The sequence below is a fragment of the Nocardia colli genome (assembly GCF_008704205.1).
In the GTDB taxonomy this organism is placed as follows: domain Bacteria; phylum Actinomycetota; class Actinomycetes; order Mycobacteriales; family Mycobacteriaceae; genus Nocardia; species Nocardia colli.
The window spans coordinates 1-56,709 of record NZ_VXLC01000047.1 but is presented as its reverse complement, the minus strand read 5'-3'; the positions used below and the strand labels follow the sequence as shown (position 1 = coordinate 56,709).

General features: G+C 66.8%; 57 protein-coding genes, 1 tRNA gene and 1 pseudogene (1 of these 59 only partly in view). 27 read left to right on the top strand and 32 right to left on the bottom strand.

Annotation, left to right across the window (positions count from 1 at the left end):
• Positions 1-48, top strand: the 3' end of a protein-coding gene (locus tag F3087_RS44210) for an alpha/beta hydrolase (RefSeq protein WP_223885819.1). Its footprint begins 1,470 nt before the window's first position; 48 of the gene's 1,518 nt are visible here — the last part of the coding sequence; the start codon falls outside the window, past its left edge; the stop codon is at positions 46-48.
• A gap of 90 nt (positions 49-138) precedes the next feature.
• A complete protein-coding gene (locus tag F3087_RS44205; RefSeq protein ID WP_150408182.1) occupies positions 139-936 on the top strand; it encodes an alpha/beta hydrolase family protein in 798 nt (265 codons plus the stop codon).
• 246 nt (positions 937-1,182) lie between these two features.
• Here the strand turns inward: F3087_RS44205 and F3087_RS44200 are convergent, their stop codons facing one another.
• Genes F3087_RS44200 through F3087_RS44185 form a run of 4 tightly spaced genes read right to left on the bottom strand, consistent with a single transcriptional unit; the run spans position 1,183 to position 3,713 of the window.
• Entirely contained in the window at positions 1,183-1,647 is a 465-nt protein-coding gene (locus F3087_RS44200; protein ID WP_150408181.1) for a hypothetical protein, read from the bottom strand.
• Complete coding sequence (locus F3087_RS44195; RefSeq protein WP_150408180.1) at positions 1,647-2,690, bottom strand: YihY/virulence factor BrkB family protein; 1,044 nt, start codon at positions 2,688-2,690, stop codon at positions 1,647-1,649. The genes F3087_RS44200 and F3087_RS44195 overlap by 1 nt, the downstream gene beginning before the upstream one ends.
• 60 nt (positions 2,691-2,750) lie before the next feature.
• Positions 2,751-3,239 carry a GNAT family N-acetyltransferase gene (locus tag F3087_RS44190; RefSeq protein WP_223885818.1) on the bottom strand — a complete coding sequence of 163 codons (489 nt, stop codon included), beginning with the start codon at positions 3,237-3,239 and terminating at the stop codon, positions 2,751-2,753.
• Positions 3,240-3,296: 57 nt separating this feature from the next.
• Positions 3,297-3,713, bottom strand: a complete 417-nt coding sequence (locus F3087_RS44185; protein ID WP_150408179.1) for a hypothetical protein — start codon at positions 3,711-3,713, stop codon at positions 3,297-3,299.
• A gap of 130 nt (positions 3,714-3,843) precedes the next feature.
• On the opposite strand from F3087_RS44185, the gene F3087_RS44180 reads away from it, so the two are divergent.
• The gene (locus F3087_RS44180; protein WP_223885817.1) at positions 3,844-4,677 is read left to right on the top strand and encodes a helix-turn-helix domain-containing protein; all 834 of its coding nucleotides are present in this window, start codon (positions 3,844-3,846) and stop codon (positions 4,675-4,677) included.
• On the opposite strand, the gene F3087_RS44175 is transcribed toward F3087_RS44180, so the two are convergent.
• From F3087_RS44175 to F3087_RS44160, 4 genes are all read right to left on the bottom strand, one after another.
• Positions 4,674-5,378, bottom strand: coding sequence for a S1 family peptidase (locus tag F3087_RS44175; RefSeq protein ID WP_223885816.1), 705 nt, complete (start codon positions 5,376-5,378; stop codon positions 4,674-4,676). The two genes, F3087_RS44180 and F3087_RS44175, sit on opposite strands and share 4 nt — an antisense overlap.
• Positions 5,379-5,925: 547 nt before the next feature.
• Positions 5,926-7,059, bottom strand: a complete 1,134-nt coding sequence (locus F3087_RS44170) for a bifunctional RNase H/acid phosphatase (RefSeq protein ID WP_150408178.1) — start codon at positions 7,057-7,059, stop codon at positions 5,926-5,928.
• A gap of 25 nt (positions 7,060-7,084) precedes the next feature.
• A complete protein-coding gene (locus tag F3087_RS44165) occupies positions 7,085-7,822 on the bottom strand; it encodes a zinc ribbon domain-containing protein (RefSeq protein ID WP_150408177.1) in 738 nt (245 codons plus the stop codon).
• Positions 7,823-7,979: 157 nt separating this feature from the next.
• Positions 7,980-8,621, bottom strand: coding sequence for a hypothetical protein (locus F3087_RS44160; RefSeq protein WP_150408176.1), 642 nt, complete (start codon positions 8,619-8,621; stop codon positions 7,980-7,982).
• A gap of 137 nt (positions 8,622-8,758) precedes the next feature.
• Here F3087_RS44160 and F3087_RS44155 point away from each other — a divergent pair, with 137 nt between their 5' ends.
• The gene (locus F3087_RS44155; protein ID WP_150408175.1) at positions 8,759-9,064 is read left to right on the top strand and encodes a zinc ribbon domain-containing protein; all 306 of its coding nucleotides are present in this window, start codon (positions 8,759-8,761) and stop codon (positions 9,062-9,064) included.
• A 350-nt stretch (positions 9,065-9,414) separates the two neighbouring features.
• On the opposite strand, the gene F3087_RS44150 is transcribed toward F3087_RS44155, so the two are convergent.
• Together F3087_RS44150 and cobC are read right to left on the bottom strand one after the other, a co-directional pair.
• The gene (locus F3087_RS44150; RefSeq protein WP_150408174.1) at positions 9,415-10,536 is read right to left on the bottom strand and encodes a Nif3-like dinuclear metal center hexameric protein; all 1,122 of its coding nucleotides are present in this window, start codon (positions 10,534-10,536) and stop codon (positions 9,415-9,417) included.
• Positions 10,537-10,850: 314 nt separating this feature from the next.
• Positions 10,851-11,891: an Rv2231c family pyridoxal phosphate-dependent protein CobC gene (gene cobC, locus F3087_RS44145; RefSeq protein ID WP_150408173.1), complete on the bottom strand. Its 1,041-nt coding sequence runs from the start codon at positions 11,889-11,891 to the stop codon at positions 10,851-10,853.
• A gap of 44 nt (positions 11,892-11,935) precedes the next feature.
• Between cobC and F3087_RS44140 the strand changes: the two genes are divergently transcribed.
• Positions 11,936-12,436 carry a low molecular weight protein-tyrosine-phosphatase gene (locus F3087_RS44140; RefSeq protein WP_150408172.1) on the top strand — a complete coding sequence of 167 codons (501 nt, stop codon included), beginning with the start codon at positions 11,936-11,938 and terminating at the stop codon, positions 12,434-12,436.
• Entirely contained in the window at positions 12,436-13,341 is a 906-nt protein-coding gene (locus F3087_RS44135) for an SURF1 family cytochrome oxidase biogenesis protein (RefSeq protein WP_150408171.1), read from the top strand. The genes F3087_RS44140 and F3087_RS44135 overlap by 1 nt, the downstream gene beginning before the upstream one ends.
• Before the next feature lie 345 nt (positions 13,342-13,686).
• On the opposite strand, the gene F3087_RS44130 is transcribed toward F3087_RS44135, so the two are convergent.
• Positions 13,687-14,592, bottom strand: coding sequence for a cobalamin biosynthesis protein (locus tag F3087_RS44130; protein ID WP_150408170.1), 906 nt, complete (start codon positions 14,590-14,592; stop codon positions 13,687-13,689).
• An 823-nt stretch (positions 14,593-15,415) separates the two neighbouring features.
• Between F3087_RS44130 and sigJ the strand changes: the two genes are divergently transcribed.
• The gene (sigJ, locus tag F3087_RS44125; RefSeq protein WP_150408169.1) at positions 15,416-16,378 is read left to right on the top strand and encodes an RNA polymerase sigma factor SigJ; all 963 of its coding nucleotides are present in this window, start codon (positions 15,416-15,418) and stop codon (positions 16,376-16,378) included.
• 347 nt (positions 16,379-16,725) lie between these two features.
• Here sigJ and ald read toward each other — a convergent pair whose 3' ends face one another.
• Positions 16,726-17,838 carry an alanine dehydrogenase gene (ald, locus tag F3087_RS44120; RefSeq protein ID WP_150408168.1) on the bottom strand — a complete coding sequence of 371 codons (1,113 nt, stop codon included), beginning with the start codon at positions 17,836-17,838 and terminating at the stop codon, positions 16,726-16,728.
• 821 nt (positions 17,839-18,659) lie between these two features.
• On the opposite strand from ald, the gene F3087_RS44115 reads away from it, so the two are divergent.
• Positions 18,660-19,694, top strand: coding sequence for an LppU/SCO3897 family protein (locus tag F3087_RS44115; RefSeq protein WP_150408167.1), 1,035 nt, complete (start codon positions 18,660-18,662; stop codon positions 19,692-19,694).
• A 176-nt stretch (positions 19,695-19,870) separates the two neighbouring features.
• On the opposite strand, the gene F3087_RS44110 is transcribed toward F3087_RS44115, so the two are convergent.
• The 5 genes from F3087_RS44110 to F3087_RS44090 all read right to left on the bottom strand — a co-directional run bounded on the left by F3087_RS44110 (position 19,871) and on the right by F3087_RS44090 (position 22,964).
• A complete protein-coding gene (locus F3087_RS44110) occupies positions 19,871-20,263 on the bottom strand; it encodes a hypothetical protein (RefSeq protein ID WP_150408166.1) in 393 nt (130 codons plus the stop codon).
• 167 nt (positions 20,264-20,430) lie between these two features.
• Positions 20,431-21,309, bottom strand: a complete 879-nt coding sequence (locus F3087_RS44105) for an NmrA family NAD(P)-binding protein (protein ID WP_150408201.1) — start codon at positions 21,307-21,309, stop codon at positions 20,431-20,433.
• Positions 21,306-21,719, bottom strand: a complete 414-nt coding sequence (locus F3087_RS44100; RefSeq protein ID WP_150408165.1) for a hypothetical protein — start codon at positions 21,717-21,719, stop codon at positions 21,306-21,308. The genes F3087_RS44105 and F3087_RS44100 overlap by 4 nt, the downstream gene beginning before the upstream one ends.
• 57 nt (positions 21,720-21,776) lie before the next feature.
• Entirely contained in the window at positions 21,777-22,301 is a 525-nt protein-coding gene (locus F3087_RS44095; protein WP_150408164.1) for a MarR family winged helix-turn-helix transcriptional regulator, read from the bottom strand.
• A gap of 45 nt (positions 22,302-22,346) precedes the next feature.
• Positions 22,347-22,964, bottom strand: a complete 618-nt coding sequence (locus tag F3087_RS44090) for a TetR/AcrR family transcriptional regulator (protein WP_150408163.1) — start codon at positions 22,962-22,964, stop codon at positions 22,347-22,349.
• A gap of 134 nt (positions 22,965-23,098) precedes the next feature.
• Here F3087_RS44090 and F3087_RS44085 point away from each other — a divergent pair, with 134 nt between their 5' ends.
• On the top strand, positions 23,099-23,980 hold the full coding sequence (locus F3087_RS44085; RefSeq protein WP_150408162.1) for an alpha/beta fold hydrolase: 882 nt from the start codon (positions 23,099-23,101) through the stop codon (positions 23,978-23,980).
• A gap of 9 nt (positions 23,981-23,989) precedes the next feature.
• Here F3087_RS44085 and F3087_RS44080 read toward each other — a convergent pair whose 3' ends face one another.
• Entirely contained in the window at positions 23,990-24,694 is a 705-nt protein-coding gene (locus F3087_RS44080) for a nitroreductase (protein ID WP_223885815.1), read from the bottom strand.
• Positions 24,695-24,772: 78 nt separating this feature from the next.
• On the opposite strand from F3087_RS44080, the gene F3087_RS44075 reads away from it, so the two are divergent.
• Positions 24,773-25,405: a TetR/AcrR family transcriptional regulator gene (locus tag F3087_RS44075; RefSeq protein ID WP_223885814.1), complete on the top strand. Its 633-nt coding sequence runs from the start codon at positions 24,773-24,775 to the stop codon at positions 25,403-25,405.
• Between the two features lie 18 nt (positions 25,406-25,423).
• Complete coding sequence (locus F3087_RS44070; protein WP_223885813.1) at positions 25,424-26,200, top strand: MerR family transcriptional regulator; 777 nt, start codon at positions 25,424-25,426, stop codon at positions 26,198-26,200.
• Between the two features lie 135 nt (positions 26,201-26,335).
• Here F3087_RS44070 and F3087_RS44065 read toward each other — a convergent pair whose 3' ends face one another.
• Positions 26,336-27,109 (bottom strand): MBL fold metallo-hydrolase, encoded by a 774-nt coding sequence (locus F3087_RS44065; RefSeq protein ID WP_150408161.1) that lies wholly within the window; start codon positions 27,107-27,109, stop codon positions 26,336-26,338.
• 71 nt (positions 27,110-27,180) lie between these two features.
• On the opposite strand from F3087_RS44065, the gene F3087_RS44060 reads away from it, so the two are divergent.
• From F3087_RS44060 to F3087_RS44050, 3 genes are all read left to right on the top strand, one after another.
• Complete coding sequence (locus F3087_RS44060) at positions 27,181-28,143, top strand: GlxA family transcriptional regulator (protein WP_150408160.1); 963 nt, start codon at positions 27,181-27,183, stop codon at positions 28,141-28,143.
• The gene (locus F3087_RS44055; protein WP_150408159.1) at positions 28,140-28,655 is read left to right on the top strand and encodes a gamma carbonic anhydrase family protein; all 516 of its coding nucleotides are present in this window, start codon (positions 28,140-28,142) and stop codon (positions 28,653-28,655) included. Before F3087_RS44060 ends, F3087_RS44055 begins: the two co-directional genes overlap by 4 nt.
• Positions 28,656-28,825: 170 nt before the next feature.
• Positions 28,826-29,011: a hypothetical protein gene (locus F3087_RS44050; protein ID WP_150408197.1), complete on the top strand. Its 186-nt coding sequence runs from the start codon at positions 28,826-28,828 to the stop codon at positions 29,009-29,011.
• A 24-nt stretch (positions 29,012-29,035) separates the two neighbouring features.
• On the opposite strand, the gene F3087_RS44045 is transcribed toward F3087_RS44050, so the two are convergent.
• Both F3087_RS44045 and F3087_RS44040 read right to left on the bottom strand, forming a co-directional pair.
• Positions 29,036-30,031 (bottom strand): GAF domain-containing protein, encoded by a 996-nt coding sequence (locus F3087_RS44045; protein WP_150408158.1) that lies wholly within the window; start codon positions 30,029-30,031, stop codon positions 29,036-29,038.
• 104 nt (positions 30,032-30,135) lie between these two features.
• Entirely contained in the window at positions 30,136-30,948 is an 813-nt protein-coding gene (locus F3087_RS44040) for an SDR family NAD(P)-dependent oxidoreductase (RefSeq protein ID WP_150408157.1), read from the bottom strand.
• A 203-nt stretch (positions 30,949-31,151) separates the two neighbouring features.
• Here F3087_RS44040 and F3087_RS44035 point away from each other — a divergent pair, with 203 nt between their 5' ends.
• Positions 31,152-31,775, top strand: coding sequence for a TetR/AcrR family transcriptional regulator (locus F3087_RS44035; protein ID WP_150408156.1), 624 nt, complete (start codon positions 31,152-31,154; stop codon positions 31,773-31,775).
• On the opposite strand, the gene F3087_RS47030 is transcribed toward F3087_RS44035, so the two are convergent.
• Positions 31,776-33,953, bottom strand: coding sequence for an Eco57I restriction-modification methylase domain-containing protein (locus F3087_RS47030; RefSeq protein WP_223885811.1), 2,178 nt, complete (start codon positions 33,951-33,953; stop codon positions 31,776-31,778).
• 129 nt (positions 33,954-34,082) lie between these two features.
• On the opposite strand from F3087_RS47030, the gene F3087_RS44020 reads away from it, so the two are divergent.
• The gene (locus tag F3087_RS44020; protein WP_150408155.1) at positions 34,083-34,778 is read left to right on the top strand and encodes a nitroreductase; all 696 of its coding nucleotides are present in this window, start codon (positions 34,083-34,085) and stop codon (positions 34,776-34,778) included.
• Here the strand turns inward: F3087_RS44020 and F3087_RS44015 are convergent.
• From F3087_RS44015 to aceE, 8 genes are all read right to left on the bottom strand, one after another.
• Positions 34,751-35,242 (bottom strand): winged helix-turn-helix transcriptional regulator, encoded by a 492-nt coding sequence (locus F3087_RS44015; protein WP_150408154.1) that lies wholly within the window; start codon positions 35,240-35,242, stop codon positions 34,751-34,753. The genes F3087_RS44020 and F3087_RS44015 overlap by 28 nt on opposite strands.
• A 38-nt stretch (positions 35,243-35,280) precedes the next feature.
• A complete protein-coding gene (gene dctA, locus F3087_RS44010) occupies positions 35,281-36,666 on the bottom strand; it encodes a C4-dicarboxylate transporter DctA (RefSeq protein WP_150408153.1) in 1,386 nt (461 codons plus the stop codon).
• 133 nt (positions 36,667-36,799) lie between these two features.
• Complete coding sequence (locus F3087_RS44005) at positions 36,800-38,233, bottom strand: acyl-CoA carboxylase subunit beta (protein ID WP_150408152.1); 1,434 nt, start codon at positions 38,231-38,233, stop codon at positions 36,800-36,802.
• 120 nt (positions 38,234-38,353) lie between these two features.
• Positions 38,354-39,604 carry a KasA/KasB family beta-ketoacyl-ACP synthase gene (locus tag F3087_RS44000; protein WP_150408151.1) on the bottom strand — a complete coding sequence of 417 codons (1,251 nt, stop codon included), beginning with the start codon at positions 39,602-39,604 and terminating at the stop codon, positions 38,354-38,356.
• A 10-nt stretch (positions 39,605-39,614) separates the two neighbouring features.
• On the bottom strand, positions 39,615-39,914 hold the full coding sequence (gene acpM, locus F3087_RS43995) for a meromycolate extension acyl carrier protein AcpM (protein WP_150408150.1): 300 nt from the start codon (positions 39,912-39,914) through the stop codon (positions 39,615-39,617).
• Positions 39,915-40,032: 118 nt separating this feature from the next.
• Positions 40,033-40,947 (bottom strand): ACP S-malonyltransferase, encoded by a 915-nt coding sequence (locus F3087_RS43990; protein ID WP_150408149.1) that lies wholly within the window; start codon positions 40,945-40,947, stop codon positions 40,033-40,035.
• 127 nt (positions 40,948-41,074) lie between these two features.
• A complete protein-coding gene (locus F3087_RS43985; RefSeq protein ID WP_223885810.1) occupies positions 41,075-42,409 on the bottom strand; it encodes a PucR family transcriptional regulator in 1,335 nt (444 codons plus the stop codon).
• An 11-nt stretch (positions 42,410-42,420) separates the two neighbouring features.
• Complete coding sequence (aceE, locus tag F3087_RS43980) at positions 42,421-45,327, bottom strand: pyruvate dehydrogenase (acetyl-transferring), homodimeric type (RefSeq protein WP_375909681.1); 2,907 nt, start codon at positions 45,325-45,327, stop codon at positions 42,421-42,423.
• Positions 45,328-45,562: 235 nt separating this feature from the next.
• Here aceE and F3087_RS43975 point away from each other — a divergent pair, with 235 nt between their 5' ends.
• The 4 genes from F3087_RS43975 (at position 45,563) to F3087_RS43960 (ending at position 47,300) form a co-directional block, all read left to right on the top strand.
• The gene (locus F3087_RS43975; protein WP_150408148.1) at positions 45,563-46,120 is read left to right on the top strand and encodes a hypothetical protein; all 558 of its coding nucleotides are present in this window, start codon (positions 45,563-45,565) and stop codon (positions 46,118-46,120) included.
• 126 nt (positions 46,121-46,246) lie between these two features.
• Positions 46,247-46,669 (top strand): DUF3052 domain-containing protein, encoded by a 423-nt coding sequence (locus F3087_RS43970; RefSeq protein WP_150408147.1) that lies wholly within the window; start codon positions 46,247-46,249, stop codon positions 46,667-46,669.
• 75 nt (positions 46,670-46,744) lie between these two features.
• Entirely contained in the window at positions 46,745-47,209 is a 465-nt protein-coding gene (locus tag F3087_RS43965) for a peroxiredoxin (RefSeq protein WP_150408146.1), read from the top strand.
• 19 nt (positions 47,210-47,228) lie between these two features.
• A tRNA-Val gene (locus tag F3087_RS43960) sits at positions 47,229-47,300 on the top strand.
• Positions 47,301-47,906: 606 nt separating this feature from the next.
• Here the strand turns inward: F3087_RS43960 and F3087_RS43950 are convergent.
• Together F3087_RS43950 and F3087_RS46360 are read right to left on the bottom strand one after the other, a co-directional pair.
• Positions 47,907-48,242, bottom strand: coding sequence for a transposase (locus F3087_RS43950; RefSeq protein WP_150408144.1), 336 nt, complete (start codon positions 48,240-48,242; stop codon positions 47,907-47,909).
• Positions 48,242-48,403, bottom strand: a complete 162-nt coding sequence (locus tag F3087_RS46360; RefSeq protein ID WP_191094447.1) for a hypothetical protein — start codon at positions 48,401-48,403, stop codon at positions 48,242-48,244. The genes F3087_RS43950 and F3087_RS46360 overlap by 1 nt, the downstream gene beginning before the upstream one ends.
• Before the next feature lie 287 nt (positions 48,404-48,690).
• On the opposite strand from F3087_RS46360, the gene F3087_RS43945 reads away from it, so the two are divergent.
• The 7 genes and pseudogenes from F3087_RS43945 to F3087_RS43915 all read left to right on the top strand — a co-directional run bounded on the left by F3087_RS43945 (position 48,691) and on the right by F3087_RS43915 (position 56,692).
• Positions 48,691-50,193 (top strand): hypothetical protein, encoded by a 1,503-nt coding sequence (locus F3087_RS43945; RefSeq protein ID WP_150408143.1) that lies wholly within the window; start codon positions 48,691-48,693, stop codon positions 50,191-50,193.
• A gap of 146 nt (positions 50,194-50,339) precedes the next feature.
• Positions 50,340-52,028 carry a hypothetical protein gene (locus tag F3087_RS43940; RefSeq protein ID WP_150408142.1) on the top strand — a complete coding sequence of 563 codons (1,689 nt, stop codon included), beginning with the start codon at positions 50,340-50,342 and terminating at the stop codon, positions 52,026-52,028.
• Positions 52,025-54,172 (top strand): hypothetical protein, encoded by a 2,148-nt coding sequence (locus tag F3087_RS47025; RefSeq protein WP_223885809.1) that lies wholly within the window; start codon positions 52,025-52,027, stop codon positions 54,170-54,172. The genes F3087_RS43940 and F3087_RS47025 overlap by 4 nt, the downstream gene beginning before the upstream one ends.
• Entirely contained in the window at positions 54,165-54,560 is a 396-nt protein-coding gene (locus F3087_RS43930) for a hypothetical protein (RefSeq protein WP_150408141.1), read from the top strand. Before F3087_RS47025 ends, F3087_RS43930 begins: the two co-directional genes overlap by 8 nt.
• 521 nt (positions 54,561-55,081) lie before the next feature.
• Entirely contained in the window at positions 55,082-55,498 is a 417-nt protein-coding gene (locus F3087_RS43925) for a hypothetical protein (RefSeq protein WP_150408140.1), read from the top strand.
• A 460-nt stretch (positions 55,499-55,958) separates the two neighbouring features.
• A pseudogene (locus F3087_RS43920) lies at positions 55,959-56,210 on the top strand (IS30 family transposase); the annotation flags it as partial.
• A 134-nt stretch (positions 56,211-56,344) separates the two neighbouring features.
• A complete protein-coding gene (locus F3087_RS43915) occupies positions 56,345-56,692 on the top strand; it encodes a hypothetical protein (protein WP_150408139.1) in 348 nt (115 codons plus the stop codon).
• The last annotated feature ends 17 nt before the right edge of the window (positions 56,693-56,709 follow it).

The following is a 56,709-nucleotide window of genomic DNA, read 5'->3' as shown; positions in this document are numbered from 1 at the left end:
GATCTGACCCCGCCCGCACCAGATCTGCGCTGCGTCGCGGCGGGCTGACGCGCACCGGAATCCGCCAGCCGAACAGCGATGATTTCGCTGATAGCGCAACAGATTCCCGGAACGTCGTCGCACACCTACGGTTAGCGCATGCAGTCACCGATCACAGGCACCGCAGCCGGCGTTCCGTTCACCGCACTGCCACCGGCGGGCGACGGACCCGCGCCGTTGATCGTCACCTGGCACATGCTGGACGCGCCGCGCACGGACGCCGCGTTCGCCGCCGCGCTGCCGATGCACGATGTGCCCGCGTGGCGGGTGCATCTCGGCATGCCGATGTGCGGGGCGCGCATGGTCAACGGTTCCACGGACGCCATTGTGGAGCTGTTCACCAAGGACCCGCTGATGCTGTACTTGGCCCCGTTCGTCCGGCAGGCGACCGAGGAATTCCCGGCCGCCCTGGCATCTGTTCGTGAACAGTTGCCGGTAGCCGACGGCCCGATCGGCATACTCGGCGCCTCACTCGGCGGCGCGGTGGCCCTGCGCGTCCTCGCCGAGACCGACACCCCGATCTTCGCCGCCGCCATCCTGAACGCCGCCGTCCGCATGCGCTCGGTCGTCGACATGTTCCCCGGCCCGTACCCGTACGACGCCGAGTCCGAGCAGGCAGTCGACAACCTGGACTTCGTCGCCAAGGCCGGCGCGATAACCGGCCGCGCACCCTTGCTGGTCATCAGCGGCGAACTGGATCACCCCGCACTGCGCACCGACGCGGCCGACCTCGTCACCGCCGTAGGCGACGGTGCCGAACTGCTGACCATCCCCGGACTGGCACACCCCCTCGCCGACGAGCCCGGCCTCGAACCCGCACCACAGTCACCTCAGGCCCGCGCAGCAGACGCCGAGCTCACCACATGGTTCAACCGTCAGCTCGCCGCAGGCAGGTAGCGCCCGGGTCCAAGCCGCATTTGATGCACGAACCGTCCTCTTGATTGATGTTGCAGCATTCGTCAGGAGGACGTTCGGTGCGTCAAGTCAGGTCAACGACCTTTGGCCCGTGCCTGATACGTCCGCAGAAACTGCGTGCGGCCGTCAGCTGACGGTTGTCAGCGGCGTTGCAGCAACCACCACAGGGCGAACCGCCCACCGCCGGAGCGTCCCCGGAATAACCCGAGACCATCAGCTGGCACGTCGTCAGCGGCGACGCAGCAGTCGCCAGAGTACGAGCACGCCCAGCGCGGCGAGCGCGGCAGTGGGTGCTGGTTGGCGGCGTGCTGCAGCGAGTAGTGAGCGCTGTTGTCCCGCAACGGGTTCGGGTGTGACCGCACCGAGGCGTTCGGTGGCGGCGCGGGCATTCGCTGTCGCCTCGTCGGTTCGTTCGACGGCTTGTCGGATAGATTCGGCGGCTTTTTCCCTTGCAGCTGTGGCCTTTTCGTCGTCCGCGTGCTGCGCCTCGGTGTTCCCCGCTGCCGGGTTGCGCGATTCTTCCGCGGCTTTCGCTTCGGCCCGGTGCACGACCTCGACCGCCTTCTCCTCAGCGATCCGGCGCATTTCCGCGGTCTTCTCCTCCGCGCGATGTTCGGCCTCGGCCGCCCTCTCCCGGGCGGCGTCGGCTACCTCGTTGAATCTGTCGCGCTCGGGACGGTCTGTGTGACTCATCATTTCCTCCTGTCTGCTGTGGAGTCGTCCACCGATGGCACGACGTCTTCAGCGCCGCTGTGCTTTTCGGCTTCCTCATCGGACATCGAGCGGGTGTCGCGGGGCGGCAGGAACGGTTCCTCGTCGGCCGGCCAACCTTGCTCGATGCGCCGGCCGCGGGCGAGTTCGGCGTCGAATTCGGCGCCGAGCAGGACGGCGACGTTGGAGAGCCACAGCCACACCAGGAAGACGGCGACGCCGCCGAGGGATCCGTAAACCTTGTTGTAGGAGCCGAAATTGGCGACGTAGACGGCGAATCCGGCGGACGCGGCGATCCACAGCAGCACGGCGAGCACGCTGCCGGGACTCATCCAGCGGAAGCCGGGTTGCTGCGCGTTGGGCGCGGCCCAATACAGCAGCGCGAACGCCAAACTGACCAGCACCGCGAGCACCGGCCATTTCGCGATGTCCCACACCATCACTCCGGCCGACCCGACACCGATCCACCGGCCGAGCCGTTCGGCGATCGAACCCGTGGCCACAACACCGATGGCGCACAACGCAAGTAGCACCACCATCGTCGCGGTCAGGCCGACGCGCACCGGGACCGTCTTCCAGATCGGCCGTCCCTCTTCGATGTCGTAGATAGCGTTGGCGGCCCGCATGAATGCGCCGATGTAACCCGAGGCGGTCCACAACGCGGTGCCGAGGCCGATGATCGCGAACGGACCGGACAGTTGCGGCGAATCGTGCAGTTGGTTGATCGCGTCGACGAGAAACGCTGTGCCACTGCCGGGTCCGATCTCCCGGATGGTGTCGACCAGCGACTGGGTGGCAGACGTTCCGAGCGCCCCCAGAATCGCAGTGAGCACGATGAGGCCGGGGAAGATCGACAGCACGCTGTAATAGGTAAGTGCCGCAGCCCAATCCATGAGGTTGTCGTCCAGGAACTCTGTCACGGTCCGCCGCAGCACGCCCCACCAGGAGCGCCAGCGCAGCACCGACGGCCCCTTCGACCAATCGACCAAGCGGTGCACGCGCCGCGCCGCGGCCTGCTTCGGCATGCCCGTTACCTCCCGATCGGGGAGCGGATACCCGGGTGCCGCGCAAGCAAACTCGACGCGCTACAGGTTGCGCACCATCTCGTATTCGATCTGCGGTTCGCCCGGCCGGACGAACCCGCTCACCCCGGTGCGCACGAATCCGTGCCGCAGATAAAGCCGTTCGGCCACGGTGTTCCCGTCGGCGAACTCCAGCCGCACCACCTTGTGCCCGCCCGCGCCGGCCCAGTCGAGAACCGCGCGGACGAGCATGTCCGCAACCCCGGTGCCACGCGCCTCCGGCGCAACCCACATCGAAATCAAGTGCACGCCATCATGTTTGAAATCCGGCATACCCGCAACCGTGCCGAGCTCGACCCCGTCGGCGCTGGCCACGAACTGCGCCCGATCGACCAGCGCCGCCCGCCAATCCGCCTCGGTGCGCGCCTGCGCCTCGGCCAGCGTCGACCCGAAGAACTGCGGGGAGTCGGCCAGCGCCCGCAACCGGACCCGCCGGAACACTTCCCACTCGTCGGCGGTCAACAGCCGGAGGTCGATCGTCGAGATGTTCACCCAATTTTTCTACTTGCCGGGCCGCTGCCAGCGCAAACGGTTTTGGCGAGGGCAGGATCAACCCGCCTGTCCGGCACGCAATCCGCTGAATTCGACCGCGGCGAAGATCGCGACCACCGCCGCTCCGATGAACATGAACGCGACGCCGAGACCGGTCAGGTCGATCAGTCCGGACAGCGTGAGCACGACCATCCCGACCGCCGACAGCGCGTTCACCGCGACAACCGCGCACGCCTGACGGAACGGGATCTCCGGCGCACCCGCGATGAGCAACAGGGCGAGGGCCCCGCCGAGCATGGCGACCCCGAACGGGATCGACCAGGCCGTGGGCAGGCCGAGGGGGTCACGCAGGACCACCGCGCCGGCCAGCAGGACGACTCCGAAGGCGCCGGTGCTCCAGCCGTCGACACGCAGCGTGGTGCGCAGGAAATCGGTGCTCAGCGCGGGTTGGGTGGCTTGGCGGGTCGTGCTCATATCCAGCTCCTGGTCTCGAGTCGGCAGGGCCGATCGGCTCCCGGAACCCAACCTTGCCGACGTGAGGTGAGCGTCTCAATAACCTCCGAGGTCATGACCGCGCGACCCAACCGGTGATTAGCCTGCTCAGGTGGCACAACCTCGACTGGAAACCCGTTCGCAGGCCGGCCTGCTGCTGCGCGAGTGGCGGCAACGCCGCAGGCTCAGCCAGCTCGACCTGGCGCTGCTGGCGGACACCTCGGCCCGGCATCTGTCGTATATGGAGACCGGCCGCGCCAAACCGAGCCGCACGATGGTGCTGCGCCTGTGCGAAACGCTGGAAGTGCCACTGCGCGAACGCAATACGCTGCTGCTGGCCGCCGGCTACGCACCGGCCTACCGGGAGAGCAGTCTCGACGACGCGAACCTGACCTCGGTGCGGAGCGCGCTGGAGACGATGCTGACCGCGCACGAGCCGTACCCGGCGGTGGTCGTCGACCGGCTGTGGAATGTGGTGACCGGCAATGCGGCGATGGCCGTGCTGATGCATGGCGTCCCGGAGCATCTGCTGCTACCGCAACCGAATGTGTATCGCCTGGTTCTCCATCCCGAAGGACTGGCATCGAGACTGGCGAACCTGAGCCAGGTCCGAGAGTTGTTCTTGGAGCGCCTGGTCCGGCAGGTCAGCGCGAGCGGCGACCCGCAGCTGACTGCGCTCTACGACGAGGTTCGCCGCTATCCGCTGCTCCCCGATCTCCCGGGCGAACCGAAAACCGAAGCCGCGCAACCGAGCCCGTTCGAGGTCCCGATCCGCATCCGCACCCCGATGGGCGAGATGTCGATGTTCAGCACGATGGCCACCTTCGGCGCACCCGCCGACGTCACCCTCTCCGAGCTGGCGATCGAATTGTTCTACCCCCTGGACGAATTCACCGCGACCGCCCTGCGTGCGCTGGCGGCCGCGGCGAATCCCCGATCCGATTAGATGAGCTGGAACCCGGCCCCGACGCCGCCCTGCGCGTTGATCGCGGCGAGAATCACCAGGATCGGCTGGAAGAACGCGGGCGAGTGCAGCGGGTTGGCGGCCGTGGTGCACGGCACGTCGAAGCCGACCGGGCCGAGACCGGTGAGCCGGCCCTGGTTCATCCCGACCAGCCGATCGCCGACGACCACCGGACCACCGGAATCGCCCGGCTTCGAGCAGTATTGGTTGATGCTGGTGCCCTCGAGCTGACCCCACACGACGCCACAGTCGGTGCCGGTGGTGCGGCCGCTGGAGCACACGGTGGCGCCGGGGCCCGGGGCCTCGCCGACGCCGGCGATGGTGGTCGGGCCGACGGTGCGCACCGGGGTGATCTTCGCCGGATCGAGTTGCAGGACCGCGTAATCCAGCGACTCGGCGTTGTCGGAGAAGGCGACCGTGCCGAGCACACCGGCCTCGGGCGTCTGCTCCGAGATCACCCTGGCACCGGTGGGCGCGCAGTGACCCGCGGTGATGCCGACGAGCCTGCCCGCGCTGTCGTGCCCGATCGCGGTCAACGAGCACACGGAGTTGTTGTCGAATGCGATGCCGGAGCTGCCGCCCAGCACCGCGGTCGGCGCCGCCGACGCGGTGCCCGAAGCCCCGACGACCACGGACGCGATGGCCGCCGTCGCGAGCGCCATCGACCTGAATCTTGTTGTCACTTCTCTCCTTTTCGAAAAAGCGAGCACGGCACTGACTGCCTTGCTCGCCCGGACCGGGGAGGGAACCGCCCCCGACACACTCTGCGGTCGCCGGATCAGCAAGCGAATTCGCCTGCGCAGAGGAATTTCATCGACGCTGGTTATCTACTGGCTAACTCAGCATTGACATGCGGCAGGCGGGTCCGCAACAGACCTGTGCGCTGTGCCACGATCGATCCCCGAGTGAGACCCGAGCCACACGATGGCAGATCGGCTCTGAAAAACGTTCGCCCGAACTGACTTTCACCCTCACCCAACCCCAGCTGCGGCCGAATTGCCCGGCCGACGAGACTCAACTGTTATACGCCGCGCAACCGCCGCACCGCGAATCCTGGCGGAAACCACCAGGCCGGCCAGGGCTCGCGAGACACGACCACCTCATCCTCGGCAGATGCTGACACAGCAGGATGACCGTCGCCGAGCTTCCGGCGACGGGTAGGTGAACATGGCGGGTCGAGCGCATGGCGAGGCCCGAAGATGTTGGAACAACGGACAATTCGCCCAGCGACTACAGGTACGAAGTGTCGTTCACCAGACGCACCGATGAGCCGCCGTCGGGATAGAACTCCGCGATCGACAGCGACGCCAGATCCAGATGCAACCGGTACAGCAGCGACGGCCCCACCCCGAGCGCCAGCTGCAACAGCGTCTTGATCGGCGTCACATGGCTGACCACCAGCAGGTTCGCGCCCGGATACAGCCCGACCAGGTCGCGCCGGACCGCGTCGACCCGCTCGCGGACCTGGTCGAAGCTCTCCCCGCCCGGGGCGGGCAGCGACGGGTCGCCGAGCCAGCGGCCGTGCAGTTCCGGATCGCGCTCGGCGGCCTCGAGGAAACTGAGGCCCTCCCAATCGCCGAAGTCGGTCTCGATGAGGCCGTCCATCACGGTGAGCGGCGCGCCCAGCGCGGTGGCCGCGGCCTCGGCGGTATCGCGGGCCCGGCTCAACGGCGAGGTCAGCACTGCGGAGATATCGCCTTTGGCGGCAAGCATTTTCGCGGCGCGCGCGGCCTGCTCGCGACCGAGTTCGGTCAGCGGTGGGTTGCCGCGGCCCGAATAACGGCGCTGCACCGAAAGTTCGGTCTGACCGTGGCGCAGGAGCAGCAGCCGGGTCGGACGACCCGTGGCTCCGGTCCAGCCGGGCGCGGGTTGCGCGGCGACGGCCGAGACGACCGGATCCGCTGCGGGCTCGGGCTTTTCGGCCTCCCGCGCGGTGCGCACCTCGTCGACCAGGTTGCCGTCGTCCATCGCCTCATTCGCGAGGCGGTCGGCATGGGAGTTCTCGGCGCGCGGAATCCAGGTGAAACTCACCCGTTCGAACCCGGCGACGAGCCGGCGGGCCCGGTCGGCGAGCGGAATCATGGCCGCGTGCTTGACCTTCCAGCGGCCGGACATCTGCTCGACGACCAGCTTGGAATCCATCCGCACCGTGACGATCTCGGCGCCGAGTTCGGCCGCCGCCTCCAAACCGGCGATGAGGCCGCGGTATTCGGCGACGTTGTTGGTCGCGATACCGATGAACTCGCGCCGTTCCGCGAGCACCCGCACATGGTCGGCGGCGAAGACGACCGAGCCGTAGCCCGCCGGTCCCGGATTGCCGCGCGAACCACCGTCGGCCTCGACGATCACTTCGCGTTCGGTCACCGCAGGGCCCGCCGCGCACGGGCGATCACAGCCCCGATTCCTTGGTGCGCACGAGGATCGCCCCGCACTCCGGGCACCGCACGACCAGCTCGGGGGCGGTCTTCGCGATCCTGGCAATCTCGCCGCGATCCAGCTCGATCCGGCACGCGCCGCACCGGCGGGCTTGCAACAGCGCCGCGCCGACGCCGTGCTGGGCGCTCTGGCGGTCGTAGATCGCCATCAGGTCGGCCGGGAACAGTGCGATCAGCTTGGACCGGTCGGCGTCGCACCGACCCTGCGCCACCTCGAGATCGGCGAGGGCCTCGTTGCGCTGGGTCTGCGCGTCGGCCAGTTCCTGCTCGGTCTTGTCCAGCCGGGCGCCGGCGTGCTGGTAGTCGTCGGCCGAGGCTTCCCGCTGCTCCATCACCTCGAGCAGCTCGTCCTCGAGCACCGAGCGCCGGCGCTCCAGGCTGCCGAGTTCGTGCTGGATCTCCGAAAGCTGTTTGGCGTTCACCGATCCGGCGGTCAGCATGCCCTTGTCGCGCTCCTCGCGCTTACGGACGGCGTCGACCTCGCCTTCCAGCTTGCGGATGTCGCGATCGAGGTCGTCCAGCATGATCTGGACGGCGACGGCGGCATCCTTGTGTGCGTTGCGCTCGGCCTCCAGCCGGGCCACCTCCTGCTGTTCGGGCAGCACGGTGCGGCGGTGCGCGATCCGCGTCAGCTCGGCGTCGACAGCGGCGAGCTGTAGCAGCTTGGCCTGGATCGGTGGGTCAACATTCAACGCGGACAAACTCCTGGACGCTGTGGATGGGTCGGTGTTCAACCGTACCCCGCCGACCCGGCCCCGCTGACCGACGCCGCACCAATCGGTGCGGCCGACTCGGTTGCCCGGGCGTGGCCGCGGTCACGGGCAATATCGCGGCTACGCGCGAGCCCGGTTACGCGGGCGCGCGGGTCTTGATCGCGTCCCTGGAGACGAAGACGTCGTATTCACCGGGGACGGCGATCACCGCGTTGCCGTAGGCGGAGCGCACGAACGGCTCGGTCCACCAGCGGCCCTCTCGCATGTCGGTGAAGAAGTCCTGGTCGCCGTCGTTGAGGAAGATCTGATGCTGGGTGGGTGACACACCGTCGAGACGCTGGCCGTACAGCCGGCTGATCTTGTAGCCGGAGTGGAAGCCGAGCGCGTTCACCCAGGGCTCCAGCTCGACGATGCCGGACTGCAGCACCCACATGTCGCCCTCGACCTGGTACTTCAGCTGCTGGTCGTCGTGCTGGTCGTCGCCGTAAAGGGTGAGGTCGACATCGAGCAGGTGTTCCTGGCCCGGCACCTGCTTGGCCACCACATGCGCCGCCTTGATTTCACCGGTCAATCCGAGATAGGTCTGCATCAGCGTCGCCAGCCACAGCAGCAGCACCGCGACCAGCAGCAGCACCAGACCGCTGCCGCCGCGCGCGACCAGCGCCCGCATCCCGACCCGGCGCGCCCGCAGCAGTCCGGACACGAGCAGCGCGACGCCGACCAGAAGGATCAGGATCAATCCGACCTGAACGATGCCGAAGTTCACCGGGAAATTCATGCGGTAGTTGTACCCCCGGAACGCCGGTCGACTCGCGGAAACCACGCTCCGCGTACACCAATCGGGCAGACACGCCACGACACGCCGTAGCGCGGTATGGTCAGCTGCGTCACAATTCGAATTCTCGGGGGTTTTGCATGTTGATCTGGGGTTGGCGTCGGTACGTCACGCGGTTGGCCGTACTCACTCTGGTGTGCGGGAATTGTGGCAATCCGGCCGCGCACACGCTGCACAAGTTGGTCACCAAGTTCACGCTGTTCTTCATCCCGCTGATCCCGTTGAGCACCAAGCATTCGTTGCAGTGCACCTGGTGCGGGGTCGAGTCGAATCTGGTGCAGCAGCAGGTCACCGAGCTGCTCGGGCAGGCGCAGGCACAGAACGTGCAGGGTGCACAGCAACCTGTGGATCCGTCTTGGCAGGGACAGCAGCCGCGCAATTATTGAGCTGATCGCTGGCGCGTGGCGGGTAAGCCGGTCGGGGATGTCCGGCAGCAGCCGCGCGATAACTGGGCTGATTGGCGCAGCTGCCGTGGGCGAGATGTCCGGCGGCAGCGGCCGCGCGACTGTTAGGCGTGATCGGGCTCAGCTGGGGCGGGATGTCCGACAGCAACCAGCGATTGGTCTGATCAGGCGTCTGTAACCGGCGGGCCCGATGCCCGGCAACAATCGACCATCGCCCTGATCAGACGTCAGCAGCCGGCGGACGCGCACCTGGACTCAAAGACCATCGGTCCGACGGGCGTCAGCAGCCGCCGGGCGGGATGCCCGGCAGCGGCAAGCGGCATCAGGCCTGATCAGCCCCTAGCGCTGATTGTCCACGGATCGGTGCGCTGCGTCGAGACGCGGGTCTCCAGAGTGGGTAGGGCGGCTTTAACAACTCCTTCTGCCTGTGCGCACCAAGGGAATTCGGTGGCCCAGTGGGCGGCGTCGATGAGGGCGGGGCCGCCTTTGCGGAGGTGTTCGTCGACCGGGTGGTGGCGGAGGTCGGAAGTCACGTAGGCGTCAACGCCGTGGCGGGTCACCGCGTTCAGGTAGGAATCGCCTGCGCCGCCGCAGACGGCGACCTTGTAGATGGAGCGGTCCGGGTCGCCTGCCGCGCGGACGCCCCACACGGTCGGCGGCAAGGCTGCGGCGACTCGATCGGTGAAGGCGCGCAACGACTCCGGGGCGGGCAGGGTGCCGATACGGCCGATGCCGACGGGCGAGGGCAGCGGGGCACGTTCGGTGATGTGGTAGGCCGGATCCTCGTAGGGGTGGGCGGCGCGCAGGGCGGCGAGGATGGCGGAGCGGGCGGCGGGTGGGGCGATCACTTCGAGGCGATCCTCGTCGATGTGCTGGAGTTCGCCGATCGTGCCGATGGATGGATTCGCTTGTGCGACAGGACGGAACTGACCTACTGCGGGGACGCGGAGCGCGCAGTCGCGGTAGTCGCCATTGCCACCTGCGCCGGCGGCGAACAGGGCAGCGAGCACCTCTTCGGTGTGTGACCGCGGCACTTGGACGATCCAGTTGTCCACGGAGGCTTCGGGTTTCGCGTCGATCGGACCGATGACGGTGAGACCGATGGCGGCTGCCAGTGCGTCCGAGACGCCCGGGTCGGCCGAGTCCGCGTTGGTGTGCGCGGAGAACAGTGCGCAACCGGAACGGATGAGCCGGTGCAGCAGTGCACCTTTCGGCGTATCCGCCGCAACAGTGTCCACGCCGCGCAGCAACAGCGGGTGGTGCACAACCAAAGCCTGTGCCCGCCAATCGATCGCCTCATCGACCACACCGGCCGTCACGTCGACCGCGAACAACACCCGGGTGACCTCGTCCCCCGGATCACCCGCGACAAGCCCGACCGAGTCCCACGACTCGGCCAGCTTCGGCGGATAAGCCGCGTCGAGCACCTCGATGAGATCCGCCAGCGTAGTCATTGTCCACCCTCCTCAGTTCCAGTCACACACTGCCGCAACAATTTTCCCGAGTACAACGCGGTGTCCAGAATTCGCACCGCATCCGCTGCCCAGCCCATCGAGCCGCGTGCAAGCGTCGAGCCCCGCCGCAGCGTGTGCATCGAGGTTACGAGCGCCTTCGGTTAACGCAGGCTCGTCTGTCGTCCGAATCGTGGATACCGGAGGACCTACCTCATCGACGCCACCGCGCATCGGTGGATGGTTCGATCGGACGCCGGGCACGGCATCGGTGCGGCGGGCCGCGCGCCATGCGACACCGTCTTCGGCTGAGATACTCACCGCAGATTCGCCGTTCGAATTGCGGCTATCAGTTGGTCTACTTCCGTGGCACCGCGCACCGCCACCCGCAGGTGGTTCGGGCCGAGACCGGGGAACGTGTCGGCGCGGCGGACGGCGATGCCCTTGTCTGCCAAGTGTTTTCGGAGTAGTTCTCCGTCGGGGACATGGAGGAGCAGGAATGGGGCCTCGGCCGGGGTGTGCACCTGGACGCCGAGTTCGGTGAGGCGAGCGATCATCGCGTCGCGTTCGGTCGCGATGGTCTGGGCGCGTCGTTGTTCTTCCGCGATGGCAGCGGGTTCGGCGGTGGCGGTGATCGCCTCGAGTTGCAGGGTGCCGAGGGGCCAGTGCGGGCGGCCGTGATTCAGGCGCGTCAGGAGTTCGGGGGTGCCGAGGAAGTAGCCGCAGCGGAGTCCGGCGAGGGCCCAGGTTTTGGTGAGGCTGCGCAGGACCAGTAGGTCGGGGGCTGTGGAGCCGGCCAGTGATTCGGGTTCGCCGGGGATCGCGTCGGCGAACGCCTCGTCCACGACGATGATCCGGCCTGGTGCGCGCAGGGCGTGGATGGTCTCGGCCGGGTGCAGGACCGAGGTGGGGTTGGTCGGATTGCCGAGTACGACGAGGTCGGCTTCGGCGGGGACCGCGGTCGGATCGAGGGTGTACGGCGGTTCGAGCAGCACCCTGCTCACCTCGACGCCGGCCTCACGCAGTGCGAGTTCCGGCTCGGTGAAGGACGGGTGGACCACAGCAGCCAGGCGGGGTGCGAGGCGTGGCAGCATGGCGAAGCCTTCGGCGGCGCCGGCCAGCAGGAGAACCTCGTCCGGGCGGCGGCCGTGTCGTGCCGCGACTGCGCATCGGGCGGTGTGATCTTCCTCGGTGCTCGGGTAGCGGCCGAGGGTGTCGAGCCGGGCCGCGAGTCGCTGCCGCAGCCAGTCCGGCGGCGCGCTGCCCTGCACGTTCACCGCGAAATCGAGCATGCCGGGGCGAGCGTCCACGTCGCCGTGGTGGCGCAGTTTCGCGGGATCGACGCTGTCCTCGGGCACGAGATCACACCCTACGTGGCGGGCCCGTAGGTCGACCGGCCAGAATGGCTGTCGTGGGTGAGCTGCATGTGTCGTTCGTCTGTACCGGCAACATCTGCCGTTCGCCGATGGCGGAGAAGATCTTCGCCACGCATCTCGACCGCGCGGGACTGGCCGATCGGGTGCGGGTGAGCAGCGCGGGTACCGGTTCGTGGCACGTCGGCGACGAGGCGGACTCGCGCACGAACGCGACGTTGCGCAAGTACGGCTATCCGACCGGCCATGCCGCCGCAGCCCTCGGCGCCGATCATCGCGACGCGGATCTGTTGATCGCGCTGGACACCGGGCACGAGCGTGAGCTGGCGCGGCGCGGTGTGCCGTCGGATCGGCGCAGGTTGCTGCGCAGTTTCGACCCGGACGCCGACGGGTCCGACGTGCCCGATCCCTATTACGGCGACATCGCCGACTTCGAACTGGCCCGGGATCAGATCGAAGCGGCGATGCCCGGCCTGCTCGATTGGGTGCGCGAGGCGCTCGGCGAGCCCGTGGCCGACGGGCGCGGCTGATGCGCAAGCTGACCTTTCTGCTACGGCCGAGTTGGGTAATTCTCGCCGCGGTGGTCGCCGTGTTCGCTTACCTGTGCTTCACAGTGCTCGCGCCGTGGCAGCTCGGCAAGAACACGACTACTTCGCATCGCAACCAGCTGATCGCCGACTCGGTCGGGGCCGCGCCGATCGACATCACCACCGTGCTCGGTAGTTCGGCCGACGACGACTCGCACACCGAATGGCGCAAGGTCACCGCTGCGGGCACCTATGTTCCGGACTCCACGGTGCTGGTCCGGCTGCGACATCTCGACGGCGCTCCCGGCTATTCCGTGCTGACCACGTTCCGGTTGGACGACGGACGTGTCCTGCTCATCGACCGTGGACTCGTCGCGGCAGTAGACGGCTCCCGCCCGCCGCCGATCCCCGACCCGCCCGCCGGCCCGCAGCGGCTCGAGGCCAGAGTCCGGATGTCCGAAGGCATCACGCCCGGCAAGGACCCGTCCGTCCAAGACGGCTACCGGCAGGTCTACTCGATCGACACCACCCAGGAAGCCGCCTTCCTGCAACAACCCCTCACCCCCATCCCCACCGGCGAACGCGGCGGCTACCTCCAGCTCGACGAAAACCAGCCCGGAGTCTTCACTCCCACCCCCCTTCCCCAACTCGACGCAGGCCCCTACCTCTCCTACGGCCTCCAATGGCTCGCCTTCGGCATCATGGCCCCCCTCGGTCTCGGCTACTTCCTCTACGCCGAACTCCGCGAGCGCCGCCGGGAAAAGGTAAGCCCCACAACCCAACCCGCCGAAGCCGTAGCCGCTACCCCACCCACTCCCGCAGGCACCGAATCCCCCACACCAACTCCGGCCGCCCCGCCGACAACCGAAGCGCGCCTGGCCGACCGCTACGGCCGCGGGCGCGACTGACTCGGTTCGACAACCTGCGGCCGCTCAACGGTTCGCATCACCCGCCGCCTCGAGCCCCGACCACCTTCGACGGCAATCGAATCCGCCATCACGCCAACGCCGGACCGCGATCTCCTCGGACGCGTCTATCCCGACCGTCACGCTCGGCCTTCTAGCAGACCAACCACGGACGATCGCGGCAATCATGGGGTTCCCCGTGGCAACCGAAGCGCGTCCACCGACCGGTACAACTGCCGGCCCGACTTGGAAGCGCGGATGTCCGTAGCCGAAGGCGCGGATCGCGGAATCTTTTCGACCGATCGGGGGCGGCCCCGCTGGCGGTCCAGGGTCGTGACTGTGGGAGAACTAGCTGCGCAGTGCGGCCCAGAGGGCGGCGATGGCGAGGGCGGCGAGTTGTACAGACTCTGACATGTGTACGGCGCGGTGGAGATCGGCGACAGTGGGGGCGGGGCCGTCGCCGAGGGTGGGGCGGAGTTCGGTGCCGTGGCGGTATTGGGTGCGGCCGCCGAGGCGGACGCCGAGGGCGCCGGCCATGGAGGCTTCGACTACTCCGGCGTTGGGGCTGGGGTGTTTTGCGGCGTCGCGGCGCCAGGCGTGCAGGGCGGTGGCGCGGCGGCCGCCGACGACCGGGGCGAGGGCGACGGTGAGCAAGCCGGTGAGGCGGGCGGGGAGGAGGTTGGCGAGGTCGTCGGTGCGGGCGGCGGCCCAGCCGAAATTGTTGTAGCGGTCGTTGCGGTAGCCGATCATGGCATCGAGGGTGTTGATCGCGCGGTAGCCGAGCAGGCCGGGTACGCCGGCGATGGCGCCCCACACCAGCGGGGCGACCGTGGCGTCGGAGGTGTTCTCGGCGATGGATTCCAGTGCGGCGCGGGCCAATCCGTCGGCGTCGAGGACCTCGGGATCGCGCCCGCACAGCGAAGGCAGCAGAGCCCGCGCGCCGTCCATATCGCCGGCCTCGAGCCGATCCGCCATCTCGCTACCGGCCCGCGCCAAACTGCGACCACCGAGCACCGTCCAGGTTGCCAACGCAGTCACCGGCAACCCCAACCCGCGGACCCCGACCCCCAACCCGACCACACCGCCCACCAACAGCACCTCGTGCAGCACCCCCGCACTACGCCGATCCGCATACGTCACCGATTCGAGCGAACTTGCCGCCGAACCGAATCCAGCCACCGGATGCCACCGCCGCGGATCCCCCAACACCCGATCCAGCACAAACCCGACCACCAACCCAGCCGCCGTAGACATCCCCTTCTGCACCCACCGAGCGTATCCGCTCCCCCACCCACCCCACCCCCGATACCCAACGGGACCTGACAGCGCTCCCTCCCGCACAACCCCACCACCCCGTCCCGCTCGCAACAAGAGTCGCTACTGACCAACGAGCCAACTCCGGTCCAGCACCCCGAACGCCCAATGCCGCCCACCGAACGGGACACGATGGCGCTCCCTCTCGCACAACGCCACCACCATGTCCCACTCGCCGCCAAGGCACGCTGGCTCGTACGCGAACACCCCAACGGGACCTGACGGAGCTCGCACTCGAACGATCCTGCCGACATGTCCCGCTCGCGGGCAGGCTGACGAGCGTGTCTCGCCCATCCACTCGGGACATGGTGGTGCGCTCGCTAGAACGATGCCTCCACCGCATCCGGTCACCGCCGACATGGGAGAGGGCAACGCGACGGGAAAACTCGCGTGCGGCAGGCGAAACGGGCGGCTTCCCAGCGCCGCCGACGTGGCGGAGTTACGGACCGCTCCACATGCGCCGGGCCAATCCATACGAGGCGAACCGAGCCTCAGGTCTCCTGCCCAACGGGACATGGCGATGCTCCCTCTCGAACGATGCCTCTGCCGTGTCCCGCTCGCGACGACGGGTCCGACCGGCGGACGGATTGGGTGGGTTTTATGGGTTGCCGAGGGCACTAGTGACGCGGACCTCGCTGGTGGTGGGCGTGTCGGGTTGGGAGTGGTCGGCGTGTCACACTCTGGTTCTCTGCGTCGTCAACCTGGTGACGCACTCATTGGACTCACGCCCCGGCGGGGCGGAACGATCGAACGGCGAACAGCAGTGACTTCGGAACAGCCTTCTACTCCGGAACCTCTCGACCAGGCCGAACTGGCTCGGCGGTTCGAGGAGCACCGGTCGTATCTGCGCAGGCTCGCCTACAGCACGCTCGGCAGTCTCACCGATGCCGACGACGTGGTGCAGGAGGCGTGGCTGCGGTTGCAACGCCAGTACGAGGCGGGCACCGCGGGGCAGATCGAGAACCTGCGCGCCTGGCTCAGCACCGTCACCGGGCGGCTCGCGCTGGATCAGCTGGGGTCGGCCCGGGCGCGCCGCGAGCAGTATGTCGGCGAGTGGCTGCCGGAGCCCGAGGTCACCAGCTGGGACGATCCGGCGGACCGGATCACCCAGGACGAGCGGGTGACCACGGCGCTGCTGGTCGTCCTCGAATCGCTGTCACCCGCTGAGCGCACGGCGTTCGTCTTGCAGGACGTGTTCGGGATGACCGGTCCGGAGGTCGCCGAGGTGGTCGGCCGCACCCCGGCCGCCGTGCGGCAGCTCGCCTCCCGCGCCCGCAAGCGGGTCGAGGACGGCACGCCACGCTTCCCCGCCTCGGCCGACGAGCAGGAGAAAGTCGTCTCGGCCTTCGCGGTCGCCTGGCGTTCGGGTGATCTCAGCGCGCTGCTCGGCGTGCTCGACGCCAACGTCAGCCTGACCGCCGACGGCGGCGGCAAGGTTCCCGCGATCCGGCAGCCGGTGCACGGCGCCGAGCTCATCGCGAAGATGCTGCTCGGTTGGTACCACGCACCGTCCGCGGCCAACGGCTGGGGACGCGCGGTGCTGGTCAATGGCGCGCCCGGCCTGGTCGTCTTCGACGGCAACCACACCGGAGTGTTCGCCTTCGTCATCGACAACGGCCGCATCGTCGCGATCAACGTCGTCCGCAACCCCGACAAGTTGCGCGACCTCCCCACCAGTGGTGAGCCCGACTGGTACCTCGGCGCTACTGCCACCGAGGACGAGTAGTCCAGGCGCGCAACGTTTGTGTCTGCCGCACACCCTCGCTACCAGGTGTGCGGCAGACACGGCGAGAGATCCCACCGGTCGTGTTCAGACGAATAGCCCACACACGCAACGCCTGTATCAGCCGCGCACCCTCGGCACCAGGTGCACGGCTGACATAACAAGCGCAGACGTATCACCACGTTCACGAGCAACGACACATGGTGGCAGCATCGGCTGCGAGACCGGCGGTAGTTGCGTCGACGGGATAGTGGAGCCGCACACCTCTTGATTTCCCGCACACGTAATCGCATGCGAATCGATGTGCGGCAGATCAGGGGGTGTGCGGCTGTCGTTGGGCGACCGTGCAGTCAGCCTGCCAACCCGACAGGCCGGGATGTTGGGTATCCGTGTGCCGCAGCGACTTCCGCTGACAGCAACCTTCCGGAGTCCGCGGTCAACCCGTGGGCGAGGTCGGGGTGGGCGGCGCAAGCTTCTTTCCAGCCGAGGTCTGCGATGGCGCGGACGTACGGCAGTGTGGCGTTGGTGAGGGCGACGGTCGAGGTGTGGGGTACCGCTCCCGGCATGTTCGCGACGCAGTAGAACAGCGAATTATGCACGCGGAAGGTCGGATTCGCGTGCGTGGTGGGGTGGGAGCCGGCGAAGCAACCGCCTTGATCGATGGCGATGTCGACGAGCACCGAGCCGGGGCGCATCTGCGCGACGAGGTCGTCGGAGACGAGTTTCGGGGCGCGGGCTCCCGGTACCAGGACCGACCCGATGACCAGATCGGCGGACGACACCGCGCGTTCGATCTCCGCGGTGTTCGATGCGACCGTGGCGACCCGCCCGTCGAACCGCGCGTCCAACTCCCGCAGACGAGGCAAGTTGGTGTCCAGCACCGTGACTCGCGCACCCATACCGGCGGCGACCGAGGCGGAATTCGACCCGGCAACTCCCCCACCGAGTACCACCACATCCGCCGCCCGCACTCCCGGCACCCCGCCGAGCAACATCCCGCCACCGCCCAGCGGCGCCATCAGGTGATACGCGCCGACCTGACTGCCGAGCTTGCCGGCCACCTCACTCATCGGCGCGAGCAACGGCAGGGAACCGTCGGCGGCGCGCACGGTCTCATAAGCGATGGCGGTGATCCCGGAGCGCAGGATGGCATCGGTGCAGTCCCGCGACGCCGCCAGATGCAGATAGGTGAACAGCACCTGGTCTCGCCGCAGCCGCGGATACTCCTCGGCGATCGGCTCCTTCACCTTCAACACCAGATCCGCCTCCCACCAGACCTGATCGACAGGCACCAAGCGCGCCCCCACGGCGGCATAATCGACGTCCCGGAATCCCGACCCGGCGCCCGCCCCCGCCTCGATCAACACCTGATGCCCCAGCGCGGCCAACTCCCCGGCCCCGGCCGGTGTGAGGGCAACCCGGAACTCCTGCTCCTTGACCTCGCGTGGCACTCCGATCTTCATAACGCCATCGTGAACCCCGCACCCGGCGTGCGCCACGAACGACGCGCGGATATCACACGATGATCACGAGACGGCCCGGTCACCGATCGTTTCTGCGCAAGTTGATCAGCACGCCGACAGGGGGCTGGACAATCGGCGCTGTCTGGGCAGCACCCTGGACAATCGGCGCACTCCGGGCACCGCCCCCGGCAATCGGCACAGCCCGGGCACCACCCCCAGCGATCGGCGCACTCCGGGCACCACCCTCGACAATCGGCACAGCCCGGGCACCACCCCCAGCGATCGGCGCACTCCGGGCACCACCCTCGACAATCGGCACAGCCCGGGCACCACCCCCAGCGATCGGCGCACTCCGGGCACCACCCTCGACAATCGGCACAGCCCGGGCACCACCCCCGGCAATCGGCGCACTCCGGCAGCACCCCCAGCGATCGGCGCCGTCGGCGCGAATCCCGCTGATCGCCAACGAACTTCCGTCCGGTTGCGACGGACGCCCTACGCGTTATGATCTTCGGTTCCGCGCGAGTGCGCGGGTGCTCGAGGGCTGAGGGTTCAGCTGGTGGGGGAAGATCGTGCAAGACCAGTGGTACAACCATGTCGATCCGGCCGCGGGCGGCGGTCCCGGTGAGCAGCAAGCTCCGGATCTCGGTGGGCAAGCCAGTGAATCGTGGCCCGACAGTCGATGGGCAGCGCAGGAAATTCCTGCAGCACAACAGATTCCCGGACCTGCCGTGCAAGAGGCCGACGCTCGAACCACCGGCGAACCGTCGACAAGCAACCCATGGGCATCGCCGGCAATGCCTGCCGCGCAATCGGATTCGATGCTAGACACCACTCCGCGACCGGCCGGACGCCGGAAGTGGGTGCTGCTCGCGCTGGCCTCGGTACTCGTACTGGTCGGGTCGCTGCTGACCGGCGGCTACTTTCTGCTCCGCCCGGAACCGATAGCCCTGGCGGTCGGCGACTGCGTCTCACTCGACGTCACCGGGCCGGTCGAATACGGCTGTGCCGACGGAAAAGCGTTGTACCGCATCACCGCCCGCGAGTCGGTGGTGTGGCCGCTGGAGTCGGCGTGCATGAAGTATCCAGATGTCACCAAGGCGGTCGGCGATGTCCCGAGCGCGAACCCCGGAGTCGTGCTCTGCCTGACCCCGACCCGCTTCAACACCTCCGATCCAGGCGCGCTGCAGGCCGGCGACTGCATCGAGGTCACCGGCGCGGGCGACACAGTGAATCGAATTCCCTGTGCGGTCAACAAGGAAACCAAGGTGCTCAGCACCGAGTTGCATCGCCAGGTTCCGGTCACCGACCAGGCGTGCCGCGATCAACCACAAGCCCGGCAGGCCTTCGCGCAGCCCTCGCTCGGCGGACGAGCCATCGTGCTGTGCACGTTCATCACCGACCCGCAGAACATCGACTCGGCACAGGTCAACGACTGCACCAACCAAGACCTCCGCAAAATAGTGCGGTGCGATTCCCGTGAGGCCAACTATCGCGTGCTGACCGTCCGCGCACTGCATCAACGGCCGGCGAAGCCACAGTGCCCAGAGGTGTTCGGCGCGAACGCCTTTTCGATGACACACAACGAGAAGACCGATCTGGTGCTGACGATCTGCCTGGGCCCGTCGGACGACAACGCCGTCCTCTACTCGAAGGTCGGCGACTGCGTCGTCTCCGGCGGCACCGGCCCCGCCGACCGCTCACGCCGCGCCGACTGCGCCGACCCGGCCACCACCCACAAGGTGATCGACCGCCACGAATCCAACGACGGCAACTGCCCGGCAACGTCACCCGCCTGGATCACCTTCGATCCAGGCGTCACCAACGGACTGACGATCTGCCTCGCCCGCAAGTAGCGCGAGCCAGGTGCCGACGGCCATCGCGTCGAACAGCGCGAACGGCGTTCTGCGCTCCCACCTTGTGGCGCTTCGATTTTCGCCGCTGGCGACACGGGAATCGTCGACGCCAGCACACCATTCACCGCGGCGAACAGGCGTTCAGGTGAGAACAGCGCGGACGTGTCCGCCTGGTCTCACCCCAGCGTGACCACCTTGGCGGTGCCGGAGATGACGGTGTCGGCGCGATCGACGAGGGCGGCGCGGACCTGGACTGTTTGGCCGGGGCCCAAGGGGGCGCCGTTCAGGGTGACCACGGTGGTCTGCTGGTCGCCGGTGCAGTTGATGTCGGTCTGTTCGCCGATTGCCGAGGGGGCGTCGGCTTCGGGGGCGCCGACCATCACTTTGACGGCGGATACTTCGGTGGGGTTGTCGCAGCTGTAGTTGACCTGCACGTTCACCGGACCGAGGCCGTCGACGTCGATGGAGTTGGCGGCGAGGGCGGGGGCTGCGGTCGATACGACGGCCAGGGTCATTGCGCCGAGAGTGGCAACGGCTAGGGCCGGGCGGTAGTTCCGGGTGGTGACCATGGATCTTCATCCTCCTGGGTAGTGGAAGTAGATCGCGGAACACAATCGGTGGAGATCGCGGGTATCCCGTACCGGATGCCCATGTTGCCTCATGGCTAACCGTCAGCAAAGGGTTTCGCGGCGAATACGCCCAGGTTGTGTCGTCCGGCAGCGTCGATCAGTCCCGGTCAGGTCATTTCGGCTGGGAGATTCCGGAACGTTTCGATGTTCTCGACCAGGAAGGATTCGAGAGTGCGCGGGGGTTTGCCGAGGATTTGGGCGACGGTGTCAGTCGGGCGTTCCGGTTGGGCAATGGCCAGTTGCTGGATTTCGGTGATGTGGGTTGCCAGCCACGGCGGAAGCCCGGATTGTTCGGTGAGGTGTCGGTGGAAGTCACCGGGAGATAGATCGGTGTAGCGGATCGAGGTGTTGAGCAAGGAGGTCAGGAGGGCTGCCAGCTGTGGGTAGCTGTATGTTTCGGAGCCGGTGAGAATGTATGTGCCACCAGCGATTTCGGGCCGTTTCAGCGCTGCGGCCGCGACTTCGGCAATATCTCGGCAGTCGATGTAGTTGCAGGCGGTCTCGCCCATGACGCCGAAGATGCTGCGCCGAGTTGCCACCTCGGGGGCGAGGAGCAGCAGCTTTTGCATGAATGCGTAAGGGCGCAGGATCGTTTGGGTCAGGTCGGTGGCGCGAAGGACCTCTTCGATTGCGTGATGCCAGCGCGATACGGCTACCGGCGAGTCCGAAGCGACCGCCGGAGCCGAGAGTTTGACGACGTGCTCGATACCGCACTCTGCCGCGATTTCGATTGTGCGCGTTTCGAGTTCGACCTGGCCGGGACTGTTGGTCATGGTGAGGAAGAGCTGGGTTGCGTCGTGGAACGCAGTTCGCAGCGAAGCCGTGTCCGCCGCGTCGGCGTACCGGATCTCGACGGCCGGCGAATGCGCCATGGCACGCAAGCGATGTGGATCTCGGCTCAATCCGCGGCAGGGTATTCCGAGGTCGAGCAGGTGGGTGAGGAGTGCGCTGCCGGTCGATCCGGCGGCCCCCATTACGACGATCATGCGTGCGCCTTTCGTTGGACCGCACACCAGCGCCACGTGATGATCGTGGCGGCCAGTGCGGCGGCGATCGGGAAGTCGAGGTGAATTCGATCGGGTAATGACGTTGTGGTGGTGAGGATTTGGGCGACCAATGCACCGACTGCGGCCGCGCCGAGCCCGAATGTCGTCGCGCGGAAGACAGATGACGCCCGCCCCGAACGATGGATCCGAATTCCGCTGTACCGCAGCCACATCCCCAGCAGGAGTGCGACGAGCGCGGACGTCCCGGCGATCGACGTCACCGCGGCGCGCAGCAGATCCGCTCGCCCAGTGATCAATCCGCCCGCCCCCGCGCATACCGCCGGAGCCAGGTAGGCGAACAGCACCTCTTGCCACAGCACGAATCGAGGAGGCGCGGCCGTAATATTCATCTAATTAGGTCCCTAACTATATGGTCATGCTTGAACCCGCCGAACAGAGATCGGCGGTCAGTCTTCCGTGAGTGCGCCCATGCCGTGGCCGATGCGCTCGAGCAGATCGAGGAAGACCGCCCGCTCGTCGCGAGTCAATCCCCCGACCATCGACTGCAAGCGCCCGAAATGGTCGGCCGCCATATCGCGCAGCTTCTGCACGCCCCGGGCGGTGAGCACCACCACCACGGCGCGACCGTCCTCGGCCGAAGCCCGCCGAACCACCAGACCCTGCTGCTCCAAGCCATCGATCAGCCCGGTAATCGTTGCGCGCGTTACCCCCATGCTCGCCGCCAACTGCGAAGGCGACTTCTCCCCGTCCGCGTCTTCGAGGTCGGCCAGCAGTCGATACCGCCCGGTGGACAACCCGAACCGCGCGAAATGCGTCTCGGTCGCCTGCCCCAGCCGCGCCCCCACCGCCAACAGCCGCACCGCGACAAGCACCGCCTGCGGATCGATCTCGGACTCCAGCCCATAACGCCGCAACTGCGTCCGAGCCTGCCCCAGCGTGGGAGTCTCCGGAGCTTCCGGTTCGGTCGTCATGAAACTAATATGGCACCTAACTAAATGCCCGTCAACGTCGCCTGCTCAGCCGAGGCCGACCGCTTTGCCGTTTGGCCTCTCCGGCCCGAGGATGCGATCGAGGAGATGGTCGACGAGGACAAGGGCGTCGTCGGCGGTGCCATAGCCCTGGAGCATGCCCTGGGCGAGGCCACCGATAGCCATGGCGATGAGTTCGGCGTCGAGTTCCGCGTTGCCGGCGAGTGGGGTTCGACGGAGTTGGTCGGCGACAATGGTGACCAAAGCCCTTGGGGCGGCAAAGGTTTCCTCGGCGGTAATGCCCTGTCCCGTGATCGCCGCCCAGCCGAAGGCGCCGAGGATGAGCGTCTCGGCTCGACGTTGAGCGTCGAGGGGCAGCAGTTCGGTCAGTACCGCGCGGATGGCTTCGCGGGGGTCGGGGTCGGGACCGAGCGCCGTCCACCGTGCACCGAAACGTGCGCCGGCGTCTTCCATCACCGATCGATGGGTGGCCAGGAGGAAATCCTTCTTGGTGCCGAAGTAGTACTGCACGAGGCGGACCGAGATCCCAGCCTCGGCGGCGACCGTCTGGAAGGTCACGGCTTCGAGGCCGCCGCTGACGATGACCCGCCGCACCGCATCGGTGATCTGGCGTCGCCGCACCTCATGGTCGACCAATCGTGGCACGAGACCTGCCGCCTTCCCTTCCTGCCGGAGAACTTACAGCCCTAGATGGTACGCACGTATCGCTTCCGTGATACGGACATATCACTTTATGTGATACGGTCATATCGTAAAGACGAAGTAAAGGGGAGGCGCTCATGCCGAAGATCGGGAAATTCACCAACGACGAGGCGCAGGCCACGTTCACGCGTGTCTACGACACCGTGGCCGCGCAATGGCCGGTGCCGTCGGAAGACATCGATGTCGAAACATCTTTCGGGACAACGCGAGTGCGCAAATCCGGGGCCGGGCCGGGCGCACCGATCGTGCTGCTGCCTGGCATCGGGGGCAACGGCATGATCTGGTATCGGTTCATCCGCGAACTGACGCGCGACCGAGTCGTATATACGCCCGACGTCATGGGCTGGGCGGGGCGCTGCAAGCAGACCGCGCCGCTACACAACGCGGAAGACGTCGCGAAATGGCTGGCCGAGACGCTCGACGGCCTCGGTGAGGATCGAGTGCACCTCGCCGGAAACTCTTACGGCGCATGGCTGGCCGGAACCGTCGGAGTGTTCCACCCCGACCGCCTGGCAAGTCTGACCATGTTCGAGCCGAGCGGAGCGACCTTCACCAAGCCGAGCTGGGGGCTGCTGTTCAAATTCCTGAAGGTAGGCCTGCGGCCGACCCCTGAGCGGATGCGGAAGCTCAACGAGTGGCTGATGCCCGGCTTGGAAATGACCGCCGACGAATTCGCGGTCGTCATGGCGATCGTGAAGTTCCGGTCGGGAGTGCCGTGGGACCGCCCGTTCACCGACGAACAACTGGCCGGCCTCACCGCGCCGAGCCTGCTGCTCTTCGGCGCCGAAACGGTCGTCAACGATCCCGAGCGCTGCGCGGTTCGCGCCCGCGCGCACATCCCGTCGGTCGAGATCGAGATCTATCCGGGCATCGGACACGATCTGCTGTGGGCCAATCCGGACCAGGTGATTCCGCGCTTCCAGGACTTCATCGCCAGTCACGATCAAGTCCGGGCGTGAACCAGCGGTTCACGAGTGGAATCGAGTGGTCTCACTGAGATCGGCGCGCGGCACCGTGACGGCGTTGGCCGCAGCCGAGGGGTCTGCGTAGCCGAAAGAGATGCCGAGCAAGACCTTTCGGTCCTCGACACCCAACTCGGCACGAATGGTGTCGGCGTAGAAACTCAGCAGTCCCTGCGGGCAGCTGGCGATGCCGTACGCGGTCATCGCCAGCATGAGCGTCTGCGCGTAGATGCCCACGTCGGCGGCCATCCGCACCTCGGCGTTGGCGGCGGTGAACAGCAGCGCGACGTGCGGAGCGCCGTAGAAGCGCAGGCTCTGGGCGTTGTAGGCCTCGCGTCCGGCGTGGTCGTCGCGGGCGATGCCGACGGCCGTGTACAGCCGCTCCCCCGCGTGCTGCCGTCGCTGCTGGTAGGTGCCGCGATAGAGATCGTCGCTGTAGGGGAAATCGAGCGAGAGGTGGTTGCGCGAGTGCGCGGCCACCAACGCCTCGGCGAGGCGATCGCGGGCCGCGCCACTGACCACCTCGACGTGCCAGGGCTGGGTGTTGGAGTTCGAAGGTGCCGCGCCGGCCAGCGAGAAGACGGCCCGCAGCGCGTCCTCGGGGACCGGGTCGGGACGAAAAGCGCGGGTGGCTCGTCGTCCACGGATCAGGTGTTCGGCGTATTCGGGCTGGTGGTCGGTGATCATCGCCTCGTGTCCCGGGAGTTCCAAAGTAAACGAGATCGTTTACCTAATGATGGACCCTAGCGGAGAATCCGCCATAGGTAAACGGCAACGTATACTTAAGCCGTGATCGACGAACACGAAACCGCCCGACGCCGCGGACGCGGCGGACACGAGCGCATCCTGGCGGCCGCCACCTCGTTGTTCGAAACGCAAGGAATCAACACCACGAGCATGGAGCAGGTCGCCGCGCAGGCTCCGGTCTCCAAACGCACTCTCTACCAACACTTCCCGACCAAGGACCAGCTGGTGGTGGCATACCTGGGCCACCTCATCGAGACCGGCCGCACGATGGACGGCGTGCTGGACCGTGCGGATCTGCCGCCCAGGCAGCGACTCCTGGAGTTGTTCGCCGTGCCGGAATCCGCGGGCCCGATCCGGGGCTGCCCGTTCATCGATGCCGCGGCCGAGTTCCCCGATCCGGAAAGCCCGGTGCACGCCTACACGAAGCAGCAGAAACAGCGCTTCGCCCAGCGCATCACCGACCTCGTACGCCAACTCGGCGCGACGCACCCCGAAGTCCTCGGCGAGCAACTCGCGATCCTCGCCGACGGAGCCGCCAGCCGATCCATGGTGCTCAACGACCCCGCGTCCGGCACCCACGCCCGAGCCGCCGCCGAGGCCCTGCTCGATGCCGCCTCCGGAAACCGGGGTGAGGCACAGCGTCCGATTCCGCGCCTTGACCCTCCCGCGACGTGAGGCCGCACAGTGCCAGACATGGAACCCATCGAGCACACCGTCGGCGTAGTCGCCCAGTTGACCGGGGTATCGGTCCGCACCCTGCACCACTACGACGAGATCGGCCTGCTGCACCCCAACGGCCGCAGCGCGACCGGATATCGCCGCTACGACGCCACCGATCTCGAACGGCTGCAACGCATTCTGTTCTATCGCGAACTCGACTTCGGCCTCGACGACATCGCCGCCCTGCTGAACGACCCGGGCCTGTCCGACGAAGACCACCTGCGCCGCCAGCACGACCTGCTGAACGACCGGATCACCCGGCATCGGTCCATGCTCGCCCTGATCGACAAGGAATTGACCGCCCGCAAAGCCGGAATCGCCCTCACGCCCGCCGAACGCCTGGAAGTCTTCGGCGGCGACCGCCTCATCGACGCCGCCGACGAGGCCGAACGCCGCTGGGGGCACACCCCCGATTTCACTCAGCGCCGGGAACGCAGCGCGAATTACACCAAGCAGGACTGGCTCGACCTGCGCGCCGAACAGCGCGACATCCACCAGCGCCTCGCCGACGCCATGCACGCCGGCACTCCAGCCGACGACGAAACGGTCATGGACCTCGCCGAACGACAGCGCCGGCATCTCGAAAAGTGGTTCCACGACTGCGATTACGACACCCACCGCCGCCTCGCCGAGGATTACCGCGCCAATCGCCGGCTCGGCCGCAATTACGACGACATGGCGCCGGGACTCTCCCGATACATCCACGCCGCGATACTGGCGAACTGCGCACGCCACCAGTCTGATTCGTGAGGACGACCGACCCCGCGCCGGCCGACTCCACGCACCGGACCGGTCCGGCCGGACCGGTCCTGGCGGGCAATCTTCGCGTCATCACGCACTATCGACGCCGAATCCGGGCGAAAATGTCCGCCCAGACCGGGCCCGTCAGACAGTGATCTCCTCGCCCAGCGGCGGAATCCGCAGCTGCTTCTCCCGCCCGGCGTACGCGAACAGCAGACTCAGCCGATCGAGGGTCTCGCTGAAATGCACCCACCCTTCGCCGTGCACCGGCACGATCACCGCATCGCCGAGCAGTTCCGCCGCCTGCACCGCGGTCCGCGCGTTCAGCGTGAGGTCGATATCGCCGAAGTGCCCGACGTTCGCCGCGCCCACGAACAGCACCGCGGCATCGATCTGCCCGATCCGCTCGACGATCTGCGCGACCCGGTCGACCGAGGCGTTGTCCCCCGAGACGTACACGGTCGGCTGACCGTCGGCCTGCAAGACGAACCCGGTGACGATCCCGGTCAGCGATTCGCACCCTTCCGGCCCGTGCAGCGCGGGAACCCCGGTGATCCGGACGTCGCCGATCGTCACCGTCTCCCAATTCTCCAGTCCCCGAACACCATTGATCCGCTCGGCGGCGCCGGGCGTGGAAAGCACGGTCCCGGCGGTCTGCAGGAACTCACGCCCGGCGTTGTCCAGGTTGTCGGCGTGCTCGTCGTGCGAGAGCAGGACCACGTCCACCGCGCCGACCTGGTCCGCCGACACCGCCGGGCCGATGAGCTTGTGCAGGGTGACCGGTCCCGACGGGTAGTCGCCGGGCTCGTCGAAGGTGGGGTCGGTGAGGAAGGTGAGGCCGGCGTACCGGAGGCGCACGGTGGGTCCGCCGATGTGCAGAACGTCGAGCTGGTTGGTGGTTTCGATCGTGTCGGTCATGGCATTGAGCTTGTCAACCGGTTGGCGCCCCCAACAGTGGCCCGAGAGCCGCCTACCGCTAAAATCGGGCCATGCATACCGTGGCTGTTCTCGCCTATGACGGCATGAGCCCGTTTCATCTCTCCGTGCCGAGCCTCGTGTTCGGCCGGGTCGGCATCGGCGGGGACACGCCGTATCAGGTCGACGTGTGCGCCGAGAGACCCGGAATCCTGCGCACCCCAGCGGGTTTCGATATCGAGGTGCGGCACGGACTGGACCGGCTGGTGCGCGCGGACACGGTGATCATCCCCAGCTGGGAGCGCGACATGCCGCTGTCCGCGGAGCTGCGCGCCGCCCTGCGGCACGCGCACACGGCCGGCGCGCGGATCGTCGGCCTGTGCCTCGGCTCGTGGGCGATCGCGGTCAGCGGACTGGCCGACGGCCGCGAGGTGACCACCCACTGGGCCGGCGCCGCCGCCCTGGCCCGCGCCTGCCCGAAGGTCCGGGTGCGGGCCGACACGCTCTGGTCCGACCTGGGCGACGTGATCACCTCGGCGGGCGTCGCCGCGGCCCTCGACTGCTGCCTGCACCTGGTCCGCAACGACCTGGGCAGCCGCGCGGCCACCGAACTGGCCAGGGACCTGGTCACCGCGCCCCACCGCAGCGGCTCGCAAGCCCAGTACATCCCGATCGCGGTCCCCGACGCCACCGACGACGACCCGATCGAACGCGCGATGGTCTGGGCCAGAACACATCTCGGCGAACCGATCGATCTCGACGGCTGGGCCCGCGTCGCGCTCATGTCGCGGCGCACCTTCACCCGCCGCTTCCGCGACCGCACCGGCAACAGCCCGCAGCAGTGGCTGCTGCACCAGCGCGCCGACCGGGCCAGGCTGCTGCTGGAAACCACCGACGACACCATGGAACGCATCGCCACCGACACCGGCTTCGGCACCGCGGTCAGCCTGCGTCACCACTTCCACCGCATCCTCGGCACCAGCCCGGCCGCCCACCGCGCGTTGTTCCAGGGCGCACGGCTAGGTTCGTCGGCATGAGGATTCAGATCGGCGAGTTCGCCCCGGAGATCGATGACGCGGCGTGGGTCGCGCCCAACGCCACGGTGATCGGCCGGGTGCGGCTCGCGGCCGAGGTCAGTGTTTGGTACAACGCGGTGCTGCGCGGCGACCTCGAGCAGATCAGCGTCGGCGAGCGGAGCAATATCCAGGACGGCTGCGTGCTGCACGCCGATCCGGGCTTCCCGCTCACCGTCGGCAGCGGAGTGTCGGTGGGGCACAACGCGATCCTGCACGGCTGCACGGTCGGCGACGATGTGCTGGTCGGCATGGGCGCCACCGTGCTCAACGGCGCGGTGATCGGCGCGGGCAGCCTGATCGCGGCCAACGCGCTGATTCCGGAGGGCGCGCAGATTCCGCCGGGGTCGCTGGTCGCCGGAGTGCCGGGTAAGGTCCGGCGCGAACTCAGCGAGGCCGAACAGGACGGCATTCGACTGAATGGGGCTGTGTACCTACACAACACGGCGAATCACCGTGCCGCAAAAGAGGTGTGAGACAGAGCACACTGATCAAGCGACCAGTAGGAATCGCTGATAACATTTTGCCAGCGTGCCCGGTGACTCGGGGTCTCCTGCCGATACGGTAGTCGTGGCGGCTTGTAGCGCAGTGGATAACCCACGCGGGTCGGTGGGTCCGGAAGCGTGCAAGGCAGGAGGTATCGGTGATGGTCTACGTGCAGTCGAGTATGCACCGGTCCACGGGGCGGATCAGCCTGGCCGACATCGCGGCCCAGCCGGGCGGCGTCGAGGCATTACAGCGACGAGTCCATGAATTACGTTCCAGCGGAGTCGATTTCGCCGCGAACGCGATCGAGCAGGAAATGGCGGCGCTGGACTTACCGCGCCAGTGACCTCCATCCCACGGTCATCGCCGGCTATTCGGCGGCGGTGACCGTGGCCAGGCCGGCCGTGGTGTGCTGATCCAGCACCATCAGTGCCGCCCGCACGCGCACCTTTTGCCAGCCACCGTCGACCCGGCGCAGCCGCAGCGTGCCCTCGGCGCGATGCCGGGCCAGCTCGCGCGACATCTCCAGCGCGGCCGCCAGATCGTCCGGATGAATCTGCGGCGGCGGCTGACCGGGCAGATCCGCCCAGGCGATGCCGGGCATCGGCGCCCCGATCCAGCGAATCAGTTGCAGCGAGCGCAGATTCACGATCGCGCGGTACTCCCCCGGTGCCGTAGACGCTTCCAGCAGTTGATATTCCAGGATCATCGGCGGCGGCGCGGCGGGCACCGCGATCGCCTCCCCGATGTCCTGGGTCACCCCACGGAACAGCACCTCCCGGCGGCCGTCGGCATCGACCTCGATGATGATCCGGCAGGCGAAATGTCCTGCGCGCAAGGCATCGTCGTCGCGGCGGACGGTCCACACCGCCTGATGCTCGGTGCCCGGCGCGGAATTCACGATCTTCGCCAGCGCCTCGCTCTCGTCCCGATTGGTGACCAATCGGGTGAACGCGCCCGCGATGGCCAGTTCGGCCTCCCGGTTCTCCGGCGCGACGCCGTACAGGTCGAGCAGGTCCACGCTGCGCACCGACCGATTGGTGGTGAGGTTGAAGTACCACGCCCCCACCGGTTCTCGCGGCGGCAGCGGCTCCTTGACCGGTCCGATCCATAGTCGTACGGCGTGCGCCCGCTCCGGGGTGATCAGCAGCGGCTCGGCCCGCACGGTGCGGCGTCCGTCCGCCGAGACTCGGTCGATCAGCGTCCGAGTCAGACACGCTTGTGCGAGAGCGGCTTCCGCGTCCGCGAGCGAGAGCGGGTTACGCAGGATATTGCTCAGCGGCACGAACGATTTGGGCGCGGCGCCGAACGCGATCACCTTGCCGGGTATGCCCGAAAAGCATTCGACCAGGATCCATTTCGCCATCAGTCGCGCCCGATCGATCGCGCAAGATCGTTTGCCGTCGTGAGAAGCGTTCGACCAGTTGACATTTCAACAACACCCGTTCCTGATCGCGCACGGTTACGCGGTCAGGAACGAAATACCATGTCCAGCACTCGTTCGTGATACGAGCCCGCGAACCTTGTGATCAGGTCCACAAGAAGGGCGTCCAGTCCGACAAGTACCTTGGCCTCGCCCCGCGCGGCTCCGCGCAGGATCGTCCTGGCCGCCGCGGCCGGGCTGGTGCGCGCGACATGCCCCTCGAACCGCCGCGCGACCGCCTCGGCGTCGATGCCGGGCGCGACCAATGCCGACCGCGCGATGGAGGTGAGCACGCCGCCTGGATACACCGCGGTCACCCGGACCTTGCCGCCCGCGGCGCGCATGTCCTGGCGCAGCGAGTCGGTGAATCCGCGCACCGCGAACTTGGCCGCGTTGTACGGGGCGTGCTGCGCCATCCCGACCAGCCCGAACGCCGAGGACGTGTTCACCACGTGCGCCTGCTCGGCGGCCAGCAGGTAGGGCAGGAACGCCTTGGTGCCGTTGACCACGCCCCAGAAGTCCACGTCCATCACCTGCTCGAAGTCGCTGAACGGCGACTCCGCCACCCCGCCGACGTGCAGGATTCCGGCATTGTTGAACAGCGCCTCGACCCGTCCGAAGTGCGCGACCGTAGCCGCCGCGTGCGCGAGCACCGCGGACCGGTCGGTGACATCCAGCGTGGTCACCGCCGGCTTCTCGCCCTCCTCGGCGCACAGCCGCCCGGTCTCGGCGACCGCGTCGGCCGATTTGTCCGACAGCGCGAGCAACGCGCCGTCCCGGGCCAGCGCCAGGGCCAGCTCGCGGCCGATGCCGGAGCCGGCTCCGGTGATCGCCACCACTCGGTCCGCGAAATATGCCACCGCTCAACCCTTTCCAGCATGCAACATCCAAATCGGATATCCATGAAGGCTAACCAGACAAAGCTGGACGCGCGACCTATCCCGCATTCCGGCGATCCGCGACCGGCCCGCCGCACGCCGGTGAAATAATGAAGGTCCATCACCCGCACCGTCGCGACGCCTTGACGCACGCCCGGCACTCGCACGAATCGACTGGAGACCAGATGCCAACTGTCCCGCCCATGCTGCAGCGCATCCTGGACAAGCCCGTCGCCGACGGCGAGAAACTCCTGGAAAGCGCGCTCTCGGCCTTCCTGGACTTCGGCATCAAGCGGACCAGCATGGGCGAGATCGCCCGGCGGGCCGGCATCAGCCCGGCCACCCTGTACCGGCGCTTCGAATCGAAGAACGAGCTGGTCGAAGCGGTGAGCGTGCGCGAGGCGCAGCGGTTCGTGGCGATGATCGACAAGCAGGTGCGGGCCGTCACCGGCTCCGAGGACCAGCTGATCGAGATCTTCGTCGCGTTCATCACCGCCATCGCGAACAACGAGCTGCTGCGCCGCCTGCTGCGCACCGAACCGGACCTGATCCTGCCCCGGCTGACCACCGACGCCGGCCCGATCCTCACCGTCGGCCGCAGCTACCTGGCGGAGAAGCTGCGCGAACTGCGCGACACCGAGAACACCTACGACTTCGACGCCGACCTGGTCGCCGAGATCATGGCCCGGCTCGCGCTGTCGCTGGCGCTCACCCCGGACGGGCTCATTCCGGTCGCCGACCGGGACGCCGCCCGCGAGTTCGCCCGGCGGACGTTGATGCCCATGGTGGGCGTGCACGTCTCCGCGTAGTCAGAGGACCGGCAGCGACACACTGAACGCCGTCGCCACCCGCTCGTCCAGCTCGGCCCGCGCAGCCGCGTCCGAAGGCCTGCCCGCGACGAACTCCCGAGCCAGCTCGACGATGGCCGCCGAACCCGCCGAACCCGGATTCGGCAGCGGTAGTCGCGAGACGTACTGAGTGATCCATCGACGCCGGCCGGAGTACAGGCGGTTGCCGCAGACCGCGTCGTAGAACCGCAGTCCGAGCCCCGAATTCGCCACGCCCATAAGCAGATACGCGAGGCGTTCGGCGTCGGCCGGGTTCGTGGCCAGGTCGGGTAGTGAGATCCAATAGCAGTCGCCGTTCACCACCGCGCCCGATCGATCGAGAGCGAATCGGGGACGGTCGCTGATGTCCGGGAAGACCAGCTTCGGTTCGCGCCACAGGTGCGGGCGCTGGGGTACCCAGATCTCGAACCATTCGCGGCCGCTCGGGGCCAGATAGTGGCGGGCGGCGAGGGTGTCCTTGTGGGTGCGCAAATATTCGGCGGCGCAGGAGAATTCGTTCAGATCGATCGGGGTGCGGTTCGGGCGGGTCAGATCGTAGGGGTATAGCACGCGGGTGTCGTGGGCTCGGGCGATCCGCCACGGTTCGAGATCGTGGTGGGTGATCAACTCGCGCAGCAGTTCCGGTTCCGGTGGCGGCTCGACGTCGGACCATCGGTCGGAGATGAACACCTTGTCGGCAGTTGTCTTGATACCCACCCGGATTCGGGCGACCTCGCCGAAGGAGCGCCAGGTGGTCGCGGCGATGCCGGATAGCCAGGAGTCGACTTCGGCGTTGGACATGCGCCACGCGGTCTCCGGTTCCGCGTTGCGGGGTAAGGTTTTTCGGCGTCCAGCTCGTTTAGGCACCTTTTCCGGTGGCGACTGTCGCGCCCGAGTCGATCCGGACGGCCGCAGCCCCTCGGTGGGTACGTTCGACGCCGCCCCATCAGATCGCGTTGAACGCCCGGCCCACAGGGTGAAACTTGCCCCATCGGGCCGCGTCGGGCCCTCGGCGCCGAGCGCCGCCCTCGACCCGTCAGGTCGCGACGGCCCGTCGGTCCGCGGATTCATCCTCACCTCATCAGGTGGCGGCCGACCCTCGGCCCCGGGACTCGCCCTCGGCCCAGCAGACAGCGCCCGCCCCTCAGCCCCCGAGCTCCCCCTCGGCTCAACAGATTGCGCGCGCTCCTCGGTTCCCGGATTCGCTCTCGGTCCATCGGCCCGCCGCACCCCCGTGGCCTGAAGGTCCACGCTCAGTTCATCCGAATCGTCCGCACAGTCCTGCGCGGAAATCTCCGGTGCCGCGGTGACTTCCCTTGCCGACCGCGTCGCATGTCCGGTCACCAATGTGCCGACTTCGATCGCGAAAGTCCGACCTCGGTGTGCGACAAGGCAACCGCGCTCACCGGTCAGCGCTTCGAAAAGGTCAGTCGGCGAGGCAATTCGGCCGCCCTCGACCTCATACGCGGAGACATACCGGCATTCGCCGCGGCACTCGCTCCGCGTCGCGATGGTGATCGCCGGCAGCACCGCCGCCTCGAACAACTTGGTGTCCCCCAGGTCGTACAACTCCACCGGCGTCAGCTCGGCCAGCAGCAACCGCCGAATGTTCGCGCCCGCCTTGGTCGTCAGAAATCGGTTGGCGCACAACAACCCGAGTACCCCACCGGCACAGAGCAATCGAGGCAACGTCGCGACGAACGGATGCGTCAGATCGATCCGTCCGCGCAATCCGTACTGCTTACTCAGCAGTTGCGCGGTCTGTCCACCCAGCTGCTGGGTCCGCACGTACGGCGGATTCGTGATCACGGCATCGAACGAGCCCTCCGGGAGCTCCTCGGCCGCGGTCAGGAAGTCGCCGACCTGCCAATCGACGCCACCTCCTGCGGTTCGCGATCGCGCGACCGCGAGCGCCGCCGCGTCCAGGTCGTACCCGGTCAACTCGACCCGGACCCCCGGCAGCCGGATCGCGGCCTCGTCCCGCAACGCGAACAGCAACTCCCCGTCGCCGCACGCCGGATCGAGCACCCGCAGTACCCCGGTTTCCGGCCGCGGCACGTGCGTGAGCAGCCGTCCGGCCAGGAAGCGCGCGAGCTCGGGCGGCGTGTAGTGCCTGCCGTGCCGCTTGCGATCCCGTGCGGCGGGGGCTCCGGACGCCATGCGCTGGATTCTGCCCTGTCCGCGCCCGGCATTCAGGGCAATGCGCGCACTGGCCGGGCAGCACGCGACAACGACCGGCTTCCGCTGCTAACGTTCGGTCTCATAATGGGACCACATGAAGGAGCGGCGATGACCACAGCCGACACGGCCACCGACCAGTACACGGCGTTGGCCAGGGTGCTCGACGAACGCTGGACCTGCAGGCAGTTCCGGCCCGAGCCGGTGCCGCGGGAGGTCATCGAGACGCTGCTGCGGCTGGCCCAGCGCACCGCCTCCTGGTGCAACACCCAGCCGTGGCAGGTCGTGCTGACCGAGGGCGCGGGCACCGACCGGTTCCGCGCCGAACTGCTCGCGCACATCCAAACCGCAACGCCGGAACCGGATTTCCCGTTTCCCGCGCAGTACACCGGGGTGTTCCGGGACCGCAGGCGCGAGTGCGGCATGCAGCTGTACGACAGCGTCGGCATCAGCAAGGGCGACCACGAGAAGACGATGCGCCAGGCGGTGCGCAACTTCGAACTGTTCGACGCGCCGCACGTGGCGATCGTGACGACCGAGGCGGATCTCGGCGTCTACGGCGCCGTCGACTGCGGCCTCTATCTGGGTAATTTCCTGCTCGGCGCGCAGGCCCTCGGGCTCGGCGCGGCACCGCAGGCCGCGCTCGCGTCGTATGCGCCGTTCATCCGCGGCTACTTCGGCATCCCGGACAATCGCCGGGTCGTCGCCGGGATCTCCTTCGGTTACCCGGACACCGAGCATCCGATCAACGGATTCCGCACCTCGCGCGCAGACCCGGATCAGGTAGCGACCTGGTTCACCGGCTGATCCGCTTCGCTCGCCGGCGCGAGCAGGCCCGGTCCGGCCTCCGGCAGCACGTCGCGTGCGGTGAGCTCCGTGCCGCACTCGTCGCAGCCGAGGGTCACGTGCGCCTCGCCCGTGCAGCCCTGGTGGGTGTAGCGCACGGGCGGGCCGTCGGGGGCCAGGTAGGTGTCGCCCCAGTCCCGGATGGCCATGAGGATCGGATAGATGTCATGGCCCTTCTGGGTGAGCCGGTACTCCTCGTGCGCGCCGACCTCGGCCTTGCGCTTGACCAGGATCTCGTGCTCGATCAGCCGATCGAGCCGGTCCTGCAGGCGGCTGCGGGAGATGCCGAGCGCGCTCTGGAAGCCGTTGAAGCGGCGGATGCCGGAGAACGCGAACTTCAGGATCAGCAGGGTCCAGCGGTCGCCGAAGATCACGAGCGGGCGCGTGATCGAGCACGGCACGTCGGCAAGTTCTTCGTAGCGCACTTCTCGATGCTACCGAGCGGGGGTTCGCCGGCGGCCGTTCATGACAGCGTCGCCGAGACTGGAGCGTCGCGTATCCGCTCGCTATTCGGATCGGCGTCCGCCAGCGGCGGGACGTCTTCACCGTCGAGTACCTTGCGCATCCGTTCGGTATCCAGCTGTCCTTCCCACTTCGCGACGACGAAAGTGGCGACGCAGTTGCCGAGCAGGTTCACCGTGACCCGCATCGAGTCCATGATGCGGTCCGCGCCGAGCAGCAGGGCGACGGCGGCGACCGGGATGGAGCCGTGGCCGATCGCGGTGATGGTGGCCGAGAGGGCCAGGAACGACGAACCCGGCACGCCCGCCATGCCTTTCGAGGTCAGCATCAGCACGCCGACCGCGGTGAGCTGCTCCCACAGGCTCAGGTCCACGCCGAGCGCCTGCGCCAGAAACAGCACGCAGATGGACAGATACAGCGTCGCGCCGTCGAGATTGAACGAATAACCGGTCGGCACAACGAGTCCCGTGGTCGCCTTGGAACATCCGGCCTCGCTGAGCTTGATCATGATGCGCGGCAACACGACTTCGGTCGACGCGGTACCGAGCGCGAGGAACAGTTCGTCCTTGATGTACTTGACGAACTTCCACAGATTCACCCCGGCGAACACTCGCGCGACCACCGCCAGGATCGCCAGAAACAGCAGTGCCGCAAGGTAACAGCAGGCGATGAGCTTGCCGTAACTGCCGAGCGCGGACAGCCCGTACTGGCCGACGATGTAGGCCATCGCACCGAACGCGCCGAGCGGGGCCAGCCGCATGATCCAGCCGATGATGGTGAAGAAGATCCGCCCGATGTGATCGATACCTTCGAGAATCACCGGTGGGCCGTGCTCACCGAACTTCGCCAGCGCCAACCCGAACAGCACCGCGAAGAACAACACCTGCAACAGCGCGTTCTCCGCGAACGCCGAAACCACCGACGCCGGAATGATATTCAGCAGGAAGTCGACCGTGTGCGGCAGTTCACCGTTACCGGTCTTCTTCGCGATCCGCTCCGCACCGGTCGCCAGCGTCTGCGGATCGATGTCGAAACCCGCCCCCGGCTTCACCAGATTGCCGACCACCAACCCGAACAGCAGCGCGAACGTGGTGACGACCTCGAAGTAGATCAGCGCCTTCACCCCGATCCGCCCGACCGCCTTCATGTCCCCCACATGCGCGATCCCGAGCACCACGGTGCAGAAGATGATCGGCGCGATCACCATCTTGATCAGCTTGATGAACCCGTCCGCCAACGGTTTCAGTTCGGCCCCGAACCCCGGCCAGCACGCGCCGACCACGATCCCCGCCACGATCGCCACCAGCAGCTGGACGAACAGCGACCGGTACCACGGGGGCTTGCGCACGGTCGGCGCTGCTGCTGCGGAGTCGATGGTGACGCTCATCCGCGAACCGTACGAACCTCATGTATCCGACCGATGTCCCCGATGTTGCCGCCCGAAAACCCCGCGGATATATGACCGGCAGCCACGAAAATGGGCCCGGGTAACTACCCGGGCCCACTGTTCGGCGCTCAGGTCAGAGCGGAATGTTCTTCAGGTGACTGGCCCGCGCCGGAGCCGCAGCTAGCGCGGCAGCGATGATGCTGCGCGTCTTCGCCGGATCGATGACCTCGTCGACCACGCCGATCGCGACGGCACGCTCGACACCGCCGGCGATGCGCTCGTGCTCCGCAGTCAGACGCTCGTGCAGTGCTTCGCGCTCCTCTTCCGGAGCGGCAGCCAGTGCCTTCTTGTGCAGAATCCCGACGGCAGCCTTGGCCCCCATCACCGCGACCTCGGACCCGGGCCACGCGTACACCGCGGTCGCCCCGAGGGCACGCGCGTTCATCGCGATGTACGCACCGCCGTAGATCTTGCGCGTAACCAAGGTGACCCGGGGAACGCGAGCCTCGGCGAAGGCATGCAGCAACTTCGCACCGCGACGCACCACACCTTCCCACTCCATACTCACGCCCGGCAGATACCCCGGAACGTCGGTGAGCACGATCAACGGGATCCCGAACGAATTGCACAGCCGCACGAAACGCGCTGCCTTCTCGGCACTTTCAGAGTTCAGGCAGCCACCGAGCCGAATCGGATTGTTCGCCAGCACACCCACCGTGCGCCCGGCCAACCGGCCGAGACCGGTGACGATGCTGCGCGCGTACCCGCCTTGCAGCTCCTCGAACGAGCTCTCGCCATCCACGTTGTCGAGCAGCTCGTGGATGATCGGCTTCACGTCGTAGGCGCGCTTGGCCGACTCCGGCAGCATCGCCTTCAGATCGACGTCACCGTGTTCGGCCGCGACCAGATCGAACTCGCCCTGCTCAGCGAACATCGACACCAGACGACGCGCGCGATGCACCGCATCGGCCTCGTCATCGGCGACGATGTGCGAGACACCGGACTTCTTGCCGTGGGTGACAGGTCCGCCGAGGGTCGCCATGTCGACCTGCTCGCCGGTCACGCTGCGCACCACATCCGGGCCGGTGACGAAGATGCGGCCCTCCGGGGCCATGATCACGATGTCGGTCAGCGCGGGGCCGTACGCGGCGCCACCGGCGGCGAAACCGACAACCACGGAAATCTGCGGGACCAGCCCGGACGCGCGAACCATGGCCTCGAAGACCAGTCCGACCGCGTGCAAAGCCTCGACGCCCTCGGCGAGCCGAGCCCCGCCGGAATGCCAGATACCCACGATCGGGACACCGGAATCGATCGCGGTGTCGATCGCGTCGACGATGTGCTTGCAGCCCTCCACACCCATCGCACCACCCATCACGGTGGCATCCGAGCAGTAGGCGACAGTGCGCACGCCGTCGACCTCACCGATGGCAGCGAGCACACCGGACTTGTCGCGCGGGTGCAGCGGAAGAATCGTGCCGGGATCGAAGAACCGCTGTAGTCGGCCGAGCGGATCGCGCGGATCCAGCTCCGTCCCTTGTTGCAACGCGGGAGCGATAATCGTCATCGCGTTCTCTCCTCACCTCGATGAGCGCACCGCCACTGCGGCGGCAAAATGTGGAAACCCCGGCGGGTTCGGACCTGCTGGCCCGATCCCGCCGGGGTCGTCGTGCAGTCGATCAGGCAGTTATGCCCGACCGAAGGCGAGCGCCACGTTGTGCCCACCGAAACCGAAGGAGTTGTTGATCGCGTACTCGATCTCCTGACGGCGTGCCTCGCCGTGAACCACATCCAGATCGATCGCCGGATCCTGGTTCTCCAGGTTCAGCGTCGGCGGGACGATGCCGTCCCGGATGCTGAGCACCGTGAGTACCGACTCGAGGGCGCCGACAGCGCCGATCGAGTGTCCCAGTGCGGATTTCGGGGCGTAAACCGAAGCGTGCTTGCCGATCGCCAGGTTGATCGCGTTCGCCTCGGCGGTATCACCGATCGGCGTCGCGGTCGCATGGGCGTTGACGTGCGTGATGTCCTTCGCGGTGAGACCAGCGGTCTGCAGCGCTCGGGTCATCGCGCGGGCCGCACCGACACCATCGGGGGCGGGAGCGACCAGATGGAAACCGTCGGACGTGATACCGGCACCCAGCAGACGAGCATGGATGGTGGCACCGCGCGCCTTGGCGTGCTCCTCGGTCTCGACGACCATCAGCGCGCCCGCCTCACCGAAGACGAAACCGTCGCGGTCCTTGTCGAACGGACGCGAGGCACCCTTCGGATCGTCGTTGCGGGTGCTCATGGCGCGCATCATGCTGAACGCCGCGATCGGCACCGCGTCGATGTAACCCTCGACACCACCGGTGACGACCATGTCGGCATCGCCCATGACGATCATCCGCCATGCGTTGGCGATGGCCTCCGAACCGGACGAGCATGCCGAGACCGGAGTGACCACTCCTGCCCGGGCCTTCAATTCGAGGCCGACAACGGCCGAAGGGCCGTTCGGCATGACCATCTGCACTGCCAACGGCGAAATCTTGCGATAGCCACCGCTCTTCAGCTTGTCCACCGAGTCGATGAGGGCGTCGCCGCCACCCAACCCGGTGCCGATGGCCACACCCAGCCGTTCCGGGTCGACCTCCGGGCTGCCTGCGTTGCGCCAGACTTCGCGACCGAGCACGGTCGCGAGCTGCTCGACGTAGGCCATGCGCCGGCACTCGACTCGGGTCAGCAGGGTCTCGGGCCGAACCTTCAGGTGACCGCCGATGCGGACCGGAAGGTCGTATTCCTCGACGAAGGAATCCTCGAGAACGTCGATACCGCTCTCGCCGTTGAGGAGTCCCTTCCACGTCGCATCGACATCACCAGCGATCGACGTGGTCGCCGCCAGGCTAGTGACGACGACGTTGGGGAAGTTCCCGTTCAAGGTGGAAGGAGTGGTCACAGTGTCAGCCCTACTCGGCGTCGAACTTGGCCTTGAGCTCCGCGGCGGCTTCGCTGTTCTCCGCCTCGAGCTTCTGGATGTAGCCGACAGCGTCGCCGACCGTCTTCAGGCTGGCCAGATCCTCGTCCGGGATCTTCACGCCGTACTTGTCCTCGGTCTGTACCGCGATCTCGACCATGGACAGCGAGTCGATGTCCAGGTCATCGACGAAGGACTTCTCGATCGTCACCTCGGAGGGTTCGATACCCGTCACCTCTTCGATGATCTTGCCGAGTTCCTCGACGATTTGTTCCTGGGTCAGAGCGGCCACTTCGTGGCTCCCTTCTTGTTCTTTGTAGGGCGTGTACTGGTTTTTCGGATCGAGACGGCCGAAGGTTACGTCCGCTCGGTCACAACCGTGCATATCGATGCATGGCTGCGCAGGAAAGCTAGCCGGAGATGCTTACCCCGGCCAACGCGGGGAGGTCTTCCGGGGTCTTCAGGGCCACTGTGCGTGTGCCCTTCAGCTCCCGTTTCGCAATGCCGACGAGGGTGCCCGCCGGTGGCAACTCTGCCACCATGGAAACCTCTGCCCGCCTTACGGTTTCGGTGCACAGATCCCAACGGACGGGCCGGGTGACCTGGGCAGCAAGCTTGTTGATCGCGTCGCGACCCGAGGTGACCGGCTTGCCGTCGAAGTTCGACAGCAACGTCCTGGTCGGGTTGTTCGGCACGATCTGCGATATGGCATCGGTCACAGCCTCCTGTGCCGGCGCCATGAACGCCGTGTGGAAAGCACCCGCGACGGGCAGCGCGCGAATCCTTGCCTTCTCCGGCGGGTTCGCGGCGAGTTCCGCCAGCGCGTCCAACCGGCCCGCGGCCACAATCTGGCCCGCCGCGTTGCGGTTGGCCGGAATGAGGTCGAGCTCTGCGAGCCGTGCGAGCACGGTGGCCTCATCGCCACCGAGCACCGCGGACATGCCGGTCGGTTCCAACGCGCACGCCTTGGCCATCTCCGAACCACGGATGGCGGCCAATCGCACCGCGTCATCCGGGGAGATGACCCCGGCGACAGCGGCGGCGGCGAGTTCACCGACCGAGTGCCCGGCGACGATGGTAGCGGCCGGAAGCGAATCCGTGGGGATTTCCGCATAGGCGAGCAACGCGGCGGCCACGACGAGTGGCTGGGTCACTGCGGTATCGGTTATCTCCTCCGCCGTCGCGGTGGTGCCGAGGCGAACCAGGTCGAGCCCGGAGGCCATCGACCAGAGGATAAGCCGGTCACGCGCGCCAGGGAGATCGAGCCAAGGCGCGAGCATGCCGGGAGTCTGGGACCCCTGTCCAGGGGCGAACAACGCGATCACTCCCTAAGGGAACACTGTGAGGTGCCTCGCCGGAGATGTCGACGCGAATGAAGCTTGCCCTCACGTTTTGTGGGAGTCCCACAAAACGCCATGTGGGTCGATCGGATCGAACGTCCCACGAATTCCGTTACAGGCCCTCTTCGCCCACTGTGAAATGAGTGGCCTCTGGGGTTGGTGTTGACGTTTCGTTACGGGTTCGTGTCAAACGACCCACGGTGGCGGCGATTCTGAGCACGTACGCGTCCCGCGGATTCATCGGATCACGTCCCGTGATTTCGGCAATCCGTTTGAGGCGGTAGCGAACCGTATTTGGATGGACGTACAACTGACGCGCGCACGTCTCGACGGCTCCACCGCAATCCAGATAGGCCTCGAGCGTGTCCGCCAGTGACGATCCCGCCGAGGCCAACGGAAGGACAAGATACTCGTTCAACGCGTCGATCGCAGCTCGATCGCCGAGCAAAGCGCGTTCCGGCAGCAATTCGGTCGCATGCACCGGGCGTGGCGCGCCGCGCCAGCCCACCACGGCCTCCATGCCGGCCAGCGCTTCGACCGCGCTGGCGTGCGCGGCGCCCAGCGTGCGGGTGGTCGGGCCGATCACCACCGGGCCGTCGGAGAAGACGTCGGCGAGCAGGTCGGCCAGAAACGGCGATATATAAGAGGAGTCGCCGAGATGGCCACTCACGACCATGACCAAGCGGGTGCCCTGTACTACAGCCAACGCGGCACGGCCGTGCCTGGCCGCGATCGCGTGCACCGCGCCCACCGACGACACACCTTGCTCGCCAGGCGGGGTGCCGACCAGCACCGTGGCCGGTGCGGTGGCATCCCAGTTCAACGTGGCGGCCCGGGACAACATGTCCGGCCCGGTGTCACCACGCACCACGGCGTCGACGACCAGCGCCTCCAGCCGGGTGTCCCACGCGCCCCGCGATTCCGCGGCGCTGGCGTACACCGAGGCGGCGGCGAAGCCGAGCTCACGCCCGTACCGCAACACCGCCTCGGTGAGCGCGACCAGCTGCCGGTCGTTGCGCGCCAGCGCGGGCAGCCACTGTTCGAAGAACTCCATGGCCACCCGGACCATGTCCACGGTCTGGCGCAGCGTCAGCCGCCGCGCCAGATCCTGCGGGATCACCTGGAACGCGTCGAGGCTGAACCGGATGTCGCTGTCCGGGTCCTGTAGCCATTCCAGGAAGTTCACCACCGCGGTCTGCACCAGCATCTGGACACCGGCGCGCTGCGCGGCGTCCAGATCGGCGAAGAACGGCAACCGATCCTGCATCGACCCGACCGCCTCGGTAGAGAGGCGGCCCGAGAACTGCTTCACGCGTTTGAGCAGCGTGTCCGGTAGTGGGTCGCGGGTTTGCCGGTTCGGGGAGAGCGCGCCCGTCGGCAGATACACCTCGTGCTCGGAAGAGCCCTCGGAGATCCGTCGCGGCCGCGGCGGTTTACGGTCCACCATCCAATCGTCCGCTACTCGCCGTCCCCGTCGGAACTCGAGGCGTTCTTCGGCGCGGCGTCGACGTCATCGATGCGGTACTTGCTCGCGGCCTCGATCACCTTGGCATTGTCGATCTTTCCCGCCTTCGCGAGACCCGACAGCGCCGCTACCACGATCGATTGCGCGTCCACATTGAACACCCGGCGGGCCGCGGCCCTGGTGTCGGAGAAGCCGAAGCCGTCCGTGCCGAGTGTGATGAAGTCGCCAGGAACCCACTTGCGCACCTGGTCCGGAACCGCACGCATCCAGTCGGTCGCGGCGACGAACGGACCCTCGGCGCCGGAGAGCGCCTCGGTGACATACGGCGTGCCGTGATCCTCGTCCGGGTAACGCAGTGCGGCGATCTCGCGCTGCAGGGCCTCCTTGCGGAGTTCACCCCACGAGGTCACCGACCAGACATCGGCCTGCACGCCCCACTCCTCGGCGAGCAGCGCCTGCGCGCGCAAGCCGTCCGGCACGGTGACGCCGGAGACCAGGATCTGTGCCCGCACCTCGCCTTCGCCACCGGGCTTGTACAGGTAGATGCCCTTGAGCAGGCCGGCGATGTCGACGCCCTCCGGCTCGGCCGGCTGCTGGTACGGCTCGTTGTAGAGGGTGATGTAGTAGAAGATGTCCTCGCCGCCGAAGCCGCCGTCCGCCTTGCGGGTGTCGGTGCCGGGCACCGCGTACGGACCCGGTTCCGGGGTGCCGCCGCCGTACATCCGGCGCAGGCCGTCGCGAATGATGTGCGCGATCTCGAAGGAGAACGCCGGATCATAGGTGACCACAGCCGGATTGGTGGACGCGAGCAGCAGCGAATGGCCGTCGTTGTGCTGCAGGCCCTCACCGGTGAGGGTGGTTCGCCCGGCGGTTGCTCCGAGCACGAATCCGCGCGCGAGCTGATCCGCCGCGGCCCACAGACCGTCGCCGGTGCGCTGGAAACCGAACATCGAGTAGAAGATGTAGAGCGGGATCATCGGCTCGCCGTGCGTGGAGTACGAGGTACCCACCGCGGTGAACGACGCCGTCGAACCGGCCTCGTTGATGCCCTCGTGCAGGATCTGCCCGACCGAGCTCTCTTTGTAGGCAAGCATCAACTCGGCGTCGACCGATGTGTACAACTGGCCGTTGCGGTTGTAGATCTTCAACGAAGGGAACCACGAGTCCATACCGAAGGTACGGGCCTCGTCCGGGATGATCGGGACGATCCGCTTGCCGATCTCCTTGTCCCGCAGCAGCTCCTTCATCAGCCGCACCAGCGCCATGGTGGTGGCGACGGCCTGCTTGCCCGAGCCCTTGCGCACCGACTTGTACGCCTCGTCGCCCGGAAGTTGCAGCGGCTTAGCTGTGGTGCGTCGTTCGGGCAGGTACCCGCCGAGCGACTTGCGCCGATCGAGCATGTACTGGATCTCGCGCGACTCCATGCCCGGGTGGTAGTACGGGGGCAGGTACGGATCCTTCTCCAACTCGGCGTCGGTGATCGGAATCCGTTGCAGGTCACGGAAGTCCTTCAGATCCTGCAGGGTCAGCTTCTTCATCTGGTGCGTGGCGTTGCGGCCCTCGAAGTGCTTGCCGAGGGTGTAGCCCTTGATCGTCTTGGCCAGGATCACCGTCGGCTGACCCTTGTGCGCCATCGCGGCCGCGTAGGCGGCGTACACCTTGCGGTAGTCGTGGCCGCCGCGCTTGAGGTTCCAGATGTCCTGATCGGACAGGTCCTGCACGAGCGCCTTGGTCCGTGGGTCACGACCGAAGAAGTGGTCGCGCACGTAGGCGCCGTCGTTGGCCTTGTAAGTCTGGTAGTCGCCGTCGGCCGTGGTGTTCATCAGATTCACCAGTGCGCCATCGCGATCCGCGCCGAGCAGCGCGTCCCACTCGCGGCCCCAGATCACCTTGATGACGTTCCAGCCGGCGCCGCGGAAGAACGACTCCAGCTCCTGGATGATCTTGCCGTTGCCGCGCACCGGGCCGTCGAGCCGCTGCAGGTTGCAGTTGACCACGAAGGTCAGGTTGTCCAGGCCCTCCAGCGCCGCCACGTGTGCGAGACCGCGCGACTCCGGCTCGTCCATCTCGCCGTCGCCCAGGAACGCCCACACGTGCTGATCGGAGGTGTCCTTGATGCCGCGGTCGTGCAGGTAGTGGTTGAACCGCGCCTGGTAGATGGCGTTCATCGGGCCGAGACCCATGGACACCGTGGGGAATTCCCAGAAGTCCGACATCAACCGCGGGTGCGGGTACGACGGCACGCCGTGCCCCGGACCGCCGTGGCTGTATTCCTGCCGGAAGCCGTCGAGCCGGTCGGTGCCGAGCCTGCCCTCGAGGAACGCGCGCGCGTAGATGCCCGGCGAGGCGTGCCCCTGGATGAAGATCGAATCGCCGCCGCCGGAGTGATCCTTGCCGCGGAAGAAATGGTTGAAGCCGACCTCGTACAGCGCTGCCGAGGAGGCGTAGGTCGAAATATGGCCGCCGACACCGATGCCGGGGCGCTGGGCGCGATGCACCATGATCGCGGCGTTCCAGCGGATCCAGGCACGGAAGCGCCGCTCCACCTCTTCGTCGCCGGGGAACCACGGCTCGTTCTCGGTGGGAATGGTGTTGACGTAGTCGGTCGACGTCAACGCGGGGATGGCGACACGGCGTTCACCGGCCCGCTCCAGCAGACGGAGCATGAGGTAACGCGCTCGGCCGGGGCCCTCACGGTCGAGCATTTCATCGAACGACTCGAGCCATTCGCTGGTTTCCTCCGGGTCGATGTCCGGTAGGTAGGACGCCACCCCTTCGCGGATAACCCGAACACGCTCGGTCGGCTGGACTTGCGATCCGTTCGGATCGCGGCCGGCCGCGGCGGCGGGATCGGATCCAGCGGGTTGCGCTGGAGCGGAAGAGTGGATCAGGTCGGTCAAATCTGCTCCTCGTACAGGGGGTGGACATGCGGATAGCGTCGGTATCCCCGAGTGATGGCGCGTGGGTTTGCGTACCACTCGTTTACGTAAGGTCGGGGCGCACCCTCCATCCTTGCCGATGGTGTGCCCCAGGTCATCATGTCAGCAGGAAATCCAGTACCGTGCGCTGGGCAACATGAGCCGAGGCCGCGATAGTTTTCCAGCGCCAGCGAGGCGCACGTCATACGGGAGGACGATGAAGACGCTGGACCCGCGCGGGTTCGGATTGGTGTGCGCGACCGGAGCGGTCGTCGTCGGCTTGGTCGTGGCCGGCTGCGCGAACCGGGTCGAGGGCACGGCCAACCCCAATACCGCTGATCTGGCGGCCTACAAGACCGAGGCGGCAGCCTCGTCGGCCGCGGCCACCTCGTCCAAACGCGCTGCGGCGCAGGACCGGGCGATCACCGACAACTGCGCGCAGTTCCCGACCACCACCGGTGTCGGGGTCTCCAAGTACAACGAGTTCATCGACGCGCACGACGCCAACGCCGGCGACTACGCCGCCAAGCGCGAGCTCGCCGCGTCAACCCTCGATGACGCCGCGAACAAGGTGGAGACCGGAGTCAACACCGGCAAGGACGCGCTGCCGCCGGAACTCGCGGCAAAATTCACCGATTACGTCACAGCGGCCCGCGCGCTCTCCGCCGAGACCCGCAAGATGACCTACACCGCACCTGTCGGGCCGCTCAACGACGCAAGTAGGCGGGTCAACGACGCGCGCAACGCCGTCCGCGACGCCTGCCCGAAGCGCTGAAACGGTCCATGACACAACATTGGCACGCGACATTCCGGGCCATTTTCTGCGGATCGGCTTGCGCTGGCGGCAATAACCATGTTCGCTTGCAACTACCTATTGTCGGGAGTTGAGGAGGACACCACCGTGGTCGCCGCGGCGGACGCGCAGAACTACGCTCAGAAGCTTGGCATTACACACGGCTTGGTTGTCCAGGAATTGGGCTGGGACGAGGACGTCGACGACGACTTGAGAGCCGACGTCGAGGAGTCCATCGGCAGCGATCTTGTCGATGAGGATTCCGATGAAGTAGTCGACGTCGTGCTGCTCTGGTGGCGTGACGGGGACGGTGATCTGGTCGACGCACTGATGGATGCGATCGGTCCACTCGCCGACGAAGGCTTCGTCTGGGTACTCACGCCCAAAACCGGACATCCAGGACATGTAGAACCGAGCGAAATCGCAGAATCCGCACCGACCGCCGGTCTGACTCAGACCTCGGCGATCGCTCTGGGTAGCTGGGCGGGTAGCCGCCTGGTGCAACCGAAGGCGCCCTCGAAGCAGCGCTGACCCACCTTTCGCTATGGTGTCGCCGGGCGGTGATCGCGCCGCCCGGCGGAAACCCGACACGATGGAGGATTTGCGATGCCGCTCGAAGTTGGCACTGTCGCGCCGGATTTCACGCTCAAGGATCAGAACAACCAGGATGTCAGCCTGTCGGACTACCACGGCAAGAAGAACGTCCTGATCGTCTTCTACCCCCTCGCCTTCACCGGCATCTGCCAAGGCGAGCTGTGCAAGGTTCGGGATGAACTGCCCAAGTTCCAGAACGACAACGCGGAGATCCTCGCCATCTCCGTCGGCCCTCCCCCGACCCACAAGATCTGGGCGGCCGAACAGGGCTACGTCTTCCCGTTGCTCTCCGACTTCTGGCCGCACGGCGCCGTCGCCCAGGCCTACCAAGTCTTCAACGAGAAATCCGGCTACCCCAACCGCGGCACCTTCGTCGTAGACCGCGACGGCTACATCCGATTCTCGGAGATGAACGGCCCCGGAGAGCCCCGTGACCAGGCGGCTTGGGAGAAAGCGCTCACCGCGCTAGATTCATAACCCGGTCGGCAACGATCGAGGGCGTATAGCTCAGCGGTAGAGCTCTGGTTTTACACACCAGCGGTCGGGGGTTCGAACCCCTCTGCGCCCACAGATGAATGTCCAGCTAACGCCCCTATGCGTGGGGCAAGGACTGCCCTGCAACTTCGCACTGTGGGGCAGGCATGGGGCACTCGCACTGAGTAGCCCGCGACAGCGACAGCTGTTCCCCGTTAGCTGGTCGCGTCACCGTCACTTGAGAGAACCGCTTGGACTCGTGCCGGATCCCAGCTGGAGCCTTCTGCCAATCGCCAAGCTGCCAGTACGCGGTGGAGCTCGACGAGTTGATCACACGGTTCCGCCGACACCACGCCATCAACGACTCGGACGAAGCGGGAGGGGGCGGGCTGTGGTGCGACCGAGTGAGATCGAGTCCGAGCTGCAAGCACGACTATCCCTGAGAAATGTGTGGGTCACGGGATCCGGCTACCAGTTCACCGTAGTCGCGGTTGGGCAAGTGTTTGCGGGGATGACGGCGGTGCAACGGCAATTGGCGGTTCAGACGGCACTAGCCGAATACATTGCAGATGGGCAGGTTTGGGGCCTAGAGGTCCATGCCTATGCGCCGCTCGAACGCGGCACCGAGACGCACTGAACCCGACGAACTCTGACCAATCGCGCCGGCCGCAGGCAGCCAGGCGAATCCTGACCGTCTCGCCTACGCGGCATGGGCACGGAAGTTGCAGCTGTGGCAGTACCACGCGGCTTCACCCGCCAGAGCGGCCGCGTGCAGAAGCTCCCCGCATTCCGGGCACAGGGGCGGGCGGGCGTTCGCCCACCGGTCGACGGTCTCGACGAGCGCGCTCCCGGCGCCTTCAATGGCAAGCATCTCGGCGGAGCGGTCGTAGAGCCAGATCTTGGTGTAGTCGGTGGCGCGCAGCGCCCAGATCCGGGCGGTCTCGACGAGCTCCTCGACGTCATCGGAACCCAGCCGCGTGACCAGCACGCCGTGACCCGGGTACACGGTGTGAGCTTCCAGACCGAACCGCGCCATCAGCTACCGCCCGAACCAGTATCGACCGGAACCAGATCGGCCACCCGCGCGGGAAACGAATAGCCGCCCGGTGCGTCCGTCCGGATCGGCTCGACGAGCGCATGATCCTCGTCGACCTCGACGACCTGGAACACCGAAATCCCACCAGCGACTAGCAACACTCGATCACCAATGTTCACCACGTCCGCAGCCTCTCCCGGGCAACCAATCAGTATGTGCAAATATAGCAAGTATGTTCGAATACTGGAGTGAGGAGTTCTCCGCGTCGCTCCGCCGTGTCGTCGACCCGCCGGCGCCGGTTCTGATCGACCTGAGCACCGCGATCACACCCCAGGGCCCGTTCCGCAGGGATGCCGTGTCGATGCGCATCAAACCCGCGGGTCTCTAGCCAGTTGATTGTTGTTGCTGCGATTTGGGGCTGGGGTCGGTCGGTTCGCGGCTACGGTCTGTGGCCGTGCAGATTCCTCGTTGGCAGGTGTTCTGGTGCGATCCGGCTTGTACGGCAGTGGTTTTCGATGATGATCCGGTGTTGGCGGGGCTACCGTCGTTGGCTGAGTGGGCGCGGCGGCACGGGACCAGGCCAGGGCAGCCGGTGTTGTTGCATTCCGATGGCCGCTACGCCGTGGCGGTCAACGGATTCTTCGCCTCTGCTCGGATGCGCAGCGCGGCGGAGGAGACCCGGCGTAAGTACGCGACTGAGTTGGTGACGTGGTTGGGGTTCCTGGATGCGATCGACTGCGGCTGGGACAAGGCTGGTGTTGAGGAGATCGACTCGTTCAAGTTCTGGCGGATGAGCGATGAGGCCAACCCGCGAAGGGTTGCCGGAGGCTCGGTTCGGTCCGGGTTGGTGGCGATCAGCGCGTTCTACGAGTGGGCCGAGCGCCGATACGGTGTGGTCAATCCGGTGGTCAAGACCGCGATCCGCCGTGGCGGGCGTGATGGAGTGGTACAGGGGTATCAGGCCACGCCAAAGGTCGTGCGGGACCGGGATGTGAAGTGGCTCGATCCGGGTGGGTATCGGCGGTGGCGCGATATCGGTTTGCGCGGCTTGGATACCGCCGGGCGTGAAGTTGCGTTGTGGCGTGGACGAAATCCTCAGCGCGACTGTGCTTTTACTGACGGTCTGTACGGGACGGGTTTGCGGCTGCGGGAGTGGGCGAGTGTGCTGGTGAGCGAGTTGCCGGCCGATGAGCCAGCGCGGGGGTTCTTCACGGGCAGGCTGGCGGCTGCGTGTGCGAAGGGCGGTCGCGGTCGCCGGTATTGGATGCCTGGCCATGTGCTGGCCGATGTGCTGGCCTACGTCGAGGGTGAGCGAGCCGCCGCTATACGTCGTGCGCAGGCACGCGGACTTTACGAGCGAGTGGCCCCGCGCCGGATCGTAACGGGTTTATCGGGTGGGCGGCGGTTGGAGCTGCGGGATGAGGCGGGCCGGGTGTCGTCGGTGCCGCTGGATGGTTTGGATCCGCGGGCGCGGCGTCGGTTGTTCCTCGACGGTGCAGGCGGTTTGGTGCCTGCGGCGTTGTGGTTGAACGAGGACGGTCTGCCCCGTGCGGTGCATGGCTGGCAGCACAGCTTCACGGCCGCGAACACTCGTGTCGCGCACTGTGGGTTGTCCGGGTTGGCCGCGACTGCGCACATGCTGCGGCATTCGTTCGCGTTGCGCTGGTTTTCGGTGGGCCGGCTGGTCTATGAGCGGCGCTTCGCGCATTTGGCTACGGCCGAGCTGCGCGATTTCCGCGCTCAGTTCGGTGACACCTGGTACTTCGTGATGACGCTGCTGGGTCATCGCAGTGTCGCTACGACCATGAACATCTATCTAGAGCCGTTTCGCGAACTGGATATCGCCTTGCTGATCGAGCACGCTCACGGCGCGGCGATGGATGGGCTGCTGGCGACGATGTTGCAGGAGCATCCGCGGGTGTGCACCGACCCATTGGCGAGTCGGCCGTGAGTGGTCACGGTCGGCGCGCGGCATTACCTCACACCGGCTACAGCACCCCGCCGCGTCGAGATCCCCTGGGCGAGAAGCCTTTCCTTGTCCGGTACTTTCCCGAGCGGGGTGGCCGCGGTGCCGAGTTCGACCTGGCGGAGCTTGCGGTGTCGGATGCGATGCGCGGTTGGCTGGCCGAGGCGCTGGAGGGGGCGACCGGGCCCAGCGGCGGCTACCGGACGGTGGCCTCGGCGCGAACTCTGTGGCGGGCGATTCGGTCGTTCACCGCCTATTTGAGCATGCTGGAGGCCATCCCGACGGTTCCAGGGCATCTGCGCGGTGTCCATTGGGACGGTTTCCTGCTGGCGCAGCCGAGGCCGTCGCGGGCAGGGTTGATCTGCGCGATGCGCGCGGTGATGCGCTGTGCTCGCGATGTTCCCGAGGACTTCGCGATCCGTATGCAACGCAACTCGACCGGGCGAGAGCACAGCCGCAAGCTGCCCAGCTACACCCCCGCGGAGTTCGCGCGAATCACGGGGGCGGCGAAAGCCGACGTCCGTGCGTGTGTGCGGCGTATCCGTGCCGGGCGCACGCTGATGGCGGCATGGCGCGCCGGGCAGATCGAGCGGGGCGCCGATCGCCGGCGGTGGGAGCAGGGATGGTTGCTCGATCACATCGACCGCCACGACGAGGTCCCGCACTACACGAACGGCACGACGCACAACAAGTCCACCCAGCACGGCGGGACAGCGGTGTTGTTCGCGCAGTTGTATCCGACCCACCGTGATCTGGCCGCCGCGGCGACGCTGTTGATCTGCTTGACCGGGCACAATCTGTCGACCGTGGTGAGCCTGCCGGTCAGCCACCACCGCCCCGACGGTGATGCCGGCTCCACGCGCACCGCGATCGTCGAGGCCGTGAAACCTCGCCGCGGCCGCACCCTGGCGTCGATGAGTGTGGCGTTGAGTGATACCCGCGGTGATCGGGGCGAACAGGTCGATCTGTCTTCGGCGTTCGCGGTCTATCGATTGCTGGAGCAGATGTGTGGGCCCGTGCGCGAGCGCGCCGGAACCGATCAGTTGTTCGCCTACTTCACTCCCAAGCGGGGCATGCAGTTCCTGCCCGGCTTGCGCGGCCAAGCCATCGGTGAATGGTCACGCTCGATCGAATTACGCAGCGACAGAGTCGATCCTGTCACCGGCGAACCCGGCCCACTACTGGTGGACACACGACGGCTACGCACGACATGGTTGCAGCTGCACCAGACTCCGGTGGCCCACACCGAGACGACCCTGGCCAACGACTATCTCGCGCGCGACCGCGGCAACCTGGCCGAGTACCAGCAGGTCGTGGCCACGACCCTGGCAGAACAGGTCGACGCGGCGCGGCGGGAACCGCTGATGGGCACCGTGAACGCCGAGCAGATCACTCGCGCACGCACCGAACCCGACACGGTCGCCGCCGAAATCGGCGTGACCACCCCGGAACTGAACCAGCTGATCGATGGCGCGTTGGACACGGTGCTGGGCGGATGCCTGGACAACACCCACGGACCGCACGCTCCGGCGGGGCAGGCGTGCACCGCGTCGTTTCTGCTGTGTTTGTCGTGTCCGTGCGCCCGCGCCACACCGGCGCACCTGCCGGTGATCGTGGCAACCCACGACCGGCTGCGCGAGCACGCCGCCGCGATGACCCCGCTGCGGTGGGCTCAACGCTTCGCCGGACCGCTCGCTCAGCTAAGCGAGATCATGCATCGTTTCCCGGCAGCGGTGCTCGATGACGCGCGCGCCCGCATCGACGCTGGCCACCAGGAGCTGGTGGAGCAGCTGCTGTCACGAGCGCTGGATCGGCGATGAGCGCACCCGCACCCGGAGGCGGCGCCGGGTTTCGGCCGAATCCGGGCACGGTGGTGCTGGCCAATCGGCCATTGCACCCCGGCACCGATATTGCCGCGCTGTCAGTTTTCGGTGAGAACCGGTGGAATCTGACCCCCGCGCTGCTGCACCCGCACGCGGAGGCGGTCTCGATCAACTTCGCCTCGGCGCCGGAGGCGTTTCGTGAGGTGCTGAAGCTGTTGTGCTGGTTGATGATCAACCACGACGGCGACGACGCGGTGGTGGGCCTACTGCGCGCACGTCGACCGGCGATCCAGACCGTGTCCACCGGGTTCCGGTCTCTGCGCGCGTTCACCGACTGGCTCGCGCTGCGCGGGCACACTCGATTCGGGCAGGTGAGCGCCGTTGACCTGGACGACTATTTGGTCGAGGTGAAAGCCGCCGAGACCACCCATGGCTTGCGGGAGGATCTGCTCGCCGCGGTGATCAAGATCTGGGCCTATCGCGGCTTGCTCGACGAGAGTGACCGGCTCCCGGCCGCCCCGCCCTGGGACGGTGACCGTCCACACCACCTGCTCGACGGTTCCCGTGACGGCGAACTGACCACCCCTCGTATCCCTGCGGAGACGATGAACGCCCTGCTGCGGTGGGCGCTGCATCTTGTCGAGGATCTGGCCACCGACATCACCGCGGGACTGCACGAGTATCAGCGCCTGCAAGCCCGCGGCCGGGGCGCGGCCGCGGGCCGGGCACGCTATCGGCGCCGCCCCGGCGAGGTCGCAGCCGACCTGCACACGCTCATTCGCGCGCACGCACGCCTGGGCATCGGTTTGCCCGGATTACGCACGCCTGCCGGCGAACTGGTGTGCAACCTCAATTATCTCGCGCGGCTGCTCGGCACCAGGCCCGATACGCTGTGCCGCCCCGCCAGCCAGCAAATGTTGCGCACCAGCGGCCTTCCGATCGAGGAAGGCTCAGCACTGCTGGTCGCGCCGACCGCGACGATCGATGGGCGGCTCTGGCGCGAGCGGCCGATCGAGGAATCCGAAGCACGACCGTTGGCCCGCCATCTGATCGCCGCGTGTTTCGTAGTGATCGGCTACCTGTCGGGCATGCGATCGGGAGAGATCTTGTCCCTCGAACGTGGCTGTCTGCACCGCGACCCCGCCACCGGGCTGGTCCTGGTACGCGGCCGCGAATGGAAAAGCGTGCACGACAGCGCTGGCGAACACCTCCCCCAGGGGCGGCCACGCCCGGACCCCTGGGTCGTCGCCGAACCTGTCGCGACCGCGATCACCGTGCTGGAGAAGCTGCACCGCGAACAACTGCTGTTCCCCAACCGGCTCGATCCACGCCCGCAGAAAACCTCCGACGCCGGCCATCGGTACCGCGACGGTAAGGCACGCACCTCCACCCACATCAATAGCGACATCGCCGCGCTGATCGACTGGATCAATCACTACTGCGCTGAGCATGGCCGCACCGACGCCATACCGCCGGATCCGGAGCATCCCGACATCACAGCCCGTCGGCTGCGCCGCACCTTGGCGTGGTTCATCGCCCGCAAACCCCGCGGGCTGGTCGCCGCCGCCATCCAATACGGGCACCTCAAGATCCAGATGACCCTCGGCTACGCCGGAACCTACGCCTCCGGGTTCCCCGATGAGCTGGCCTTCGAGGAATGGCTCACTCGCCTGGATACTCTGGCCGATGCCCACGAGCACTTACAGGGCGGCGAGCATGTCAGCGGTCCGGCCGCGCAACGCTACCGGCTCCATGTTCAATCCGCGCCGCGCTTCGCCGGGCAAGTCCTGCGCACAACGCGCGATGCCCGCATCTTGCTGGCCAATCCCGCCCTGCAGATATATCCCGGCCACGCCATGACCTGCGTGCTCGATCCCCGCCGAGCAGCATGCCGGTTGGCCCAAGACGACGTCGGCGATCGCATCACCCCGGACCTGTCGGATTGCCGCCCCAACTGCGTGAACATCGCACGCACCGACCGCGACATCGCGCTCGTGCGCGCCCAAGCCGCCCGGCTGCGCGAGATCGTCGAAGACCCCCTCGCGCCACCGGTGCGGGCCGCCCGCCAACGCGCCGAACTGCATCGACTGCTGCGGATCCTCGCCGAACACCACGGCCACACCGGAGGCCGGGATGTGTGACCGCGAGATGGAACGGACCGCGATTCGCGCGGCGATGCAGCGGCTGATCGATGGGACCGCCTATCGTTCCACCGGTGCGCTCAACGTGCTGCAACTTGCCGCCGAGGCCGGAGTCAAACGCTGGCTGCTCACTCACAAACACACCGATCTCGCCGAAGAGTTCCGCACTCGTATCCGTGCCGGCACCGAACCCGCCTCACCATTGCATCGATCTACCCGCCGTGCCGAGGCTGCCGAGCACGCCAATCAGGCACTGCGAGAAGACAACGCACGACTGCGCGCACAAATCGCTGTCTACGCTCAGGTGATCCACGAACTACGCACCGAACTGGCCGGCCCGCGGATCCGCCACGGACTCGATATCATCCGCGAACTGCCGAAACGATGACGCAACCCCACCCGGGCTAGCTGTTGCCGAGACCTGCTTGCATCGGTGAAATCTGATGCTGTCCGAGCGAGTGTCCGGCGGCTAGGGCGTGTCTGACAAACGCGCGGTAATGCCGATTACACGATGTCTTCCGGTGAATTCGCACGCCTGATCCGACACGATCGCTGACGGAGCTGATCGAGGATTGGTCGTGCGACAGCAGCGATGCGCATGTCTGATGCCCGACCTGCACTACCCGCCGACGTACCCCAATCCCGGCGCCTCGGGCAGACCTGGCCGCAGTCGATACGCGCATCGGTCGTCGGCTCGGTCCGGCGTATCTCGACGGACATCGGCCGACATGACGCGTTGCAGTTCTAACCAAGGTTCACGTCGTATTTCATTCAAGCCCCCCACAAGTCCAACTCGTCAGCTGTATCGAATCACTGCCGCACTGCTCACTCCGCAGCACTGCAAGTTTGCAACATGTTCTCGAAACGTTGAGCTGGATGGCGTGCCATCGGGAGCAGAAGGGATATTCGATGACTGTTCAAGTTCATGTGTCGGCACGCGTCTGCGCAGCTCTGACAGCGCTGACCGGTATCGTGCTGCTGACTTCTCTCGCTCCTCCGGCGTCAGCTGCATCTGGATGCGGCGCTGATAAGTCGGACTATAAAGGCACCTTTCGTGCATCTCAGAACGTCTATACGCTGACCTTTGATGGCAGCGGGGGCGTGGTGGCCGATAAAGGCCGCTATGACTATAGGGGGACGTTCACGATGGATGAATCCGGCGTTACGATTAAGCATATGAGAAAGGCAGACTATGATAACCCCGATGTCGAGGTTGTCATCAAGGTGCGTTCAGTGAGCTGCTATGCAGGAGATTCTACCGTTACGGCATTCGGTGGCGTCGTTGAATCGAGCTACGCCAGCACTGCTACGTTCTACAAAGAGTAATGTTTGCCGCTTGGTGAAGCCCTGACTTGGCGTTACGAAATTGTCGCCGAGCGCGACATCGGCGAGCATGTGGACCGAGCCGAAATGTTTCGGCTCGGTCCGACCCGAGGCTCGCGCCCTGTCGGAAATAGTTGGTGTTCAACAGGTCTGGACCGACCCGCATGAACAGTCAAGCTACCGACGTCTGATTGGACGGTTGTCCGAACATCCGGTAATGGCACCCTGGGCGCGCGTTGGCGAACGCAAGATATTGCCGATGAGCGCGTCAGAGTATCTGCCGCACAACGCCGTTCGTAGACTCCGGCTCGATCTTGTCGCCGCCAGTGTGAGGGGACATCGTGTTCAGACAATTCGATCGTGTGGTGATCGCCAGCGACGACTTCGAGGATCTCGGTGCACCGCGCGGCGCGATCTGCTTCATCCTTGACCTGTACACCAGCGACGAGTTCGAGTTGGACTTCTCCGCGAACACGCCGCCTTCACCGTCGCCACCGGTGTCCCGGTCTACTTCTGCGACCCGAAAAGTCCCTGGCAGCGCGGCAGCAACGAAAACACGAACGGGCTTCTACGCCAATACCTTCCCCGACATCTCGACCTGCGCACATACAGTCAAGCCGACTTCGATGCGATCGCCGACGAACTCAACGGGCGCCCTCGACAAACCCTCGACTTCAGGACACCATCAGAAGCACTCGAAGAGGTGTTGCGTTGACCGCCTGAGCCCGCACCGCTGGGCGGGCGTTCTGCGCGGCGAGATCGACTGCCGCACAGGATATCCGATATTGCCGATTACTACCAAGCACTCGCCGGCCCTCTAACGGACCGTCGGATCGATAAGCTGTTGCCGTGAAAGTGATGTTGGGAAAAGGTGATGGCTGTGAACTGCCCGCCACCGCTGTCTATTGGCTCAGCGACGATCCGCAACCGGGCATCGTCCTGGTCGAGTTGGTAGATGCGTATGGTCGGCCGCACCAGCTGGTAGGTAAGACCGCCTCGTTCGGCGCGGAACTGCTTCCTACATCCGCCTATCCATGTCCCACCACAGTCCAGTGCACCATCGAGGACATCGACGACGGGATAGCCACCGTCAGCACTTGGTGGTTATCCGGTGGCCCCGACGATGTGCCGTTCGTCTTCGACGTACGACTGGACACACTCGGTCCGACTGACCGCCTAGCACCGCCCAAGCTTTGACGTAGGGAGAACCAACG

Excerpts from the sequence above, each read along its gene's own strand:
- F3087_RS44205 (WP_150408182.1), top strand. The coding sequence starts at position 139 with ATGCAGTCACCGATCACAGGCACCGCAGCCGGCGTTCCGTTCACCGCA.
- F3087_RS44200 (WP_150408181.1), bottom strand. The coding sequence starts at position 1,647 with ATGAGTCACACAGACCGTCCCGAGCGCGACAGATTCAACGAGGTAGCC.
- F3087_RS44195 (WP_150408180.1), bottom strand. The coding sequence starts at position 2,690 with ATGCCGAAGCAGGCCGCGGCGCGGCGCGTGCACCGCTTGGTCGATTGG.
- F3087_RS44185 (WP_150408179.1), bottom strand. The coding sequence starts at position 3,713 with ATGAGCACGACCCGCCAAGCCACCCAACCCGCGCTGAGCACCGATTTC.
- F3087_RS44160 (WP_150408176.1), bottom strand. The coding sequence starts at position 8,621 with ATGAATTTCCCGGTGAACTTCGGCATCGTTCAGGTCGGATTGATCCTG.
- F3087_RS44155 (WP_150408175.1), top strand. The coding sequence starts at position 8,759 with ATGTTGATCTGGGGTTGGCGTCGGTACGTCACGCGGTTGGCCGTACTC.
- F3087_RS44150 (WP_150408174.1), bottom strand. The coding sequence starts at position 10,536 with ATGACTACGCTGGCGGATCTCATCGAGGTGCTCGACGCGGCTTATCCG.
- F3087_RS44140 (WP_150408172.1), top strand. The coding sequence starts at position 11,936 with ATGGCTGTCGTGGGTGAGCTGCATGTGTCGTTCGTCTGTACCGGCAAC.
- F3087_RS44135 (WP_150408171.1), top strand. The coding sequence starts at position 12,436 with ATGCGCAAGCTGACCTTTCTGCTACGGCCGAGTTGGGTAATTCTCGCC.
- F3087_RS44130 (WP_150408170.1), bottom strand. The coding sequence starts at position 14,592 with ATGTCTACGGCGGCTGGGTTGGTGGTCGGGTTTGTGCTGGATCGGGTG.
- ald (WP_150408168.1), bottom strand. The coding sequence starts at position 17,838 with ATGAAGATCGGAGTGCCACGCGAGGTCAAGGAGCAGGAGTTCCGGGTT.
- F3087_RS44115 (WP_150408167.1), top strand. The coding sequence starts at position 18,660 with ATGCTAGACACCACTCCGCGACCGGCCGGACGCCGGAAGTGGGTGCTG.
- F3087_RS44110 (WP_150408166.1), bottom strand. The coding sequence starts at position 20,263 with ATGGTCACCACCCGGAACTACCGCCCGGCCCTAGCCGTTGCCACTCTC.
- F3087_RS44105 (WP_150408201.1), bottom strand. The coding sequence starts at position 21,309 with ATGATCGTCGTAATGGGGGCCGCCGGATCGACCGGCAGCGCACTCCTC.
- F3087_RS44100 (WP_150408165.1), bottom strand. The coding sequence starts at position 21,719 with ATGAATATTACGGCCGCGCCTCCTCGATTCGTGCTGTGGCAAGAGGTG.
- F3087_RS44095 (WP_150408164.1), bottom strand. The coding sequence starts at position 22,301 with ATGACGACCGAACCGGAAGCTCCGGAGACTCCCACGCTGGGGCAGGCT.
- F3087_RS44085 (WP_150408162.1), top strand. The coding sequence starts at position 23,099 with ATGCCGAAGATCGGGAAATTCACCAACGACGAGGCGCAGGCCACGTTC.
- F3087_RS44070 (WP_223885813.1), top strand. The coding sequence starts at position 25,424 with ATGGAACCCATCGAGCACACCGTCGGCGTAGTCGCCCAGTTGACCGGG.
- F3087_RS44065 (WP_150408161.1), bottom strand. The coding sequence starts at position 27,109 with ATGACCGACACGATCGAAACCACCAACCAGCTCGACGTTCTGCACATC.
- F3087_RS44060 (WP_150408160.1), top strand. The coding sequence starts at position 27,181 with ATGCATACCGTGGCTGTTCTCGCCTATGACGGCATGAGCCCGTTTCAT.
- F3087_RS44055 (WP_150408159.1), top strand. The coding sequence starts at position 28,140 with ATGAGGATTCAGATCGGCGAGTTCGCCCCGGAGATCGATGACGCGGCG.
- F3087_RS44050 (WP_150408197.1), top strand. The coding sequence starts at position 28,826 with ATGGTCTACGTGCAGTCGAGTATGCACCGGTCCACGGGGCGGATCAGC.
- F3087_RS44045 (WP_150408158.1), bottom strand. The coding sequence starts at position 30,031 with ATGGCGAAATGGATCCTGGTCGAATGCTTTTCGGGCATACCCGGCAAG.
- F3087_RS44035 (WP_150408156.1), top strand. The coding sequence starts at position 31,152 with ATGCCAACTGTCCCGCCCATGCTGCAGCGCATCCTGGACAAGCCCGTC.
- F3087_RS47030 (WP_223885811.1), bottom strand. The coding sequence starts at position 33,953 with ATGGCGTCCGGAGCCCCCGCCGCACGGGATCGCAAGCGGCACGGCAGG.
- F3087_RS44020 (WP_150408155.1), top strand. The coding sequence starts at position 34,083 with ATGACCACAGCCGACACGGCCACCGACCAGTACACGGCGTTGGCCAGG.
- dctA (WP_150408153.1), bottom strand. The coding sequence starts at position 36,666 with ATGAGCGTCACCATCGACTCCGCAGCAGCAGCGCCGACCGTGCGCAAG.
- F3087_RS44005 (WP_150408152.1), bottom strand. The coding sequence starts at position 38,233 with ATGACGATTATCGCTCCCGCGTTGCAACAAGGGACGGAGCTGGATCCG.
- F3087_RS43985 (WP_223885810.1), bottom strand. The coding sequence starts at position 42,409 with ATGGTGGACCGTAAACCGCCGCGGCCGCGACGGATCTCCGAGGGCTCT.
- F3087_RS43975 (WP_150408148.1), top strand. The coding sequence starts at position 45,563 with ATGAAGACGCTGGACCCGCGCGGGTTCGGATTGGTGTGCGCGACCGGA.
- F3087_RS43965 (WP_150408146.1), top strand. The coding sequence starts at position 46,745 with ATGCCGCTCGAAGTTGGCACTGTCGCGCCGGATTTCACGCTCAAGGAT.
- F3087_RS43950 (WP_150408144.1), bottom strand. The coding sequence starts at position 48,242 with ATGGCGCGGTTCGGTCTGGAAGCTCACACCGTGTACCCGGGTCACGGC.
- F3087_RS47025 (WP_223885809.1), top strand. The coding sequence starts at position 52,025 with ATGAGCGCACCCGCACCCGGAGGCGGCGCCGGGTTTCGGCCGAATCCG.
- F3087_RS43930 (WP_150408141.1), top strand. The coding sequence starts at position 54,165 with ATGTGTGACCGCGAGATGGAACGGACCGCGATTCGCGCGGCGATGCAG.
- F3087_RS43925 (WP_150408140.1), top strand. The coding sequence starts at position 55,082 with ATGACTGTTCAAGTTCATGTGTCGGCACGCGTCTGCGCAGCTCTGACA.